Genomic DNA, 57,671 nt, shown 5'->3' with positions numbered 1-57,671 from the left:
GACACTTCTGTTTAGTACACATTAATATCTGTGGTACTATCAAAACAGGTATCATATAGGTATCACGATAAAAGAAAAAGCCCCATAAATGGCTTGTTTACGCCATTTATGAAGCTCTGTTTACTACTCAAACTCAATCGTTCCAGGTGGCTTACTCGTCAGATCATACATTACTCGATTGACACCCTTCACTTCATTAATAATTCTTGTCATTACTCTCTGCAATACTTCAAACGGAATATCCGCGCAGTCAGCAGTCATGAAATCGCTGGTGCATACGGCCCGAAGTGCAACTGCATAGTCGTAGGTACGTTCATCGCCCATAACACCAACAGAACGCATGTTGGTAAGAGCTGCAAAATACTGTCCAAGTCCTTTATCAAGACCTGCTTTTGCAATCTCCTCACGGTAGATATAGTCAGCATCCTGAACGATCTTAACCTTCTCAGCAGTTACTTCCCCAACGATACGGATTCCAAGACCCGGACCTGGGAATGGCTGACGGCTTACCAGATACTCTGGGATGCCAAGCTCACGACCAGCTTTACGAACCTCGTCCTTGAACAGGAGACGAAGCGGTTCAACGATTTCTTTAAAATCAACATAATCCGGAAGTCCGCCTACGTTGTGGTGGCTCTTGATCGTTGCAGATTTTCCAAGACCGGATTCGATCACGTCAGGATAAATTGTTCCCTGTACTAAGAAGTCGACAGCACCGATCTTCTTTGCTTCTTCCTCAAATACACGAATAAATTCTTCACCGATGATCTTACGTTTTGCTTCCGGTTCAACAACTCCTGCAAGTTTCTGGTAGAAACGATCCTGCGCATTTACACGGATGAAGTTCAGATCATATGGACCGTCCGGACCAAATACTGCCTCGACCTCATCACCCTCGTTCTTACGAAGAAGTCCCTGATCGACAAATACACAGGTAAGCTGCTTACCAACTGCCTTGGATAACAGAACGGCTGCAACCGACGAATCTACACCACCGGATAATGCACAGAGCACCTTGCCATTTCCAATCTTCTCACGCAGACTCTTGATCGTATCTTCAACGAAAGAATCCATCTTCCAGTCACCGGAGCATTTACATACATCCATGACAAATGCACGAAGCATCTTCATTCCCTCTTCTGTGTGCATAACCTCTGGATGGAACTGTGTTGCATATAAATTCTTCTCTGCATTTTCCATTGCCGCAAATGGACAGTTTGGAGTCGTTGCAGTTGATACAAATCCTTCCGGTGCTTCTGCGATATAGTCGGTATGACTCATCCAGCAGATCGTTGATTTATTTACATCTTTAAACAAAATGGAATTCTTATCCACTGTTACCTCAGTTCTGCCATATTCACTGACCGGAGCAGTTGCTACCTTGCCACCGAGTACATGTGCCATCAACTGTGAACCATAACAGATTCCAAGGATTGGAATACCCAGTTCAAAAATTTCCTTGCTGTAACTTGGTGAATCAGCCTTGTATACACTATTCGGTCCACCAGTGAAAATAATGCCTTTCGGGTTCATCTTCTTGATCTCGTCAATGCTCATAGTGTACGGATGTACTTCTGCATAAACATTACATTCTCTGACCCTTCGTGCAATAAGCTGATTGTACTGTCCACCAAAGTCCAGTACGATAATCAATTCCTTATTCATGAAAGTTTCTCCTTTATTTTTCTTAACACGTTATTTTTGATTATACCATGTAATTACTCTATTTTCTACACCTAATCCTACTCTATTTTACGTTCCCGCGCAAGACTTCCAGCCCCTTCTGATACTGTGTATCTTTCTCGCCCTGGAAATCATCGGAAACATAATCCTCCGGAAGTTCTACTTCGATGTCCGGTGCTACACCCTTCTTGTGAATATCATTTCCATTTGGTGTGAAATATTTGGCAGTTGTAAGCTTTATTGCTGAGCCATCAGAAAGCGGAATAACCGACTGTACGATTCCCTTTCCATATGTGTTCTCGCCAACAATCGTTGCTACGCCATATTCTTTTAATGCCGCTGTCATGATCTCGGATGCGCTTGCACTTTCTCCGTTTACGAGCACTACCATCGGTAGATCTAGCTGCTCTTCATCCGTAGACTCATACGTTGATAAGACATTTCCATTCTTATCTTCCTGATATACGATCTTACCGGCAGGAAGCAGATAATCACACATATCAACAACCGTTGATAACATTCCACCCGGATCGGAACGGAGATCGATCATCAGCGCTGTCATTCCCTGTGATTTCAGATCTTCTACTGCTTTTCTGAACAAATCACCTGTATTCGCAACAAACTGTGTTACACGGACATAGCCGATCTTCTTATCTGTATCTGCCATATAATAAGAAACTGTACTGTTTTCCAGTTTTCTTCTTGTAAGGGTTACTGTATGGTACTTCCGTTCGCTTGGTCTGTAGATCTCAAGAGTGACATCCGTACCTTCTTCTCCACGGATCTTTGTAACCAGATAGTCCAGATCATCAGATTCCTGAATCTCATAATCATCGATCTTACAGATCAGATCATCCGGCTTAATATCAGCTTCTGATGCCGGGGAATCTTCTGTAATGCTGACTGCGATTGCATATCCAGTATCTTCATCCTGTCTCACAACAACACCGATGCCCGCATATTCTCCGGAACTGTCTTCCTGCAATTTTGCAAATTCCTCTGGGGTATAATATTTTGCATATGGATCATCCAATGCCTCGATCAGCCCGGCATACAGACCATTCTGCATATCCTCATCCGATGTGTCAAAATAATACGACTGATCAATGATCGTCTCCAGACTTGCAAGCTTCTCCAGTGTATCTTCATCCACGACTGAACCATTGTATTCCAGATTATCATGCCGTTTTCCGGCATCCGTATTCAAATCGCCGCTTTTTGTATTGTCCTTCGTAAAGGAGCATCCCATCATTCCCGCACATCCGGCTATAACTGCCGCACCAAGAATCCATTTCTTAAAATTATGCTTCATTTTACCTTTTGCAATGCGCATCGCACATTCTGCATCCTTTCATATTCTTAGAATAATCATTCATATTCATCTGTATCACGTTAGCCTTTTGAATATCTCCCGAAAATTTCCTTTTATAAACGACAACAGACAAATCCAGCTTTCACCCGATCTGTCTGTCGTTTTATCCTATGTGTAATTCTGTAAAATCTTACAATTCTGACTGGTTATCATACATGTATGAATCCCAGCTTTCTGTCTTTTTACAGGTAATCCAGTGGATTTACATAAGATCCATTGATCATAACTCCAAAATGGCAATGGGAACCCGTACTGTATCCGGTACTTCCTGCCTTGGCAATTACTTGTCCCTGTTCAACACTCTGTCCTACACTGACAACCAACTGGGAATTATGCATATATACTGTCGATACACCATTTCCATGATCGATCATGATGTAGTATCCCGCAGATGAGCTGTATTGTGATACAACAACTGTACCTGCTGCTGATGCAACAATATCACTACCGGTTGGACATGGAATATCAATTCCCTTATGGTTCGAACTTGCACCTGCTGTAGGTGAAGATCTTGGTCCGAAGTAAGAACTGATCCGGCTTCCCTGTGTAGCAGGCCACATGTAAGAACCACCGCTTGGTGTATAGTACTGTGGCTCACTGCTGCCGCTGCTGCCGCCACTCTGCTGCTGTGCTGCACGCTGCTCATCCAGTCGCTTCTGAATGGCTGCCATCTCTGCATCTGCTGCATCAATCTCTTTCTGATACTGTTCAACCATAGCTGTCTGAGCGTCAATATCCTTGGAATACTCTGCGATCTTATTATTCTTCTCTGTAATTGTTGTATTCAGATTATCTTTTTCAGTTTCAAGATCAGCCTTAACACTCTCAACCTCTTTCAGGTCTTTTTCCAGTGTTGCTTCGTAATCCTGAATATCCTGTCTGGTCTGAATCAATGCATTTAACTGTTTCTGGTCATAGCTTGAAATCTGCTCAACATATTCTGATTTATTCAACATATCTGTAAAGGAAGCAGATGACATCAGTGTGTCTATGTATTCTACCTCTCCGTTTTCATAAAGATACTGAATACGCTTCATCATTGCTGCATACTGATTATCTTCATCAACCTGGGCTTCTGCAAGCTTTTTCTTTGTATCATCGATCTCAGTATTCAACTGATTTTCTTCTTCCTCTTTTGCAGTGATCTTTGTCTGAATATCAGAAACCTGTTTATCAAGCACTTCAACATCACTGATCAACTGGTTCTGTCTCTCCTGCAGGCCATCCAGCACATTCTGTGCATCTTTTTTATTTCCCTCAGCTTCATTCTTGCTGTCCTGTGCCTCCTGCATGGTAGTTGCTGAGACATTGGAAACCGGCGGTATTGCCGCAAGTGCAACTGCACATACGACAACAATTGCTGTCTTTTTGAATTTCTTCATCAATGGGATCTGAAATTTCTTCAAAATAAAACCTCCCTTAAACCTTCAAATGTTTTCTGGTAGTGATCAAACTACCAAACAAACCTACACCTATACCAAGTATTAAGCCTACCGGTACCATCGTACGGAACAGTTCCTCTTTGCTTACAAATGCAAATACTGATGTCAGAACTGCAAATCGTCCTGCCACATATTCTAGAATCTTCTGATACATAATATATAACAGATAAAGCGGAATAACAGAACCGACTGCTCCGATAATAATACCTTCTATTATGAACGGTGCACGTACAAAAAAGTTTGTTGCACCGATCAGCTTCATGATCGCAATTTCTTCCTTACGAACGGTAATACCGATCGTGATCGTATTACTGATCAGGAAGATAGATACCAGCATCAGTATCACAACGATACCGATGGAAGCATAACCGACCAGTGATGATAATGTCGAAATACTATCAGCCGTTACCTCTGAGCTTCTGACATTTCTTACACCGTCCAGTCCCTTTGCAAATGCTACAAATTCAGCCTGTTTGGATACATCCTTCAATGTTACCTCATAAGAAGCAGAATTCTTTAACGGATTGTCATCACCAAAAGCTGCTTTTGCTGCCTCCGGATCATCATAGTTCTGCTCACAGAATTTATCAAATGCTTCATCTGCACTGATAAAATCCATTGTGTTCACATAATCGAGAACACGGATCTGCTCTCCGATCAACTGAACCGTTTCATCCGGAATATCTTCATCAAAAAAGATAGATATCGTTACGTTGTTCTCCAGATCCTGCATTCCGGACTGGAAGTTAACAACAACTGCATATACAATACCAAATATAAACAAACACGAAATAATTGTACCGATGGATGCAAGGGAGAACAATATATTTCTTCTGATGTTTGTAAATCCCTGTTTCAGGATATAAAAGAATGTACTAATCTTCATCTATATAACCACCTTGTTTTTCATCGCTGATAACCACACCCTTCTTCAGTGTGATTACTCTCTTTCGCATCTCATTTACGATATCCTTATTATGTGTAACTACAACAACTGTCGTTCCACGTTTATTGATATCGTCCAGCAGCTCCATAATATCCTCTGAGTTCTTCGGATCCAGGTTACCGGTTGGCTCATCGGCAAGGATGATCTCAGGATTATTTACCAAAGCTCTTGCCATGGCAACTCTCTGCTGTTCACCACCGGATAACTCCTTTGGATATGACTTGTACTTATCAGCAAGTCCTACCAGCGTCAGCATAGCAGGTACTCGTCTTCTGATATATCTTGCAGGAGTCTGTATAACTCTCTGTGCAAATGCGACATTCTCATAGATGGTACGATCCTTTAACAGTCGGAAGTTCTGGAATACAACTCCAATCTTTCTTCTGACCTTTGGGATATTCTTCTTTTTGATCGTTTTATAATTATATCCCGCTACACGGATAGAACCGGATGTCGGATCTAGTTCCTTTAATAAGAGCTTGATCAATGTCGTTTTACCAGATCCACTGCTTCCAACGATAAAGACAAACTCGCCTTTTTCTATATTGATATTAACATTCTTCAGAGCCGTCATACCACCCGGGTAGGTCATAGTAACATTCTCTAACTCTATCATAATGGTTTCCTTTCAACTTTAACTGTCTGTACTTTCTCTCTCTTTGCATTTGCAAGTATAGCAACTAAATGTGAAATATATGTGTAAATCATGCATACAATATATTACAAAGAGACCAGCTTTTACCTTTAATAATCTAATGACTCCATATACTTCATGTATTTTACAACCATCAGCGCGATCTTAAATGTGATCGCATCCTCAAATACACGAAGATCCAGGCCTGTACTCTTCTGAAGCTTATCCAGACGATAAACCAGAGTATTTCTGTGAATGTATAACTGTCTGGATGTCTCTGATACATTCAGACTGTTCTCAAAGAACTTATCAATCGTCGTAAGTGTTTCTTCGTCGAATTCATCCGGTGACTTGCCATCGAAAATCTCACGGATAAACATCTTACAAAGCGGAAGTGGAAGCTGATAGATCAGACGTCCGATTCCCAGATTGCTGTATGCGATGATATTCTGGTTCTCGTAGAAGATCTTTCCTACATCCAGTGCCATCTTTGCTTCTTTATAAGAACGGGATACTTCCTTAATCTCATTTACAATCGTACCATAAGATACATGAACAGAAGACATAACCTCTGTATTCAGCATATCTACAACGACCTTTGCAATCTTATTCATATCATCATAGGACTCTGTCTGCTTTACTTCCTTTACAAGAATAATATTCTTCTCATCTACAGCAGTGATAAAATCCTTTGTCTTTGTTGAAAAGATATTACGAACCGTCTCAAGTGCATTGGTATCCTTCTCATTCTTGGTTTCAATGATAAATACGATTCTTCTGACATCTGTATCGATATGCAGTTTCTTTGCCCGGTTGTAAATATCAACAAGAAGCAGATTATCCAGCAGAAGATTCTTGATAAAGTTATCCTTATCAAAACGCTCCTTGTATGCAACTAACAGATTCTGGATCTGGAATGCTGCGATCTTACCTACCATATAGGTATCATCTGTCTCACCTTTTGCAAGTAAGATATGCTCTAACTGGTTATCGTCAAATACCTTGAAGAACTGGTAATCACGAATTGCCTGACTCTCTGCCGGGGAATCCACAAACGCAAGCACTGCCTCTTCGCAGTCATCGACATCCTTAAATGTTGATGCAAGTATTTTACCTTCTGTATCAAGAACACATAAATCGGTTCTTGTAATATTCTTTAATCCATCAATCGTATCCTGAAGTATCTGGTTCGATATCATATATTCTACACTCCTTATTCTTATATTCGGATTCTGTATTCTTTCCTTATCCATTCTGCCCGACGGATAAACCTCCCGGAAAGCATACGAATAACAAAATACACTACTGTACCTATTCTAAAACATATTTCAAAAAAAAAAAGAGAAAATGCAGAATTTTCTGCATTTTCCCTCTTTGTTTATAAATATTAAGTATGTAGCATCTATTAGCTTACTAAGATTTCCTCTGTTTCCTTATCAAAGATATGAATCTTGCTTAAGTCAAATGCGAACTGAACTGTATCACCAGGTCTTGCTGTTGTACGAGCATTAACTCTTGCTGTGATATCGAACTGATCAATTGTGAAGTATAAGTAAACTTCTGCACCTAACATTTCATAGATATTGATTCTTGCATCAATAACGCTTTCTGGTGAAGACTCGATGAAGAGCTGCTCATCGTGGATATCTTCTGGACGGATACCAAGAACAACTTCCTTATCAACTGCATCAAGTGCGATAAGTCTCTCAGCCTTGCTGTCTGGAACTTTGATTGAGTGTGAACCGAACATTAAGAGAATGTCTGATCCAGACTTAACTACCTTACAATCAATGAAATTCATAGGTGGCATACCCATGAAACCAGCTACGAATAAGTTACATGGCTTATCGTATAAGTTCTGTGGTGTATCTACCTGCTGAATGATACCATCCTTCATAACTACGATTCTTGTACCAAGTGTCATAGCCTCTGTCTGGTCATGTGTAACGTAAATGATGGTTGTCTGTAATCTCTGATGTAACTTGGAAATCTCAACACGCATCTGTACACGAAGTTTCGCATCAAGGTTTGAAAGTGGCTCATCCATAAGGAATACCTTAGGCTCACGAACAATTGCACGACCCATAGCTACACGCTGTCTCTGACCACCTGATAAAGCCTTTGGCTTTCTGTCAAGTAAGTGCTCAATGTCAAGGATCTTAGCAGCTTCATGAACAGCCTTGTCGATCTTCTCCTTTGGAACCTTTCTTAACTTAAGTCCGAATGCCATGTTGTCATATACTGACATATGTGGATACAGAGCGTAGTTCTGGAATACCATTGCAATATCTCTGTCCTTAGGCTCTACGTCATTTACAAGCTTGTCGCCGATCCATAACTCACCTGAGCTGATATCCTCAAGACCTGCGATCATTCTAAGAGTTGTTGACTTACCACATCCTGAAGGTCCAACGAAAATGATGAACTCCTTATCTTCAATTTCAAGGTTGAAATCCTTAACAGCATTGAATCCGTTAGGATATACCTTATAGATGTTCTTAAGTGATAAACTTGCCATTCTGCAAATACCTCCGTAAATATTATATAGTATTGTTTTATTTATTCATTCGTTCTGAACATAGTGTCATTTTACAACATTCCCCTTCTTTAAACCATATGATTATTGCCCAAAAAAAATTTTAATGTTTTGTTTGTTTTGTATACGACCGCAAAAAAACTAACATTTTGACGATTTTCGCATCGATTTAAGAAGATTTAAGACGAGAATTTTGTGAAACCTTCACCAAAAACCTCCGTAACCTGCCCTACAATGAGAAAAGAATTTTCATCAATTGTCCTTATTTTATCTTTTAATTCTACTAATTGCCTACTTGACAAAACAGAAATAATCATTACACGCCCTTCATTCGTGTAACCGCCTCTGGTATTTAATACCGTCACACCTCTTCCAATCTCATTCATGATACAGGCTTTGATCTCTTCACAATGGGAAGAAATAATATATACCAGTTTTCCATGCCGGAGTCCCTGCACGATCACATCGGATAATTTTGTCGATATCGCAATCGCAATAACTGCATACAGCATATTTTCAAATCCAAATGCCAGTCCGCCTGCCACAACGATCGCCAGATCGATCCCGCCAAGAAATAATGGTGCTCCTATATCATGCCGCAGATGATTCAGGATCAATGCCATCAGATCAACCCCGCCGGAGGAAGCATTCTGCCGGAACATCAGCCCATAAGCACAGCCAAACATAACACCGCCAAGGATCATATTCAGCAGCTTATCCTGTGTTGCAAGCGGAAATGTGGGAATAGCCGCCATGAATACTGTTGAAACGGCTGTTGTATATGCTGTCCTTATCATGCTCTTCTTTTCCAATAGAAAATATCCGCAGATAAAAAGAGGTATATTGATCACCAGATTACTCAGCCAGACCGGTATGCCTGTTTCTCCGTTTCCCATCCCTTTTGTCAAATTCTCAATTATAATTCCAATTCCTGTCACACCACCCGGCACGATCTGTTCACTGTTAAAAATCCAGACAACTCCAAGCGACATCAGAAATGCTGCCACCGTAAGCAATGCATATGTTTCTATCACTTCGCCAATATTTTTCATATAAACCGCCTTTCATACAATTTTTTATAGTATGTCCGATTTATTCCAGTGTAGTCATGTGCATCTAAAACAAAAAACAGGTACTGTCACACTTCTGTGACAATACCTGTTTTTGTATGGGCAACTTGTACAAATACATGTTCTTCCAGTTGTTCTGTTTAATTTTTAATATCGCTAGTTCCTATAATAACGATAATATCATATCCATCAATTGATACATCACAATCAGATGCGCTTACGGAATCTACCGTTGACATCTCCGGCGAAGTTAATTCAGCAGCAAGATCTGCTCCATCATATGAACCGGATACACATACCTTTGAGGTTGCAATTGCAGACTGTGTATACGTACCAACTTCTACAGAAGTATAGCCCTTGCCTTCTAATGCTGTCTTCCATGCACCGGCAACGCCACTTGTTCCTGTCGCATTGATAACAAGGATCTTCGCATCTGTGGAAGCAACAGAACCTGATTCGTCTGAGTCATCTGATCCACTGTTTTCTCCATCTCCATTCTTGAAGGTAGGATCATTTTCATCTCCTGCTTCTGTTACAATTTCTTTTCCGTTTGTTGTTTTCTTACTGTCTTTCAGAGAATTATTCTTTACTAAGGTCTTTATAAGCAGTGCTCCCATAATAACTATTCCGATTGCAAGAATAATTACAAGTGCTCTGAGCATTGTTTCCAGAAATAATCTCAATACTTTTTTTCCCATTTTCTGGCCTCCATTTAATATATACTATAATGCATCCTAGGAACATCCGATTGTTCTTAAAACAGCCTACCAGTTCCATGCATCACAAATGCACCAAAAAAAATTACTTTTCTATGATTCTTCATTATACCTAAAAATCACCTAATGAGTATACCAAACGTACTTTTAAATTTCAACCTGCATTTCCAATTTCTTATTTATCCGCGGCAAATGATAGACCAATATAATATACAATCCTGTATTTTGTCCATTTCCCAGACATAAAAAAGAATCCTCATATGTTTTCATACAAGAATCCTTTTTCACATCTATACTCTCTGTTTTAAAAATCAACCGATTCCATATATTTTCACTTCTGTACCCGTTTTTTCCCACAGACCTCACAAACTTCTCCACTGTTTACATGTCCGCAGCCCCAACATGTCCACTCCGAAGCCTCTGCTTCCTTCTTCGGCTGCTGACTAGTTGTCATTGTAAAATTCTTCGAAACGATCTCAACATTGCCATCTTTATCTACTGTCGTTCTCAGATCTGCCAATGTATTTGCCGCAGCAACCTCACTCTTTTTCTTTTTAATAAACTTTATTCCCATAATCTCTACCCCATATCTGCGCAACTTTGCATAGATTATTTTATAGCAATATGAACAATTTTTCAATAGAAAATTAGGGAAAATGCAAACGTTTACCAGACTACTGCCAGCCACCATCAAAGGTCAGGACCTGACCGGTCAGATAGCTGCCGGCATTTGCTGTCGTTACAATAAAATCTGCGGCTTCTTTCTCTGTAGCCATCCTGCCAAACGGAATCTCCTCTTCCAGAACGGTTTTTTCTTCCAATGACAGATGTCCATTCATCGCAGTATCAATTGCACCAAATGCAATGGCATTTACCGCTATGCCGCTTGGTGCAAGTTCCTTCGCAAGTGCCTTTGTGAATGCATTGACCGCACCTTTGGTCGCTGAATACGCTACCTCACAGGAGGCTCCAACATTGCCCCATACAGATGAAATGTTGATAATACGTCCCTTATGTGCATGCACCATGTATGGCACAACCTGCCGGCATGTGTTAAATACTGACGTTATATTCGTATCTATAATCCTTTTCCAGTCCATTTCATCCATATCCGTCAGCAGTCCGACATAAGAAATTCCGGCATTATTGACCAACAGATCAATCTTCTCCCCAAACTGTTCGGTTACATGTTCTATAAACTGCTTCACAAATATAAAATCTCCGGCATCACCGGTCTCTGCATAACAATCTGTGCCCTGCGCAAGTATCTTCTGTTGAACCTCTTTCAGCTTTTCCGGATGACGAAATGACGTTATGGCTATTTTTTTATATTGTTGTGCAAGGCTTCCGCCGTTGCTGCACCAATTCCTGTTGATGCCCCGATAACTATTGCTGTTTTCTGCTCCATTCTTTCTGTTCTCGCTGTTCTTTCTATTTAAAATGTGATACCCAACAGATTGATCAACAACCCCCAGCACACACTGGTAACATACAAGGTTCCAACGACCATAATGTTTTCTTTCAATCTGTGGCGGTTCATACGGAACAATACCAGAAGTCCTACGCCTGCGCTGACAAGCAGGCCTGACATCATTGCTCCGGCACTGAGCATACCATCCAGATAAAGCTCCGTAATAATAACAGATGGTGCGCAGTTTGGTATCAGTCCAATCAGTGCCGCCATTGCTTCTCCAAGGAACGGTACATCACCAAGAAGTCTTCCAATCGCATCTTCCCCTGCGATACCGATAATAATATTTAACACAAAGGATACCGCCAGGATAAATACCGTAATCTTCAAGGTGTGCTTTAATGCCGACATCCAGATTCCGTCCTCGCAGTTGCAGTGTTCCTGCTCGCACAGATCATGGATATGTTTTTCTTCTATGTCTGTACCATCATAGTGGATATGTCCATGATGTGTGTGTGTACTTTTTTCATCGTCGGTATGAATAATTTTTTCATCATGCACATGCACACTTTTTCCATTATGTGTATGAGTATCTTTATTATGTGTACATTCTGCATTGACTGTCTGTGCTGCCTGAACGGAATATCCAGAATGCTTTGATTCATCTGCACTGTCTGTAATTTTAGAATTATCGTTTTTTGAAGACGCTGTACGCTTCGTTTTTCTTCCTGCCAGATATCTTCTGCGAATATATTTATTTGCAAGATCGACTGCATAACCTGTAACGACCGCAATGCACATTTTTGTAAGCAGGATACGAATAATTGTACCGGCATTTACTGTATGCGAAATAAAGATCGGGAGCATCTCATCAGAGGTTGACATAAATACTGCAAGCAAAACTCCTGCTGTAATCACACCACCACTGTAAAGGTTCGCTGCCACACAGGAAAATCCACACTGTGGAACGATTCCAAGTGCTCCACCTGCCAACGGACCAAACGCACCGGCAGACTGCATATATTGCTTCTGCTTTTCTTCTGTTCTCTGCTCCAACCATTCCATCAGCAGATATGTCACTAATAAAAATGGTATTAATTTTACACTATCGATCAGTGCATCTGAAAACGAATCAAATAACAATTCCATACTATCCATCTCATTCCTAAAAATATAATTTGCAACCAAGTTGCATTATCAGATTATAGCATTATTTTCCCCAATGTCAACTCCTATTATCAGAAATATTCAATTTTCAGCATGGAAATTCCTGTTATCTGGTTTTATTTTTCTATTTCTTTCTTTTCTTTCTTACTGCATTTGTCGCAGACACCATATAAAATGGAATCCTTGCAGCAAAGTGTGAACCCATGATCAGACAAAATGTGCTCTGATATCTCTTTCATGAAATCACAGTCCAGATGGATGACCTTTCCACATTCGGAGCATTGCAGATGTAGATGCTTCTGACATCTGGATGGCTGTTCTACATACTGATATCCTGCTTTTTCGCCCTTATCAGCCACATATTTCATCAGTGTCTTCTCTGCAACCAGCTTATCCAGATATCGGTATACAGTTGTCTTATTTACCGAACACTCTTCCTGATCCATATGCTGTATAATATCCGACACATGAACGGCACGATCTTTATTCCGGATCAGATAATCAAGGATCATCTGTCTGCTCTTTGTCTGATATTCATGTTTACGTTCCATCTCAATTCCTGCTTTCTATCTGTTCTTAAGTCTCCACTATGTAAACTGTTATTCTATGCAGTATCGATCTACTGTCACAGTATCTGCCTTTTGTTACACATTCTATCTATACTTTATCTTCCTACTGCATATTCTAATTACTGCTGCACATTGTCCTGCATCTGCACCGGTACCCCCTGATAATAAGGTGTATTCGGAATATTTCTAAGATCCTGATTTCTCATATACTGAAGATATGCCAGTCCCTCATCAGAATATCCAAATCTCGCATTTGGACATGCCTGTGCAAGTACATTCAACAACTCCTGTTTACTCTTTTTTCCTCTTGCCAGTACATTAATAGCAACACGGTTCTTTGGAAAACGATTTTCGATTACATATTCACTTCCGGTTGGAATAAAGTTCGTCGATGTAGTATGCAGATAAATCAGATATACATCCCAGAGCCAGGTCATCTGTGTCGGCTGTTTCTTATTTGCAAGCACCTTATCAGAAATCAATACATATTGGTCTTCATATATTATATGCGAATATAACTGGTCGGCCATCTCCAAAAGCTGCGGGTTATTTTTCAAATAGCCGGTTTTTTCAGGTCTTACAATATTACGAATCCCCATTATGATAAATACAATTCCTAATAATGCAAATAAACCAAATAAAATGATCATACCCATTCCGTCATCTGCATTATCTGACATCACACCTATTGTGATCAATCCGAAAATCAGCATTAACACCGCTCCGCCGACAATCGCTGTGATTCCACCTTTTTTTATTTTTGCAAGTACAATATCTCTTCCCATATCAACATCCTCCTTTTTTATGTAAAAAGCATATAATATCTACATTATACGAAAAGATATCCATAGATTCAATCAAAAACTTTCCATAAAATCATTATAGATTTTATCTGCATATTCCGAAATAAAGCGTTATTGAATTTTCTTTTCTGTAATTGTTTTCTCGCAAAGAAAACCCCGAAACCGCATATCACGATTCCGGGATCTTATATTAACATTTACTATATAATAATTATCGTCAGATTTTGACCGGCATTTGATTAGCAAACGCCCTGAGCAAGCATAGCTTCTACAACCTTTTCGAAACCGGCAATGTTAGCACCTGCAACATAGTCGCCTTCTACACCGTAACGCTTAGCAGCGTCGCTGATGTTAGCGTAGATTGTCTCCATGATTCCCTTTAACTTGCCGTCAACTTCGTCAAATGTCCATGAAAGTCTCTCTGAGTTCTGGCTCATTTCGAGTGCAGACGTAGCAACACCACCAGCGTTAGCAGCCTTACCACCTACAAATAATACGCCATTCTCCTGTAAGTACTTAGTAGCCTCTAATGTTGTAGGCATGTTAGCACCCTCTGTTACAGAGATAACACCATTTGCAACTAATGCCTTGGCATCATCTAAGTCTAATTCATTCTGAGTAGCACATGGTAATGCGATATCACCCTTAACATTCCATACACCGTGCTCGCCGTTCTTCTTCTCATGGTATTCAGCACTTGGTCTGGCTGCTGCATACTCTGTAAGACGTGCTCTCTTAACTTCCTTAACTTCCTTAAGTAAGTCAACATCGATTCCTTCCGGATCATAGATCCAACCTGTTGAATCTGAACATGTTACACACTTAGCGCCTAACTGGTGTGCCTTCTGGATTGCGTAGATCGCAACATTACCGGCACCGGATACGATACAGGTCTTACCAGCGATATCAATACCGTGATCCTTTAATAATGCATTTGTTAAGTATAATAAACCATATCCTGTAGCTTCTGTACGAGCAAGTGATCCACCATATGTAAGTCCCTTACCTGTAAGAACACCTTCGAATGATCCACGAATTCTCTTATACTGTCCGAACATGAAACCAATCTCTCTTCCGCCTGTTCCGATATCACCAGCAGGAACATCAACATCTGCTCCGATATACTTGCTGAGCTCTGTCATAAAGCTCTGGCAGAATGCCATAATCTCTCTATCTGATTTGCCCTTAGGATCGAAATCAGAGCCACCTTTACCACCACCGATTGGAAGTGTTGTCAGTGAGTTCTTGAAGATCTGCTCAAATCCAAGGAACTTGATAATACCTAAATTAACTGAAGGATGAAGTCTTAATCCTCCCTTGTATGGTCCAATAGCATTGTTAAACTGTACACGGAAACCTCTGTTTACCTGAACCTGTCCATTGTCATCTACCCAAGGTACTCTGAACATGATCTGTCTGTCCGGCTCTGTGATTCTTTCAAGAATCGCATTCTTTCTGTAGAGCTCCTCGTTTGCATCGATACAAGGTCTAAGTGAATCAAGAACCTCTGTTACTGCCTGTAAAAATTCTGGCTGGTCAGCATTTTTCTTCTTTACGATCTCCAGCACTTCATCAACGTATGACATCTTAAAATCCTCCTTAAATTAATTATAAGTAAATCGCATCTCTGCGAAATTCATTTGGAGTAGTATTTTCTCTTTAAGAAAATTTCCACTTAAGATTATAAACAATAGACTTGAATTTATCAAGTAAAAATATGATTTTTATGAATTTTTTTATCTTTTTAATGAAAAAGCAGGATTTTCTTAAGTTACAATGCGCTAAAGTGCTAGCAAATTAGCGGGATTTACAGGTCTTCCATCTCTGCCTTGATCTCATCCTCCGTTGCTGCCATTGCCTGTAATGTCATGGTCAGAAGCTTCTCAAGCTCCCAGTTAAGCTGTGCAGCACCACGTTCGATCACTTCTCTGGAACAACCTGCAGCAAATCCTTTGCTCTTATATTTCTTCTTCAGTGACTTCAGTTCCATATCCTTTGTACTTTTTGACGGACGCATCAATGCCGCTGCCCAGATCAGGCCTGTCAGTTCATCTGCTGCAAACACCACCATCTCTTATTAAAACAGATCTCAAAAGACCTCAATTATTTTAATCGGAGTATTGAATCCAAAAATAAATGGATGGTATTACTATTAAACGTCTTGTGGAATAATAGATAATACCATCCTTTATTTTGTTTCAAAGACTATATATTAGTTGAGTCCTTTGAGGTACTCGTCAATGCCCTTTGCTGCTGCCTTTCCAGCTCCCATAGCAAGGATAACTGTAGCTGCACCGGTAACTGCATCACCACCGGCATATACACCTGTCTTTGTGGTCTGTCCGTTTGCTTCATCAGCAACAATACATTTCCACTTATTTGTATCAAGTCCCTTTGTTGTAGATGAGATCAGTGGGTTTGGTGAAGTACCAAGTGACATGATAACTGCATCCACATCCATAACGAACTCAGAATCAGGAATCTCAACCGGTCTTCTTCTACCGGATGCATCCGGCTCACCAAGTTCCATCTTAACACATTTCATGCCCTTAACCCAGCCCTTTTCATCTTCAAGGATCTCAGTTGGATTTGTAAGGAGATCAAAAATGATTCCTTCTTCTTTTGCATGATGTACTTCTTCTACTCTGGCAGGAAGTTCTTCTTCACTACGTCTATATACAATATGTGTCTCAGCACCAAGTCGAAGTGCTGTTCTTGCAGCATCCATTGCTACGTTACCACCGCCGACAACGGCAACCTTCTTACCAACCATGATAGGTGTGTTAGAGCCTTCCTTATAAGCCTTCATCAGGTTACTTCTTGTCAGGTACTCATTTGCTGAGAATACACCATTTGCATTCTCACCCGGAATACCCATGAACTTAGGAAGTCCTGCACCGGAACCGATAAATACTGCTGAGAAGCCTTCCTCCTCCATTAATTCATCTATCGTTACAGATTTACCAACTACAACGTCAGTCTCAATCTTAACACCTAAGGATTTTACATTTTCGATTTCTTTCTTTACTACGCCATCTTTTGGAAGACGGAATTCAGGGATACCATAAACCAGTACGCCGCCTGTCTCATGAAGTGCTTCAAAGATTGTTACATCGTAACCCATCTTTGCAAGGTCTCCTGCACAGGTAAGACCGGATGGACCGGAACCGATAACTGCAACCTTCTTGCCATTCTTCTCTACTGCCGGTTCCGGCTTAATACCATGCTCTCTTGCCCAGTCAGCAACGAAACGCTCCAGTTTACCGATAGATACAGGATCGCCCTTGATACCTCTGATACATTTACCTTCACACTGTGTCTCCTGTGGACATACACGGCCACATACAGCAGGGAGTGCTGATGATTTGCTGATCACCTGGAATGCCTCTGCAAATTCGCCCTTCTTTACATGAGCGATAAATCCAGGAATATCAATAGAAACAGGACAGCCCTTTACACACTGTGCATTCTTACAGCCGATACATCTTGCTGCTTCTGCCATTGCTTCTTCTTCATTATATCCGTAACATACTTCTTCAAAATTCTTTGCACGAACCGCAGGTTCCTGTTCACGAACCGGTACTCTATTTAAAACGTCCATTATTTGTCACCTCCACACTGTCCGCATCCACCATGATGGGTGTCGCCTTCCTTGGCTGCAAGATATGCTCTGCCTTCCTGTGTCTTATAGATCTGCTGACGCTCCATAGCTTCTTCGAAGTTTACAAGGTGTCCGTCAAATTCAGGTCCGTCTACACATGCGAATTTTACTTCGCCGCCAACTGTTACTCGGCATGCACCACACATACCGGTACCGTCTACCATGATCGGGTTCAGGCTGACAACTGTAGGGATCTCAAGCTCTTTTGTAAGCTTACAAACGAACTTCATCATGATCATCGGTCCGATTGCTACGCATACATCATATTTGTTGCCTGCGTCTACAAGCTTCTGAATCTCATTTGTAACAACGCCCTTGCTTCCATATGAACCATCGTCTGTTGTAATGTAGAGATTTCCGGCAACTGCCTTCATCTGCTCTTCCAGAATGATAAGCTCTTTGGATCTTCCACCGATGATAACATCAGCGGCTACTCCATGCTCATGTAACCATTTTACCTGTGGATATACAGGTGCGGTTCCTACACCACCGGCTACAAATAAGATCTTCTTATTCTTTAATGTCTCTAAATCTTCTTCTACTAATTCCGACGGACGGCCAAGCGGTCCAACAAAATCTGTAAAGCTGTCTCCAACCTTTAAATTCTTCATCATCTCTGTTGCTGCACCTACTACCTGGAATACGATAGTGATCGTGCCTGCTTCTCTTGAATAATCGCAGATTGTAAGAGGAATTCTCTCTCCATCTTCTGAGCCTCTTACGATTACAAACTGACCCGGAAGACAATTCTTTGCTACTCTTGGTGCTTCCACGTCCATAAGATAGATTGCATCTGTCAACGCTTCTGTTCTAACAATCTTAAACACGTTTTTATCCTTCCTTTCTCTTTTCCCGACTCTCCACACAAGACTCAGGAATACTACACTGCCGAAATCGCACAATATAGTCCATTATAGCATCTATTAACAAATACTGTAAAGGTGTAATTTTCAGGCATTTTTCATATCATTTTTACGTTACTCCAAACCAGAAAACAGATTGCTTTCTATCTGACTGATATCTTCAATCGGTATGATTGTTGCATCTGCCATGATTACTGCTCTTCTGTACAGATCAATTCGCTTAACGATACCGGAATGCGTAACATATTCTCCTCCGGCTTTTCTCTCATCCTGTACGAAATAGGTAATATCCACTAACTGTTCTGTACCTATATTAGCTGAAATAATGTTTAGTTTCTCATTCAGTTCTTCCAATACTTCATCACTGAGCACCCGTTTCTCATCTGTCCGTCTGGCAGTCTCACGAATCGCCGCCGCATGTCCTGTCAATGCCGCAAACGGCGCAAATTGTGCCGCCCGGTCATAGAGTGCCATCTGCGGATGTGTCTTTGAAACAGGGTGTTCCAAATGAATGATATCATCATATTTATGGTTGTTCTGCTCCTGCATATTATATATACCTCTTTATGCCTTATGTCCGCCAATCTGTGCATTTCTGTCTTTCGCCGTTGCTCCCTCCTGCAGGTTCATGCCCTTCAGGATCGCATTTTTTCCATATTTTTTCTTAATACTGAGCATGGCTTCCTGCATATGGCGCTCTCGTTCCAGATCTGCTTCCTCTTTTTCCCTTTGTTCCTTTACTGCTTCATAATCTGTAAAAAAATCAAGCTGCTCATACGCATCGTCATTCGTGACAGTATGTTCATCCACCAGTTTATTCGCGGTAATATTGATCCTCCGGATCAAAAGATCCTTGTCGACGATCCGGTCATACAGTTCCATTACCGCATCCATAAGCATCTGCGTCGATGAGGTCTGCCGCTTCAGATTGATCGTTCCATGTGCATGCTTCGGAACCTTTCGTCCATAACGATCCGTTGTAACAGCGCCTTTATATCTCTTCTTTCTCGCCGGATCTGTCAGATTATCAATATCATAACCGATCGTAAGCACGATCTGATCTGTAACAAGTCCCTTATCCACCAGATCAAGCGACATAAGATCAGTCATTTCCTTTACAACCAACCTTGTCTTATCAAAATCATACGGACAATGCAGTACCTGCCGGTGCAAATGCTGTTCGTCTCCGGCTTATATGCCTTGATCTGATCCATCGTGCAAGGCTCATATCCCCATGCATGATCGATCAGCAGCTCTGCATTAATGCCAAATAACTTATACAATAAATCTTCATTATATAATTCATTTGTCTTTCCGACCGAGCATCTCGCCACATCGCCCATTGTGTATAGCCCATATTCCGCTAATTTCTTCGCATATCCCTGACCGACACGCCAGAAATCCGTGATCGGCTTGTGACTCCAAAGCTTCCTGCGGTATGCCATTTCATCCAGCTCCGCAATCCGTACTCCGTCCTCATCCGGTTCGATATGCTTCGCCACGATATCCATCGCGATCTTACAAAGATACAGATTGGTTCCGATTCCTGCCGTCGCTGTGATTCCGGTCGTCTTTAACACATCTCGTATCATCATCATGGCTAGTTCTCTGGCTGTCATATGATAGGTATTCAGATAGCCGGTCACATCCATAAATACCTCATCGACCGAATAAATATGAATATCCTCCGGCGCAATGTATTTCAGATAAATGTCATAAATCCGTGTACTGTATTCCATATAAAGTGCCATGCGCGGCGGAGCAATAATATAATCCAGCTGAAGAGTCGGGTCTGTCCCCAGCTTCGTGCTGTCATCCGATGCTCCGGTAAAATGATGATCCGGTATATTCCGTCTTCTTATATTATTTGCTTCTCGCACCTTCTGAACAACCTCAAATAGTCTCGCCCTGCCCGGTATTCCATATGCCTTAAGGGATGGGGATACCGCCAGACAGATCGTTTTCTCTGTCCGGCTCGGATCTGCCACTACCAGATTTGTAGTCAGGGGGTCTCTGTTCCGTTCTCTACATTCTACGGAAGCATAGAAGGATTTCAGGTCAATCGCTATATATGTTTTATTTTCTTCCATTTATCTATGCTCCTTCCGTATATTTTATCCACCATCATCCAACCGTTGTTCTTCATTTTATTCCACGCTTCAATTATATGTAAAATGATTGGTTTTCTCAATGGGAAAATACGGATACAAAGATAAAGTCCCACCTGTTTCGGGTGCTATGTCAGGGATATTATTGGAGCAAAAAAGTCCTATGGTCTGCCAACCGAATTGCACAATCACGCAACAGATCATAGGACTTTTTTGTTTCTAATCAAATTTCTTATATTTCATCTTTTTGCTGTAAGTATATATCTGTAATCACCCACTCCGGTTCTACGATATACTCCAGCTTACCATCATATTTCTTTACAACACGACGCATACTTTCTATTCCATATCCATGATATTCACTATCCTTCTTTGTTGTTCCAAAATCTCCTTTTGAAAGTGCTTTATATCTTGTACTATCATATGTATTCTTAATCTCAAAATGAATCATGTTCTCATAACCTGCAGCTTTGAACAGAACGCACTTATCACCATTACTATGTAAACAGGCTTCCGCTGCGTTTTCCAAACCATTCGAAAGCAGTCCGCTCAAGTCAACATCCTGAATCATTAATTTTCGTGGCAACTTTCCTTCACAATGGAACTTAACATCTGAATAAGCCTCTTTCGCAATAATTCCATTTATGATGGCATCCACCATATAATTTCCGGTATATAGCATATTTTTCTTCTTCAGATCTTCATCTTGTTCCGAAAGCTGTGCCAGGTAATCTTTTATTTCCTCCAAGTCTCCTTTAGAAGCCAATTCTCTAAGAACCGCCCTATGATGTCTATTATCATGACGATATTGCCGCATATCATCATCCATCATTTCCATATTGGCATATAACGCCAACCGCAGACCATCGTTCTCTTCCTGAACTTCAATATTCTTTGTTTTCAGATCATTTTCTTTTTTCAAATGGTTGGAATATAGGAAAAAGGCAAGGATGCAGGATATTGTAAGTAATATAAAAAATATAAGTGTAATATTAAGTCTATTCTGATAACTTGGTTCTCCATAAGTCCTAAAAACAGTGAAAGCAATTAAAACAATATAAAATCCTAACATTGCTCCAATTAACAACATACTTTGAACTATTTGGAGCTTTCTCTCAAACCAATTTCCTATAGCCTTTTTTCTACATATAATCGCTACAATTATAATAATAAGCTCTGCAAATATACTTTCAAGTAACTTTAAATCATCTGGATTATACGCATAATACCAAATCGCATTTTTCTTTATTGCAATTCCCATCAGGAAATAACATATCGTATCCAAATAATTTATGAAAATCCACGTCAATAAAAATAAAATAACTTTATTCTTCCATTTCCCTATAATTATTATTCCTAAAATGATAAGAATAGCAAAAACTGAAAATATCGCACTATCGCTTTTCAAACCAAAAGTTTGAATTAACAGCAAAAGAGCCAACGCCAAAATACCAAAAATTATTCTATTGTTTTTGTACATTTTCCGCGAAAAATAAATAGAAACACTGTAAAATACTTAATAATTTCAAACATATTAATTAAAAACAACATATCTACACTAACCCCATTTCATTTTCTTTTGACAATAATTCCAATAAAACTCTTTACATCTGTTCAAATTCGAACGAGGAATATTTAGACTCTTTCCAATTTTTAATTCTATGTTTTTACTTATTCTTTTTATGTATGCCATGTTTACAATTATACTTTTACTAATCCGTAAAAAATCTGTTCCTAGTACATTTTCCCATTCTCTTAATGACTTACGAACCAATTTTCTCTCAGTTTCAAATTTTCCATCTGGTTTCTCATCTATCACGTATTCCAAATAAGAATAAACATGTTCTGCCGTAATAGTTATAATTTTGTCTTTACAAATAAATAAATTTTCTTGATCTCCCTTAATGCATAAAACTTCGCGATTACTGACTTCTTGTTCAAAAAGTTTCAATTTATCAACCAGCTTATTTTTATCATTCAAAAAACTAACTTTATCAACAAATCCTATCACATATCTTCCAAATGCTTCCTGCACAAGCTCGTCATGACTTGTCAGATAAATAATACTGCTTCCATACCTGTATCGTTCTAACTCTTTTCTAAGCCATAAGCCATCCCTGCCCGGCATTTCTATATCTAATATAAAGAGATCAATATCCCCCTCTATCTTATCAAGATTTTTCAATAAACTCTCCGCCGACTGGAATCCATATAATTTGACATCCGGAGATAAACATTCTCTGCATATCGATCCTACATCTTCAATTACTTTTCTTTCATCATCACAAATGACGATATTCATCTTTTGCCCCCTTCCCTTCATACTTAAGTTATATAAAATAATAAATTGTTTTCTTTCTTTTTACAATAATAACTTTGTTATTCGACATTCTTAGACAAAAATAGTCAAAAAAAATAGCCCAGGAGTTCCTGAACTATTTTTCCAGTTGATGCATCCATCAACTGCCGCAGTCTATATTGTTTTTTATACTTAGCTATATCTCTTAGGTGCATCTTTTTATTATAGAACATCCCTTTCCGGCAAATACTTTGCACACCCCTTTATTCTATAATAAATAGTCACCTCTATCTGCATATATTGAATACAAATATAGCTTCATATTTTTTCCGAACAAACACTTTTATATGTGCTATATTTTTTTACTTTCCCCAACCTACAAATCTTTTTAACCACTCTAAGATATCAAGTCCATACAACATGAATTTCCCCTTTCCCTTTAGGCGCCATCAGTTGTTTGTTTCGTACGATGGTTTCAGTTTAAAGGGATAAAGTGGTATTTTCTATTTATTTGTTCTGAACTGTCGTTTTTTGTTCTGTAGCAAAAAATCATGTATAAACAATGACTATATTTTGTTATTTTATCTTCTTTAGTAAAAATGTGTCTCGGATCATTCCTTACTGCTGCCTTGTACTGTGTATCTCCCGTATTTATCGGAAGTTCTGTCGCTCCTGCGTAAAGGTTCGATATTCCTGTTTTTATCTCACTTGAGAATTTTGTCAGTTTGGTTCGCTATGTCTACTACTCTCATAGCACGGTTGTTCTACTTGATTATGTTAAGAAAGTAAACGATAAAGAATCATCATTATAAAAAGGAAAATAACATTTGCAACTGTAAATTCCAGAAAATATCTGCCCCTAAATGACCGATCCTCTTTTGCAACATATTTGAAGCTGATCAGGCTTGCCATTGATGCTATCAACGTTCCAAGGCCCCCGAGATTGGTTCCGATCACCAGCTCCCGAATATGGTCTGTGAATCCGGATAACAAAATCGCAGCCGGAACATTACTCATTACCTGACTTGCAATTACCGAAGTGACCACCTCCCGTCCGGTCAATATATCCGAAAGCAGTTGACTGAATGCCGGGATACGTCCAAGATTACCGATGAATATAAATAACGCGATAAAAATACATAACAGAGAATAATCAACCTGTGTCAGAATTTTCCGGTCACGCAGAAGCAAATATAAAAATACTAACGCGAAAGGCACACCATACGGAAGAATATGTGAAACCGCAAGCAGACTTATGACAAACAGAATAAGATATGCTGTAAATTTTTCAATCCATTCCGCATCCTTTTTCTCCCATTTTGAACCGGAAGCACTCAACGAATCCTTCTGTCTTTTCGTTGAAGCTTTATCTTCAACAGAATCTAAGCCTTTGTTCTGCTTTATTTCTGTCTTCCCATCATGACTTAACTTTCTTTTTCGAACCATGGATGCCAGACCGATCCATGCCATTAACAAAGCAAATGCGCAGACTGTATACGGCAGCATGATCTTTAAAAACTCCGCAATACCTATACCTGCTTTTCCATACAAATACAGATTCTGAGGATTACCAAGAGGTGTCAACATACTGCCAAGATTCGCCGCAATCGTCTGCATGACAATTACTTTTAGCATCCATTTGCTATCAGTGTCCGGGTTCAGTTTCTTCATTATTATAATTGCAAACGGCACAAATGTAATAAGTGATACATCATTTGTTATAAACATCGACATAAAGAAACACAAGCATACAAGGATTACCGTTACTCCTCCGATCCCATGCACCTTTGCTAACAGCCGTTCTGCTAATTTATCAAACACATCAATATTCCTCAAGCCGGCAACGATACTCATAAGGCAGAACAGGATCGCCAGTGTCCGAAAATCAATATACGAAATATATTCTCTGTCAGGGACTACAAAAAATACTGATATCACTGCCAGCACGACCGCGATCGATAACACGGTTTCCTTCTTTATAAAATATAAAATCTTTTTCATCCTTCTAATCCTCTTAACACATATTTTCTGCTTGCATTATTGTACTGCATTCACTTCCGCCCCACAACCTGTAATTCTGCAATTTATGATCAAGTCTTCCTTATATTTTAGATGCTTTTTTACCGGAAATATTTTATACTCTACATATAAATATTTACAAAAGCGTTCCTGTCTTGATAGTATCAACAGGTTGAAGCTCATAATCTACACAAGCTGTACAAGCATTAATAAGGGAGGGCATGCATATGAATCTCAAAGACAAAACACTCTGGCAAAGAAATGCTGCTGCGATCGGCGGCATGGTTTTATTTGCCGCCGGAATCAACTTCTTTATCGTCCCCGCCAGTCTGTATAACGGCGGTGTCCTTGGTATCAGCCAGATCATACGAACCTTACTGATCCAAGTATTTCCATCGCTTGCATCAGGAACCGATATCGCAGGTATTATCAACTTTATCTTAAATATACCTTTATTTATCATGGCATATATCTCAATCGGCAAAAGTTTCTTCAGCCGGACACTGGTCTGCCTGATCAGCCAGACGATATTCCTAAGTATATTTCCAATTCCGGCTACACCTCTGGTCAATGACAGCCTGACTGCCAGCATCATGGGTGGACTTCTCGCCGGTACAGGCATCGGTATCTCCTTACGCTCCGGCGGCTCCAGTGGCGGCATGGATATCGTCGGTATGTTCTTTACCAAGAAATACAAAAATTTCAGCGTGGGAAAGGTATCTTTGACAGTCAATGCTGTTGTCTACGGCATCTGTGCAATCCTTTTTGGTATCCCGACAGCCGTATACAGCATTATCTATTCCGCTGTCAGTACTCTGATGACTGACAAAGCACATACGCAGAATATCAATACCGAAGTCGTGATCTATACAAAAGAAGAACCGGAAGCCATCCTTGATTACATCGTAAACGAATTTCACCGGGATGCAACCTGGTGGGAGGCGCGTGGTGGTTATACCGAAGAAACAACTTATATGATCGTTACGATCCTTTCCAAATATGAATGTGTTCATCTCCGCCGCGGACTGAAAAACATCGATGAACACGCCTTTGTTGTCGTAAAAGAAGGTATGCATATTGGCGGAAAATACGAAAAGCATTTATAAAACCTGCATAAAACCTGTAATTTTCAGCATTTTTTTGCATATATAAATTGCATTTTTCAAAACACAATGGTATATTTATTCAGAAAAGAATGAAAGGAAGTAATGAAAATGAAACTTAAAAAATTTTTAGCAATTACTATGTCTGCAGCCCTGGCTATGACTGCATTAACAGCATGCGGAAGCAAAACTGACGACAGCAAATCTTCTGATAAGAAGACTGCTAAGGTTATCGAGATCGACCTCACAGATGAGGAATACGCTTTCGGCGTTGACAAAACACAGCCTGACTTATTAAAGGAGGTTAATACATTTATCGCAGATATGAATTCAGATGGCACATTTGAAGAGATCTGCAACCACTACTTCGGTGATGGCGAGCCTGTTGCTGTTGAATCAGCTACATTAGACTCAAGCAAGGATCAGTTAGTTGTAGCAACAAACGCTGCATTCGAACCATTTGAGTATACAAAGGGTGAGAACTACTACGGAATCGATATGGAGATCGCTAAAGCACTTGCTGACAAGCTCGGTAAGGAGCTGGTTATCCAGAACATGGATTTCGATGCTGTATGTCTCTCCGTTGGTCAGCAGAAATGTGATATCGCTATGGCCGGTCTTACAATCAAGCCGGATCGTGAAGAATATGTAGCTTTCTCAGATTCTTACTACAAGGCTTCCCAGAAGCTGATCGTTCCATCAGACAACACAGAATTTGACGAATGTAAGACTGCCGATGATGTAAATGCAATCCTTAACGCTAAGGATTCAAGCAGTAAGATCGGTTTCCAGACAGGTACAACCGGACAATTCTACTGCGAAGGTGATGATGACTGGGGATTCGCTGGTCTTAAGATGACATCTACCGGTTATAAGAACGGTTCACTTGCAGTTCAGGATCTGTTAAATGGTAACTTAAATTATGTTATCATTGATTCTGCTCCTGCTGCTGCCATTACAAAATCATTAAATGCTATGCAGTAAAAATATGCTATAAGAATCACGCGTTTCTCGCGTGAAGAAAATATATGGTAACAGGTAATTGTAAATTGCTAAAACAGTTCTGCTGATTCAGTGTATCTATATTTTACAATTACCTGTTATCTGATAGATATTGAAAGGATATTTCATGGGAGACATTTCAAGTAAAATACAAAAGTTCATAGAAATATTCATTGATAACAGAGGATATGTAAAGGTTGTTGAAGGTCTGAAGAATACCGTTATCATCGCCATAACCGGTCTGATCATCGGTATTTTGATCGGAACCATCATTGCAACTGTCCGCGTCATTCCAAAATATAAACGGCTGCCACGAGTTTTAGATGCAATCTGCAGCGTCTATGTCGGATTCTTCCGTGGAACTCCTATGGTCGTGCAGTTACTGCTGTTTTACTATGTTCTGCTCCCTATCGTAGGAGGTCATATGAGCGGTGTACAGGTGTCAATGCTTGTATTCGGTCTAAACAGTGGGGCTTATATTTCCGAAATCATGCGAAGCGGTATCCTTTCTGTTGATCCCGGACAGATGGAGGGTGGTCGTGCCATGGGACTTAGTTTTGCAACTACCATGCGCAAGATCGTGATCCCGCAGGCAGTCAAAAATATTCTACCTACTCTGGGAAATGAATTTATATCTTTGATCAAGGAAACATCTGTTGTAAGCTTTGTTGGTGCTACTGACTTATATGTAGCATTTAACTATATTGGTAGTAACAGCTACGAATTCATGATCCCATATCTGGTTATGGCACTGATCTACATTGTGATGGTGCTTCTGATCAGCCTTGGTATCAAACTTATGGAAAGGAGCCTGAGAAAGAGTGATAGACGTCATTAATCTTGAAAAACACTTTGGTGACAATGAGGTTTTACGAGGCATCAATGTCACGATCGATAAAGGCGATATAATGGTTGTAATCGGTCCATCAGGTTCTGGTAAGAGTACATTTCTTCGCTGTTTAAACTGTATGGAAGACCCTACCGGCGGTCAGATCATCTTCAATGGTGTCGATATTGCAGACCCAAAGGTTGATATCAACATCCACCGTCGTCATATGGGAATGGTATTCCAGCATTTTAATCTGTATAACAACAAAACCGTTATTCAGAATATCATGCTTGCTCCTGTACTGGTGCGTTGTCAGGATCTAAAAAAAGCAAAGCGTCATAATCGTATGCTTCCGCTTACGAACCTGTTCCGCAAGGAAAAGCAGGAGAAGATCAATATCACAACCACAAAGGCTCAGATCGTTGCCGAAGCAAGAGCAAAGGCTGAGGAGCTTTTGAAACGGATCGGCCTGGAAGATAAAGCAGATGTATATCCTTCTACTTTATCCGGTGGTCAGAAACAGCGAGTTGCCATTATCCGTGCACTTGCTATGAATCCGGATGTGATTTTATTCGATGAACCGACTTCTGCTCTTGATCCTGAAATGGTTGGAGAAGTTCTCGACCTGATGAAGGATCTTGCAAAAGAAGGAATGACCATGATCGTGGTTACTCATGAGATGGGCTTCGCCAAGGAGGTTGCCAATAAAGTCCTCTTCATCGATGAGGGGCAGATTCTTGAAACCGGAACGCCGGAAGAATTCTTTGGCAATCCGAAGAATCCTCGACTAAAGGATTTCCTTTCGAAAGTATTATAGACTGTGCTCAAAAAATGGAAGAGGGTATTTATCTATTATTACGTAAGACGTTTTCACTCTACCTTCGACGCAGTGGTACATAAGGCTGCAAAATACGCAGCCTAAGTACCAGCGCTCAGGCAGGCTTACTTCATAATAGTAATACCCTCTTCCATTTTTGTTTCCACTTCTCAATAGTAAATACATTTCATTATCGCCAAGGGCCGACGTGAATAACTGAGACCTTAGCGAGGCTTCCACCGAGGTTAGTTCGAAGTTACACAGCGTGAATAACTAAAAACTTTAAAACAGCTACTATTTATGTCGTCTGACATATGACAGTAGCTGTTTTTCGTTTATTTTTTTAATGCTTCCTCCAGGGTATGCCAACCAAGGACTGCGCATTTTACACGGGCAGGCATATGGGAAATGTCTTTTAAGGCGGAAGCTTCTTCGAGTTCGTCGATTTCTTCATCGGTCGCTTCGCCCTGTATCATCTTTAAGAAAAGTTTCCCAAGCTTCAATGCTTCTTCCTCGGTCTTGCCAACAATCATGCCGAGCATGATATCTGCGGACGCCTGTGAGATTGCACAGCCGTCTCCGACAAATGCTCCGTCTTCGATAATTCCGTTTTCTACTTTTAATTTCAACCAGATATCATCCCCACAGTTCGGGTTTACACCTTCCAGTACAATGTTCGCATCCGGAAGATCATGCTTGAATTCCGGTCGGATATTGTGCTCCGTCAGGATCTCATTATAAAAACTTCTATTCTCCATATCCCATTCTCCTTCTGACATTTGCAACACTCTCTACAAATGCATCGACTTCTTCTATCGTATTGTAGAACATAAAGCTGGCTCTTGTTGTATTATACACCTTCAGATAAGTAAGCAACGGCTGTGCACAATGGTGTCCGGCACGAACATTGATACCATCTGATGCCATGATCTCACTGACATCATGTGGGTGTACATTGTCGATCGTAAATGCCACAATACCGGTATGGTTTGCAGGATCTTCTGAGCCGATCACATGAACATGTGGAATCTTTGCAAGTCCTTCCATCGCATGTCGGGTCAGTTCCAGTTCTCTCTGCTCGATTGTCTCAAATCCAATCTTATTAATATATGAAATTGCGGCTGCAAGTCCGGCTGCACCGGCTGCATTTACAGTTCCTGCCTCGAACTTATGCGGAAGCTCAGCCCATACCGCTCCTTCTGTCGTTACGGACTGGATCATCTCGCCACCTGTCATAAATGGCGGCATCTCTTCCAGTAATGCTTCTTTTCCATATAACACGCCGATACCCATCGGTCCCATCAGCTTATGACCGGAAAATGCAAGAAAATCCGCATCCAGATCTTTGACATCGATCGGCATATGCGGTGCGCTCTGTGCCGCATCTACTACAATAACCGCGCCGACCGCATGTGCAAGCTTTGAAATCTTCTTGATCGGATTCACACAACCGAGGACATTGGATACCTGTCCGATCGCTACAAGCTTTGTCTTCTCATTGATTCCTGCTGCAAGTGTCTCATCTGTCAAAGTACCGTCCTTCTCACAGTTCAGATACCGGACCGTTGCACCTGTCATTCTCGCTGCCATCTGCCATGGGAGAATGTTGCTATGATGCTCCATGATGCTGACTGCGATCTCATCTCCTGCTTTCAAATGACTGCATGCATAGCTGTATGCAACAAGGTTCAGACTCTCTGTTGTATTTCTTGTAAAGATGATTTCTTTTTCAGAATCTGCATGAATAAAATCACGCACAACTTTTCTGGCATCTTCATATGCTTCTGTTGCTGCAAGGCTCAGCGGATAGAAACCACGAAGCGGATTTGCATTGCTTTCTTCATAAAAACGCTTCTCTGCTTCAATTACAACTGCCGGCTTCTGTGCTGTAGCCGCATTGTCTATATAAATGGTTTTATTTGTCTGTAATAACGGAAAATCCTCTTTATAATTCTTCTCTATCATCTGCCATTACCTCCGCAAGCTGTGCTTCTACCAGCTTCTGTGTCTGCTCGTCTCCTATGTGGCGATATAACATCTCGAATTTGCCGCGTGTCATGATATCCTCCGCAGTCTCCTTGTCGATGCCTCTTGATTCAAAATAAAATAATGTCTCCTCATCCAGTTCGCCGATCGTTGCACCGTGAGAACCTTCTACATCCTCCTCTGCACAGAGAATGATCGGGATCGTCTTATTGATCACATCATCACCAAGCAGGAGTACATTTTCTGTCTCTGCACCTGTGGATTCGGATGCGCCGTTCTTGAAATCGATCGTTCCACGAAATACTTTCTCTGCTGCATCCTTTAAAGTTCCGTCCACCTGAATCTCACAATTTGTCTTCTTACCGAAATGATTTATGATCAGGTTCACATCGATCTTCTGCGTCTTCTGTCCAAGGTAGCCGATCTCGACCTGTGTATCTGCTCCTGTACCCTTAAGATCTGTACGGATTCCGTTATAGAGATCACCTTTTCCGATAAAGATCTGAAGGATATCGAACTTTGCATTTTCATCGCAGACACAACCGATATCGTTTAACAGGGTCTGTTCTTCATCCTGCATAAATACCTGTACCAGACGGACACGGCTGTCTTTCTTTGCCTGTATCATCGTACGATATGCCAGTGAACCTGCCTGCGCACTTTTCTTTGTAAATGTCTCAATTATGGTTGTATTCGTACCTTCTTCTGCCGTCAGATAACATGCACCTGCCGCAGATGCTGCTGTCGTTCCATCAACAGCCAGACGGATCGTTGCCTTTGCGTCTTTGTCCGAAGCAGTCAGAACTGTTTTTTCTGTCTGCGCATCTGCAAAGATCGAATCTGCCTCTCTTCCTGCTCCACTCTCAACTGTGGCAAATTCTGCCACATCCCCGGATATCAGGCTGTTTGTCTCTTTATCCTCAAATGCTTCCTCTACCGTCACCTTACATGGTGCTATATCAGGATTCCATGAAACCTTTGTATCATTCATATGAAGCCAGTACCATGTTTTGGATGGAAGTTTATTAATATTGATCGTATTCTTGTCCATTGCTCATTTCCTCCTAACCTATACTGCCCTTCATTTCCAGACGGATCAGATTGTTCATTTCCAAAGCATATTCCAGCGGAAGCTCCTTTGATACGTTGTCCGCAAATCCGCTGACGATACAAGCTCTGGCATCTTCCTCACTCATACCACGGGACATCAGATAGAATACCGCATCATCACTGATACTGCCGATCTGTGCCTCATGTCCTACATTTGCCTTTCTGGTACGAATATCCATCGCCGGGATCGTATCAGATCTTGAGATAGAATCCAGCATCAGCGACTGACAGGATACTGCTGCCTTGGCATTCTCTGCTTCCTTTGCTACTACAACGGAAGAACGGAAAGTACTGATACCTCCATCCTTTGAAATAGATCTTGTATTAATGTAGGAACTGGTATCCGGTGCACTGTGAACGACCTTTGCTCCGGTATCCAGATTCTGTCCTTTTCCAGCAAACGTGATACCGGTAAATTCCATCTTCGCGCCCTTTCCTTTCAGGATACTCATCGGATATAGGTAGGATACATGGGATCCGAAGGAACCGGAAATCCATTCGATCGTTCCGCCTTCTTCTACAACTGCACGTTTTGTATTCAGGTTATACATATTCTTTGACCAGTTCTCGATCGTCGAATAACGAAGCTTCGCATTCTTACCGACAAATAATTCCACGCATCCGGCATGGAGATTTGCCACGTTATATTTTGGTGCAGAACAGCCTTCAATGAAATGAAGATCCGCGCCCTCATCCACGATAATAAGGGTATGTTCAAACTGTCCGGCTCCCGGTGCATTCAGACGGAAATAAGACTGCAACGGAATCTCTACGGATACACCCTTTGGTACATATACAAAGGAGCCGCCTGACCATACCGCACCATGAAGAGCTGCGAACTTGTGGTCATTGGGACGAACCAGCTTCATAAAATGCTTTCTTACCATATCTGCATATTCGCCATTTAATGCACTCTCCATATCGGTATATACAACACCCTTTTCAGCTACCTCCTGACGGACATTGTGGTATACCAGCTCGGAATCATACTGTGCTCCGACACCTGCAAGAGATTTTCTCTCTGCTTGTGGGATGCCCAGTCGTTCAAATGTATTTTTGATATCTTCCGGCACATCAGACCATTTTGCTTTCATATTTGTATTTGGTCTGACATAGGTTACGATGTTGTCCATATTCAGACCTTCAATCGATGGTCCCCAGTCCGGCACTTCCATATTATTATAGATCTGCAGGGATTCCAGACGGAAGGTCTGCATCCATGCCGGATCATGTTTCTCTTTCGAAAGCTGCTCAACGATCTCAGGCGTCAGTCCTGCCTTGATCTTATAAGCATCTTTTTCATCATCTTTGAAGTCATATATATTTCTGTCTATGTCTTCTACATATGTTTTTTCTTTCATATCTATCGGATGCTCCTTTCAAAGACTACTGATTCTGCTCTGTCTTCTCATATTTTGCAAATCCATTCCGGTTGATCTCCTCTACCAGAGATGCATCACCGGTCTGTATGATCTTACCTTCTACCATAACATGTGTATGATCAACAGATAAGGACTCCAGAATCTTCGTGCTATGGGTAATGATCAGAAGACTGCCCTTGCAATTCTTCTGGTATTCTTCGATACCGGCAGATACTGTTCTTACAGCATCAACGTCCAGACCGGAATCTGTCTCATCAAGGATTGCAAGTGAAGGCTTCAGCATCAGGAGCTGTAAGATCTCTGCCTTCTTTTTCTCACCACCGGAAAATCCGACATTCAGATCACGCTCTGCATAGGATGGATCCATCTGAAGGATCTCCATTGTACGCTCCAGCTCTTTCTTGAAATCATATAAACGCTGTCTTTTTCCTGTCTTCTGCTCCAATGCATTTCTGATAAATGAACTTAAAGTCACACCCGGAACCTCAAGTGGATTCTGGAAGGACAGGAAGATTCCTGCTTTCGCACGCTCATTGACAGGAGCCTCTGTAATATTTTTACCCTGAAACCAGATCTCTCCGCTCTTTATGGTATATCTTGGATTTCCCATGAGTGCATAGCCGAGTGTTGATTTACCTGTTCCGTTTGGCCCCATGAGAACGTGCGTCTCACCTTTTCCGATTGACAGATCTACACCGTGAAGGATCTGCTTCTCCTCTACATCTACATATAAATTCTTTACATTTAATAACTGTTTCTCTGACATATTCGTGCCTCCTGTATATTCATCTATTCTTTCACTGTTTGTCCGGCTTTTCCTGCCACATCGGCAAGTGTCATATTATCAAAATAATTATTGATCAGATCGGCAAGTCCTTGCCAGATCGGTAATGTATAACATAATTCCGACCGGTCACACGGTACCGAATCATCCTTCAGGCAGGATACCGGTGCAAGGGTTCCTTCGGTCAGTTTGAGGATCTCTCCCACACTGTATTCCTCCGGTTCTCTGGTCAGACGATAGCCACCTCCATGTCCGCTTGCCGCTTCGATCAGATGTGCTTTTGACAGCATCCGGGTGATACTTTCCAGATATTTCTGTGACAGCTCTTCGTGTTGTGATATTTCTTTTAGTGGTATAAAACTGCCATCATGATTTACCGCCAGATAAACCATAACGCGTAATGCATACCGTCCTTTTGACGAGATGACCATAGTATTTCTCCCTCTTTCCAAATTATGCTACAAAGATAATATTCCTATTCACCTACCATGTCAATAGGTGAATAATATTTTTGTTGCTTTTTCGACTGTAAACCTTTAAACTGGAACAGTATGGCACGTATAGATAATTGCGTAAGCATTAGTTACTAATATGCATAAATCTGAATTATGCAATCATCTATATAATAAAGAAATAGATAGGGTTAGTTTATGAGTAATAAAAATACGAAAAGTTTTGGAAGCAGATGGGGATTCATTCTGGCTTCTGTTGGTTCTGCCGTTGGTATGGCAAATGTCTGGGGATTTCCAAATAAATTGGGAAGTAATGGTGGCGGCGCATTTCTGCTGATCTACCTGCTTTTTATCTTTATATTCAGCTATGTGGCACTTCCGACCGAATTTGCGATCGGACGAAGAGCCGGAACAGGAACACTTGGTGCTTATAAATATGCATGGGAAACAAGAGGTAAAAAAGCCGGTACTGCAGGTGGACTGCTCGGCTGGCTTCCACTTGCAGGCTCCTTATGTATCGCGATCGGTTATGCGATCATCGTTTCGTATATTTTAAAAGCCTTCCTTGATTCTCTGATCGGAACTTTAATGCATGAAGATACAGCAGTCTGGTTTGATTCATTTTCATCCAAACCGTTCTCTGTGATCCCGCTTCACATTATCGTGGTAGCCGGAACGCTTCTGACTCTGTTCTTCGGTGCACATAGTATAGAAAAGACAAATAAGATCATGATGCCGTTATTCTTCATCATTTTTCTGATCCTTGCAGTCCGTGTTGCTATGCTTCCGGGCGCAGCAGAAGGATATAAGTTCATGTTCACACCGGACTGGTCAAAGCTTGCTGATCCTATGATCTGGATCTGGGCAATGGGACAGGCATTCTTCTCCCTGTCAGTTACGGGGAGCGGCATGATCGTCTATGGCGCTTATCTGTCAAAGGATGAAGATGTTGTCGGAGTTGCCAGACATACTGCGATCTTTGATACGATCGCTGCCGTTGTCGCAGCACTGGTCATTATCCCGGCATGTTTCTCTTATGGCGTTGATGTCGGAGCAGGTCCAAGCCTTCTCTTTGTTACCCTGCCAACCATCTTACAGAATATTCCGCTCGGACGGTTATTTGCAATTATCCTGTATATAGCAATGATCTTCGCCGGTGTAAGCTCTCTTCAGAATATGTTTGAGGCGGTTGCTGAATCACTCTTACACCAGTTTCCGAAGCTCAGCCGTACCGCAGTCCTGATCATCATCGGCGTGTTATGCCTTGGCTGTGGCATCGGTATGGAAATGATCTCCAAATGGGGACCTTGGATGGATATTGTTTCTATCTACATCATCCCGATCGGCGCAACCATCGGTGCTGTCTCATGGTTCTATGTCATGAAGAAGGATGAACTGCTCGAAGCTGTTAACTGCGGCAGCAAAAAGAATCGTGGCACACTCTGGTATTCCATCGGACGCTACCTCTATGTACCACTTGCGATCGTACTATGTGCGGTTGCCTTGTTTAAACATATATCGTTTTAAAAAACAAAACGGCGGGGAATTTCCCCGCCTGTTCTTTTGATTGGATCTGGGCCTTTCGACCAGCCCAGAAATGCGACTTGCCACACTTATAGCTTCTTATAATATTTTTCAACTAACTTTGCCATTAATTTTCTTCTTTTATCTAAAAAAGCATCATAACTCTCGACTGTCATTTCTACAATATCCGCTGGTATAGCGTTCTCCTCAAGATTCTTCACTAACACCTCTCTATCTGCTATATTGCCAAATGCTATACTTTTACTTTTACATTGTTCAATCACTTTTCCAAAATATACGTTAGGTGCATCATCTTTTATTGCTTTATTTACTTGCGTATCAAGATATGTAAAGTTTGCAACTTGATTATATCTTCCCTTCGTATCCACACCATTATTTTTTAGATATGCTTTTGGGAAAATATGATGTACATCTCCCGATATGTTAATTAAATCAGATATCATTGTTCCATGCATAAATAATGAATTGCAGTTAAGATTAATTTGCGCCGCAAGAAAAGTATTAAACGCAGGGCTATTTGTTGACGTTGTTTCAAGATTTTGTGGCAGGGTAATATTCCAAAATGTATCTGATAAAACTGAAGCTTCTACTTCCTTAAAGAAATTTATAAAACCTTTTTCATTAATAAGTCTTATGTCCCTACTCATGACTGATTCAGGAGAACCAACATATCTTCCTGTCAATGTAGATAGTACAAACCATTTCTGTACATGGTGTTTTACCTGATCATGAGGAATAGTCGATTCTTTTGATAATTTCAAATAGAGCAGATATGCAAAATCGAGAGTCATCTGTGAATTAAGCTGTTTACTTGATTTATACCCTGCACCTTTAATGGCTAATACAAATTGTTTGAAATTATGCTCATTAATAAAAAGCTTTATTCCTTCACTCAATCTAATATATGAATCCTCTATTATTTCATCTTTAAATTCGCGGGTCTCAAAATCTCGTCCAGAAAGCAAGCTAACTAAATCTGCAAGTTTTGCTCTGTCAAAACTACACATAAATGCAACACGAAGCATATCATTATAATCAGGATCATATATATCTTCATTGTCTTTTTCTAACCATTTAATCTTAGACGCATATTCCGTCTTTTCAAACTCAATATCCTTTATCATTTGTGGATAAAAATCAGGTTTAACAGCTAAATGACAAAAATAATCTACAACTTTACGTAAAGTATTTCCTCCATGAATTGTATCCGATGCCATTTTAGACATAACAAAATCCGATTGACTTAATGCAGTACCCTTTGAGTTGATTCGAATAAATATTTCTGTAACCTCATCAATTCCCAATGTATGACTTAATTCAATAACTCCTATTTGCCTATTTGCAATACCTTTTAGATTCATTATTGCACTATGAATCTCTTTTTCCCGAACCCCTGGATTGTCTTCACAGTACTTTTCAGAAAAATCAAATGGATCAAAATCATTATCAAATAACTCAGCTATATCCGGAATCCACTTTTTATCCTTAAGATGTGATGCATCCTGCACTGCAAATCTTTTATCAACCTCTTGAGCAAGTGGATTAAATGCAATCTTTATACGATCTCTATTAAAATCCTCATCTAACACTTCCAGTCCAGAAACAGCAGCCATTAATGCAGTAATTCTCTGTTGTCCATCAATTAACACATGTTTTCCACTCGCTATTGAACCATCTTTTGTATGCACATCCGGATTTTTCCAAGTAATTATATATCCTGTAGGATATCCATTATAAAGAGAATCAATCAAATCCCTAACTTGGGATTTTTTCCACACAAACGGTCTCTGTATTTCTGGAATAACAAAACTTCCAGCTTCAATAAGTCCTAAAATTGCACTGATATTATATTGCATTAATGTAAATTTTTCGCCCTGCATAATAATCTCCCTCTTTATGTTTTTGTCCTCTTTTGTATATAAATCTATATGCCTACATTTTAATCTCTCTATCATAAAAAAAGCAATTATTATTTACACAAAAAGTCTCAAATATCGTCATTCTGACAATATTCAAGACTTTTTAAAGTAATATTCTTTTCTAATAACAACTGATAAGCATTGCCGGCTCTCCTTATTATTAACTTATCTGAAGTCCACCTTCACTTTCACACCGTCACCTGCGTTTTTCATCTCACAGGTAAATCCATGGCGATCCATGATGGTTTTGACGGTGGATAAGCCAAGCCCGGTTCCTTTGTGTCCATGTCTGCTGTTATCCCCTTTGACAAATGGATTCCAGATACTCTTTAAAACATCTTCTGGAATCGGCTCACTTGTATTCTGAATGGAAAGGCTCTCATTGCTCATCTGAACTGTGATCTTTCCATCCTTTGTAACATACTTAACCGCATTATCCATCATATTCATAATTGCCTGATACATCAGAGTCTCGTCTGCATCGATCTGACAGCTTCCCTGAATGTCAAGCCTGATATTTTTATCTTTAATTGTTTCCGCATATACCTCTGCTGCTGTATTTATAATACTTCCAATATCAACTTTAGTCTTATGAAGCTCTGTATTTACATCCTCTGCCTTTGCCATATCAAGGATAGATGCAACCTGTTCATTCATTGACTTTACTTCATTTAATATCCCGTCCATATAATACTGGTTTTTTTCCGGATTTTTTCCTGACTTCAGATTCTCTGCATACAGAGAAATAACAGCAAGCGGGCTTTTGAGATCATGCGCCATCGCATTTGAAGTTGTTCGTCTGTACTGCTCCATATCATACGCCGATTTATAGGATCTATACATTACATATGCGATCACAAGTGAGATCAAAGCACTTCCAAGCACTACTCCAAGCCATGTATAAATGATCATATGTCCTATCGGTGACTTTACAATATTATAATGATAATCTATGACCGCAAAAGCAGTCTTATCATTGTTGATAGGAAATGCATAGACTGCATGTGTGCCGTATGAACATTTTTCTGTATCTTCCACATATTCCCAATCGGAATTATTCTGATAATCATTCACGATCTCATCCGTACCTGTATACCGGTCAACCTTTAACGATGTTGCTATACAACCAACAACTCCATGCGGATGGTAAATCCAAAACTCTGATCCAGCTTCACATAGCCATCCGGTATCTCTGATACCGTCCTTTCCTGTTCCTCTCCATCTGTAAAACAGGTATAGGAAGCCGGATAAAACTGCGTTCCTGACACATAGACCTCATTCATTTTATCGAATGAAAAATCCGCAGACATATCCTTCATTTCAGGAACAGCAGTTCCCAATATATCATTATCACAATACAACATATATTTGTTCTTTTCTTTATCATTTATCTGAAGAAATACCTTATCCTTCTGATCCGTGATCTCTGTCAGATTACCGGTATCATCCTTCTGATACAGATGAATAAATCCCTGCATACTGACCACCTCGCTGTCATTTAACACAGCCATTGACAGATTATTCAAATATATCATATTTCCAATATAATGATTATACGGTGTCTGGAACTCGTACTCTGCGTCTTTCTGTTCTTCAAGCTCCGTCTGATAAATATCCCAGTATTTCACGCCTGCCTGACGAATCGTCTTTTCTGCTGCCTGCACATTGCTCGATATATTATTCTGAAATGTCAGGTTTAAAAATGCTGTAATGATACCCCCAAGTATCGATGTTACAATAATAAACGGAATAAAAATCTTTAAAAAGAAGGAATAAAACTTCTTCTTTTTCCCATAATATTTCTTTTCTTTTTTCTTCATATGATAGTCCACCTCTCTGATCTGATTACTCCATCCGATATCCTTTTGCAAATACAGTCTTTATCAGTTTGCCGCTGTCACCAAGTGCTTTGCGAAGCTTCTTTACATGGTTGTCAACCACACGGTCACCACCATCGTAATCATACCCCCATAACCGGACAAGCATATCATCCCTTGTCACGATCATGCCCTTATGCTCCATCAGGTATTTGAGCATCGCATATTCTTTTGGTGCAAGCCGGACCTCTTCTCCTGCTGCCTCAACAAGCAGTCTGTCCGGATACATCCTGATGGCTCCCACCTGGATCACCTGATTCTTCGTCCACAAGCCTTTCGACCTACGCAAAAATGACTGGATCTTCGCCTGAAGCTCTGCCATGGAAAATGGTTTCACAACGTAATCATCACAACCGAGATCGTACCCGTAAAGCCGGTCTTCTTCTCTGCCTCTGGCGGTCAGAAAAATGATCGGAACGTAGCTCTTTGCCCGGATGGCTCTGCATATCTCAAATCCATCTGCCCCCGGCAGCATCACATCTAAAAGTGCCAGATCATATTCATGTTCGTACACCAGAGCAAGTGCCTCGTCTCCGTCCGCCGCCCAGGTAAATGTGATCTCACTCTCTTTCATGTAATCCATGATGCCCTCTGCAATTCCTGCTTCATCTTCTACAAGTAAAATGTTGTAACTCATAACGTTCCCCATTTCCAGAATTCATTTTTAAATCTTTTGATATCTTAGATTCTGAACCTATCATACATGGCAATTATATCCTATTTGTATCCTGTTGTACACAAATGTAAGTTTTCAAAACGAAAAGAACGTCCTTCTTATTATTTTGCTACTACAAATTCTGTTTCATCCAGATCTTCGGAAGCTAAGATATCAAGCAAACGAAACGCTGGTCCGGTTGGGTGTGTTCTGCCACACTCCCATGCCTCTACTGTTTTCTTCGAAACACCCATATAAGATGCAAAAACTCCCTGTGTCATTCCTGCCCGCATCCTGATCTCACGAATTTCTGTATTTGAATATTCTTTCACTGGCATTATCATATATGTTTTTACGCGAGCTTTTCCCTGTCCTTTTTCATACTCTATTGCTTCTTCCAATCCTTGTTTTAAATCATCAAATAATGAACCCATAGAAATCATCTCCTATTCTTTGCCGTTTCCTCTTTCAAAGATTTTACCAACTTCTTAAGTACATTTTTTTCTTCATTTGTCAGATTTTCCTGACTTTTCTTTTCAAATGCAGTTATTAGATAGGTAACTTCATATTCTGCAAAATCCGTATAACATACACGAACACTACCACTCTTTCCTCTATTTTCTAATGGGAACCGTACCTTACGTATTCCACCAGTTCCTTCCATTACCGGTCCTGATTCTGGATTTTTTAATAGCATAATTTGCAATGCTCGTAACTCATCTTCCCCAAGCCCTATTTCTTTCCACCGTTTTGTAAATAATGGTATTTCAATAAATGTTCTTATCATTCGTTAATTCATCCCTCCTTTTTCCTAAATAGTATACCCTATTTTGTAGGGTGTCAATCTTTTTATTTAATCTGTTTTGTCTAATATCCTATTTTACACGATCACAAATTATTCAAAATAAAAGGAGCATCCCTTTACCGAATATATATCCAGTAAAGAGATGCTCTATTATTTTATAAAATCTCATCCAAATAGTCTAATAGCTCCGGTAATGTCTTTCTTCCAAATGCTACATGTTCATCGTTCACAACAAGGCACGGTACGCTCATAACCTTATAGCGTTTCTGATAAAATGGATATAGCATCACATCGTAAATCTCTGCTGTAACCTGTGGATTTTCTGCCGCTATTTTCTGTGCTGCGGTGACAAGATCGGGGCACATGGAACAGTCAAGTGTTACAAGAATCTTGATATTAAGCGGTTTTTTGATCGCATGAATACGCTCCATAATCTGTGCATCCACTTCTTGTCCCGGTCCGGCAGCATTATACAATCCAATCACAAAAGAGGTGAATTCATGTCCACCCGGTACACCATGGAAGCCAAGCCCGGTATCACTTCCGTCTTCCCGCAGAATTCTGACGAATGGTCGTTCGTTTGCCGGAACAGAATCCCCATCAGTTCCTTCCTCTGCTACGATTACACTGAGCTTTCCGGTTCGTCTGCTCATAGCTTCCATATATTGTTTTAGCTGTGCTGACTCCTGCCTCTGATTCAGATATAATTTCATGATCAGCGGATGCGCCATGCGGTCAAAGACCTCGTCTAACTGCTTTTCCGTCTCTTCATCAAAGAACTCGTCCGACAATGAATCTTCTGCTTCCGGCTGTTTCTGTTGTCCAGTTTTATGCATTTCATATCCGGTATTTTCAGCGACCACAGACTGCATTCCTTCACGCTTTTTCTCCTGTGTAACATTCTTCTCCTTTGATTGTTTATTTTCCTGTAAATCCCGTGATGACTCTGCTCCATGCTTTTTCTGCAAGGCTGCCACATACCGTTCAAGCTCTGTCGCTGCAACTGCACCATCACCGACTGCCGTCACTACCTGACGAAGATTTTTCTGGCAGACATCGCCAGCCGCATAAACACCCGATATACTGGTCTGTCTGGAAGCATCCGTAATTACATATCCCTTTTCATCAATCTCTGCTTTTCCCTGCAGCAACGAAGTCTCCGGCTCGTATCCGGCAAATACGAAAATACCAAACGTATCTCCTTTTGGCGCATGATATACACTTTCTTCTCCTGTTTTCACATTTTTATACACCAGTGTTGTCAGGACATCTTCACCCTCCGCACGGACGATCTCAGTACTGGTAAGCACCGTAATTTTTTCATTTGCTCTGGCTTTATCCGCCGATGATTTAGGGCAGGAAAAATCTTCACCCCGGATCAATATCGTCACATGGCTGGCATACTTGGTAAGGAATACACTTTCCTCCGCAGCGGCATAACCGCCACCCACAACAAATATTTCCTTGCCGGTGAAGAACTCTCCATCACAAGTTGCGCAATAAGCTACGCCCCGTCCTTTAAACCGTTTCTCCCCCTCAAATCCGATCATTCTCGGATGTGCTCCGGTTGCAAGCAGAATTCCATAACAGGAAAAGTCGCCCTTATTTGTATGCACGATTTTATATTCTCCATCTACATCCAGCTTTTCAACCTCTGCCATCAGGAATTCTGCACCAAAATTCTCTGCCTGTCTGTACATAGCCGCAGTTAAGGATTTCCCATCTGTTTTCTCTATTCCCGGATAGTTCACCACTTCTTCCGTGATCGTGATCTGTCCGCCAATCTTCTCTTTCTCAACAACAAGCACCCGATAACAGGCTCTCGCCAGATAAATGGCTGCTGTAAGCCCCGCCGGTCCCGCACCTGCAATCACCACATCATACATATTTTTATTCTTCATTCTTACAATCTCCCTACAAGATCCAGACTTGGACGCAGCGTAGCTTCTCCCGGCTGCCATTTGGCAGGGCAGACCTCATCCCCATGCTCCGCAACAAACTGGCATGCCTGCAATTTACGAAACAGTTCATCTGCATTTCGTCCGACATTTCCTGCACTGACTTCATAGGAAACAATTCGCCCTTCCGGGTTGATGACGAAGCTGCCACGTTCTGCCATCCCATCTGATTCGATCATCACTTCAAAATCTTCACATAATTCATGATTTGGATCTGCCAACATCGGAAATGTGATCTTTCCAATCTTTTCCGATGTATCATGCCATGCCTTATGCACAAAATGCGTATCTGTTGATATGGAATAAACCTCACAGCCGGCAGCCTTGAAATCCTCATATTTATCCTGCAGATCTGACAGCTCCGTCGGACAGACAAATGTAAAGTCAGCCGGATAGAAGAAAAATACACTCCATCCGCCTAATATGTCGTCCCTGGTTACCGTTTTAAATTCACCATTTTGATATGCATGCACAAAAAAATCGCTTACTTCTCTGTTAATCATCGACATTGTTTAATCTCCTTTATCAAACATTATTTCTGATTAATATTACCTGTAAGCGATTTTTTATACTGTTGCTACATAAAAAACAGATAGCCTTGTCTTGGTCAGCCAACCGTCTCCATTGAATAACTCATTGTAATTTCTATTCGTTGCACATCTTCTGCAATCTGTTCTGCTGTCAGATGATTTTCTTTTAACACTTCATTTACATCGTAGCGGTCATAGAAGAATTTCTTTAAACCGTAATTCAGAACCTTCATATCAGAATCACCATAGAAGCCGGCGATTCTCTGACCGAAACCGCCTTCCAGATAACCGTCCTCTAATGTAATTACGATATCATGATCTTTCTTCAGACCATTCAAGAGTTCTTCATCCACACCGGAAACATACAGCGGGTTAATGATGGTTGGCGCAACTCCTGTCTGCTCCTCGATCAATGCTGCCGCATCTGTTCCAAGCTGATAGAAAGTACCTGCACCGATAACGGCAATCTTGCTTCCCTTTTTAGTTACTTCGTATTTATTTAACTGACTGAAATCCTTTGTTACAGCCTTTCCGTCCGATACCATCGCAGCTCCCGGAAGCTTGATCGCAACCGGATGCTCTGTCTGCTCCACGCTCCAGTCAAGCATTGCCAGATATTCCTCTTTGGTTGTCGGTGCCAGATATACAAGCCCCGGAATACTTGTAAGCATCGGAATATCCTGTAAGCCAAGATGTGTTACATCATTCATTCCATATACAGATCCCGCAAATACAACGATCGTTGCAGGGTTGTTATTGATACACAGATCCTGTGTCAACTGATCATATGTCCGCTGGATAAATGAACTGTATACACCATATACAGGCTTGCCGCCATTTGCCGCAATACCGGATGCCAGTGCAACCGCTGTCTCCTCTGCGATACCTACATCAATAAACTGGCTGCCCGCTTCTTTTCTCTTATCCTCTGTAAATCCCATAACGGTAGGTGTTGCCGATGTGATCGTAACTACAAATGGATCTTCCTTCATTTTCTTTAAGAGATAATCTCTGGTTACGTCGGAATAATCTTCTCCATCAAATTCCATCAAAGACTTTCCTGTTTCAAGGTCAAATGGCATACACCAATGCCACTGTTCCTTATTCTGTTCTGCCGGTGCATAACCCTTTCCTTTTAAAGTTTTAATATGCACAACTACTGGTTTCTTACTGTCTTTTACAGATTCAAACGTTGCGATCAATGCAGCAATATCATTTCCTTTATCTACATATACATACTCAAGTCCCATTGCACGGAACAGATTACATTCTGCCTGACCGTTTGTCTCACGAAGCAGTTTCAGTTCTGATATAAACCACCATGATTCTCAGCGATCGACATGTCATTATCATTTACAACAATGATCAGATTGCCGCCAAGCTCAGCCGCATAGTCAAGACCTTCCAATGCCTCGCCACCGCTTAATGAACCGTCGCCGATCACAGCAATCACATTTCCATCTTCCTTTTTCAGATCTCTGGCTTTCGCAAGGCCACAGGCAAGGCTGACAGATGTAGATGTATGTCCGATCTCAAAGAAATCATGCTCACTTTCTTTTGGATTTGTATATCCGGATACATCATCGTAATGTTCTTCGCAGAGATAAGCATCCTTTCTGCCTGTCAGCATCTTATGCGGATAGCTCTGGTGGGATACATCATATACGATCTTGTCCTTTGGTGACTCAAATACATAATGCATCGCAATCGTTGCTTCTACCATACCAAAATTCGGTCCAAAATGTCCGCCGTGCTTACTTGCACGAACCAGCAATGCCTGTCGCATCTCTGCTGCCATCGCCGTCATTTCTTCTATATTCAATTTTTTTACATCTTCAGGTCCGTTAATCTGTTCAATATACATAATTTCTAACAATCCTCCTTATCCCATGACAATACGCCGGTCTGTACCGCTTTCTCATAGCGCGATACCTTATAGGCAAGCCGCTTCATGGTCTCCTCGATCTGTTCTTTCTGCTCCTGTAATGCATCATACTGCTCCTGCAATAGCTGCCGTCTTGCTTCAAACGTCGTATCTCCCATCTGATACAGTTTCACATATTCAATCAATGCCTCGATCGGAACGCCTGCATTCCGCATACAAACTGCATTTTCTACCCAGCCAAGATCCGATTCCTGATAATCTCTGTTTCCACTCGGAGTTCTTGTAACCGGTGGAATCAGTCCTACACGCTCATAATACCGAAGGGTATCCTGTGAGATACCAAATTTCTCACTTACTTCCTTGATCGTCATCTGCGCCACCATCCTTCATTTGATTTTTCCTTACTATAGCACTTGGAGTTCGCTCAAAGTCAAGATATTTTTTGTCAGTCTATAGATGAAATGTTTATTGTGATATATGCCACTGCCGCCTGTATAGCCTGCAGAATACGCTACGCTTTCTACTCGTCACACGCGCCTATCCGCTCATGCTCCTGTGCAACTCGCCCTTCGGGCTCAGACAGGCACCCGCATTCGCTGCCAGCGTGTTCCTCATTACGAAATGCTCGCTATGATTCTGCAGGCTATACAGGCGGCAGTGGCATATATCACAATAAACAATACACATTATTTAATAAATTCTGCCGTCAGCTTCATGATGTCTTCCAGATTCTTCAGATTCTTCCATACATTGGCAGTCTCTAAGGAATGATTTGCTTTCTCTATCACATGAACCGGAATCCCTGCTTTTTGACACCGATCTGTAATTGCAGCGGTGCTCTCCACCCACGGATCTGCCGTTCCTGTAAATGCTATCGCTCTCCCCGACAGATCAGATGCGCAATTGTCAAATGTCGCCTCAAGCGGAGTATACAGAACATGCCTGCATGGTATCTTATGCCGCTCTGCATAAGTAGTCGCAATGATCGTTCCTACACTTTTTGATAAGAATAAAATGCTGTCATACCCGGAAAAATCTATATCTTTTAATATTTTCTCCGTCTGTCCGTACAGGTCTTCAAATGCTGCCTGCATTTTTACCGGATCGCCTTTGACGTTTCCGATCCGATTCACATATTCTACGTTCTTATATTCTTTATATCCTACGGATTCTGCTACGCGCCTGCCATAATATAACAGTGGCTTGTCGCAGTGATAGCCGATTCCCGGAAAACATACTACCAGCTTCATCTTCATACCTCCTGTTTTTTCGCTGAATCGTCTATTTAACCACTACTCTTGTGATAAAACATGCCCCGGTTATATAGCGGTTACCAGTGCATTTAGCAAATACGCTCCGCTTTCTATTCGTCACACCGGCTTATCCGCTCATGCTCTCTGTGCAACTCGCCCTTCGGGCTCAAACAGCACACCGCATTCGCTGCTAGTGTGTTCCTCATTTACGAAATGCTCGCTACGCTTCTGCTAAATACACTGATAACCGCTATATTCCCGTGCCATGTTTTATTATAAACACTATCTGCTTAAATAGACGATTTATTTGCTTTTATCTTGAACTGATTTTATCCAGTTATAAACTAACATTTAATTAAACATACGCGTTTTGATAAAGATTGTCAATTCCATGGTATTTTAAAGACAACTCTTATGTATAAAAAATGTTTATCCAGTATTATATAGAAAATTTCCTTATTATATTGTTTTTATTATATACCTCTCTATAACGCAAAAACTGTGGTGGGAGGATATCTGTATATCTTCCACGCCACAGTTTTTTCAATGAATATTATTTTTACGATTTAGAATTATTATTTATTTTACGTTTATTGTTTTTTATTTGAATATTATTTTATGCTTCCTTTTCAGCAGTCTTCTCATGCTTCATAAGAACAAGTTTTCTGATACATGTAATTGCTACAATGATACCAAGTACGATAAGGAATACTGCAACAATGAGCTGAAGTCCTTCAACAAGGAATGTAGCGGTTCCGGCCTGGAACTTCTGGATATTTCCGATTACGTTGAGAACGATAGCTGTAAATGTTACAGCAAGCATTATAAGCATTGGTGGATAAAGCATTGCATGCTTTCTGTTTGTTGCCTTGAGGAATACTGCTACACCGATCAGTACAAGTGCTGCAAGCATCTGGTTTGCTGATCCGAAGAGTGGCCATACATTTGAATATCCACCCTTGCAGAGAAGGTAACCAAAGAACAATGTTATAACTGTAGCAAAATACTTATTTGTAAGGATCTTCTGCCATACAGGCATCTGGGATGAATCTGTAGTATCTCCCATGAACAGCTCCTGGAATGACATACGACCGATACGTGCAACGGAATCCAGTGATGTAAGAGCAAGCGCTGACACGCACATGGTCATGAATACATTTGCGACTGAATTTGGAAGTCCGAACTTCTCAAGGAAACCTGCGATACCCTGTGAAAAGATCTGGAATGGTGTCAGTCCTTCCGGTGCTTTTCCTCCAACTGCTACTGCACCGACTACGATCAGTGAGATAACACCGAGGAGTGTTTCAAGGATCATTGCGCCATAACCTACAAATAACATATCCTTTTCATTTCTGATCGTCTTTGAAGATGTACCTGATGAAACAAGGCTGTGGAAACCGGATACCGCACCACAGGCGATCGTTACGAACAGTGTTGGGAACAGATAACTCTTAGCACCTGTTGACGATACAACTGTGAAACCATTGAAAGCGTTCAGTCCCATATTCGGATGTCCAACCAGAACACCGACAAATGCTCCAACCAACATACCAACAAGCATGAATGTTGTCATGTAATCTCTTGGCTGCATAAGTAACCACATAGGAAGTACGGATGCAAGGAACAGATATGCCATGATAACGTAGTTCCACTGGTTACCGTTTAAGTACCAAGGAAGCTTCATACCTACTGCAAACATTGCAACGATGAGGACGATAGCTACGATTGCTTTCACCCACTCCTTCATATTCTTGCAGGTCTTCATAACAACACCGAGCACCATAGCGACAACAATGAATAACATAGATACTGTAGCGGCTGCTGCGCCGTTAAAGTTCTTTGTTACTGCTCCGTCAGCACCTGTCGTGAATCCGTTAAATGTTGATGAAACCATAGAGGTGAAAGCTGCAATAACAAGAAGTGTAAAGAGCCAGCAGAACAGTGAGAAGAATCTTCTTCCTGCCTTGCCTATGTACTTCTCAATAACAAGTCCGATGGACTTACCCTCATTTTTAACGGATGCATACAGAGAACCGAAATCCTGTACTGCACCGAAGAATACGCCTCCGACAAGCAGCCAGAGTAAAACTGGTACCCATCCAAACATTGCCGCAATGATTGGTCCCTGTACAGGTCCCGCACCTGCGATGGATGAAAACTGATGTGCAAATACTGTAAGCTTTGATGATGGTACATAATCCTTTCCATCTTCATTTGCAACGGCCGGGGTCTTTGCCTTTGCATCTATGCCCCATTTCTTAGCAAGCCATCTTCCGTAACCCAGATAGCCAGCTCCTAAAACTACTACTGCGATAAGAATAATTACCAAACTATTCATATCATTCTCCTTCCTTCCGCCATATGGCAGATACTTGATTATAGTATGTTCACAAAGAGTTTATACAAAAACATATCTTTTATAGGACGACCTTTCCTATAAATTAAAAAAAGCTTTCGTCTTCATGTAATTCCATAAAGACGAAAGCCTTTAAACTTCCGCGTTACCACTTTATTTGCCATTTGAAAAAAATGGCCACTCAATCTCATCTCATAAGCTCACACTGTAGAAATAAGTTTCTTTGTAACGGTAGAAAACCGGTGACACCTAATGTCCATATCTGGAATTCAGCGCACTGCTCGCAGAGGATAATCACTAAAAACATACACCGTCTCACACCACCCGACGACTCTCTGAAATACTCCTTTTTTAATGATCGTATTCTGTTCGTTGCATTTGCTCTTTGTTAACTGCTAATTTAGCACTCTGTTTTTTTGTTGTCAAGAGTGATTTTAAATTTTTTTGACTTTTTCTGAATGATTTTTCTCTATTCTTTACCATCCCAACAATAAGTACACAGCTTGCACTTATCGATTCCTACGGATTCCAGCATATCGTCCAAGCGATTGAAACGCAACGATGTAAAGTTCAGTTCCTTACGGATCTCCTCAACCATTACTTCGTATTTCTCGGATTCCGGATCTGCATACTCCTGTAACACCTCATCGGTTACATTTCCATTCTCCAGACGGTCGATCACACGACGGGTAATCAGATCCATTTCTGATGATGAACGGGAGAAATTCAGATATTTACATCCGTATAATAACGGAGGGCAGGCCGGACGGATATGTACTTCCTTCGCACCACTCTCATATAAGAACTCAGTTGTTTCACGAAGCTGGGTTCCTCGTACGATCGAGTCATCGATCAGCAGAAGGCTCTTATCACGGATCAGTTCATCCACTGCTAACAGCTTCATCTTAGCGATCAGATTTCTCTTACTCTGGATCGTTGGCATGAAGGAACGTGGCCAGGTTGGTGTATATTTGATAAATGGTCTGGAAAATGGGATTCCGGATTCATTTGCATAGCCGATTGCATGAGCAATACCGGAATCCGGTACCCCGGCTACAATATCCGGCTTTACGTTATCACGCTTCGCCATCGCCTTGCCACAGTTATAACGCATCTGTTCTACGCTGGTGCCTTCGTAGGAGCTAGACGGATATCCGTAATATACCCATAAGAAGGTACAAATCTTCATTTCTTTATTCGGATTTACAAGCGTGATGCAGTTCTTATCTGTGACTACCGCGATCTCTCCCGGTCCAAGTTCCTTATAGTCCTTATAGCCAAGATTTTTATATGCAAAATTCTCAAAGGTGATGCAATAGGCATCTTCTTTCTTACCGATGACAACCGGAGTTCTGCCGTATTTGTCCCGGGCTGCATAGATTCCCGCCTGATTCATCAACAGAATGGATACCGAACCCTCGACAGAGTCAAGTGCAAACTGGATTCCTTCGATCAGATTTTCCTTCTGATTGATCAGCGCCGCGATCAGCTCCGTTGCATTGATGTCCCCACCACTCATTTCTAAGAAATGGGAATGTCCATTCTTGAACAGCATCTTTGTAAGTTCACCTGTGTTATTGATCTTACTAACTGTTGTAAGTGCATAAGTACCATGATGCGAACGTACGATCAATGGCTGCGGTTCGTAATCGGAGATACATCCGATTCCCATATGACCGCTCATTTCCTGTACATCCTTATCAAATTTTGTCCGAAATGGTGCATTCTCAATATTATGGATCGCACGATTAAATCCGTCTTTTCCATATACTGCCATTCCACCTCGTCTTGTTCCCAGATGTGAATGGTAGTCAATACCAAAGAACAAGTCAAATACACAATCCTGCTTTGATGCTACGCCAAAAAATCCGCCCATTGCCTTTTCCTCGCTTTTCTAAAACTCTCGTGACATTCCTCAACAAATGCTTCCATAACGAGATGTATCCATATATATTCTTTATTTCACAGAACACTTGCGTTCTATTTTTACGCAGCGGTACTAAGCTCTCTGCTAATAGCAGATTGCTAAGGACCGGCGTAAAAAAGGTCTGTTACATAAAAATATATATGTCTACATCTCTGTTTTTGGGTACAATCTCATATTTATTTGTCAATTCATATCAACATTTCCAGTGATAATTCTTCGTTTTTTTACAAAACCTTTTATATTTTATAGGATGTACTTACATAAATCAATAATTTCTATCAAAAAACGTAATAAAAAAAAGACAACATCATACACTTATCGGGCTGCAAACAGCTTATAAAAATGTGTATGATATTGTTTTTTTATCGAGCGCAATGTTATTTATAGCTATATATAGCATGCTGTATTATGATCAGCCACGGGCAGTTTTTGTAAAGGCAAGTCGGACGGCTCTGGTAGTTTCTTCAGCAGCACAAAGCTTGTCTGCCCAGGTTACGATCCAGCTCTCCCGGAACTTTGGAGGTGTTATGTTGAGTGGGAACATATGCTTTCGGATGATATCCCGCTCAATGAAGTTCAAATTGAAATCCCGTCTGGCATTATGCAAGGCTCGTTCTGCATGAAAAAAACCATGCAGCCGATGTCCGCCATCCTTCTCATGCCAGTCATACAAGAAATAATCATGAAGCAGTGCTCCACGCACCAGCGACCGTTCATCAATATATGCGGAACATTTCTCTGCAAGCTCCAGACTTTTCTCCGCCACCCGTAAAGAATGATCGTAACAAGTTATTGAACCATGCTGCACAAATGTTTTTTCTTTCTGCATACCCTCTGATGCCAGGATATCCGCACCATATTTATATATTTTTTCTTCGATACGATTCGCTTCCATTTTGGATTCTCCTAAATTTCCTAATCTCTGTCTCTTACATCATTCAACTACTGCCAACTATTTATTTTTCTTGGTTCATTTTTACCGATAATTCCGGAACAACAACCTTGATCACATTCACCAATTTTGTCATTGGTTCTGTAATGATAAAATCTCTTCCCAGCTGACTCTTCATTATAAGCTCCAGTCCCATAACCTTCTCATCAACATCGGTCAGAATGCTGGCAGTTCCTTCACCCATCACGCAAGCATAATATGCCCCATATTCACATGGAACTTCACCACCACTGGTCAGTACCATATCTGTATCAATCTCGATAAATACATTTGGATTAGCTGCGATCACGTCATATTTGCGTCCTTCCGTTGCGCCATGCATATATAACGTAAGTCCTCCATCCTTATAAATATATCCATAATGCAATGGAACAATGTATGCCTTTCCTTCATCCACCATCCCAAGATGAACCACGCCTGCTTTCTTTATGATCTGCTCGATCTTCACCGGATCTGTAACTTCACATTTTTGCCTTCTCATTGGTCTGTTCATTATGTTCTCCTTTCAGCCACATTGGGCTTAAAATAATTATTAAAGGCATATTTTCCATCCCTCAATCATCAACAATAAACTTATGAATAGGGCGTACTTTCCTATAAAGTAAAAAAAACAGAGAATTCGCACATCGTCGAACCTCTCTGCTCTTTTTTCATTATATACCAGATTTGTGTTATCTGACAAGTGAACATTTATAATTATTTAAAGTTGCATGCAGAACATTTGTTTGATATAATAATCACGGTGCTACCCTATTCGGTAGGCGGTCAGTCTTCTCCACAGGAGTTATAGCCTGTGTTTACATAGAAATCCATTTATGGAAATCTGTTGAGGAGGTCGGTGCTTATGCTTACAACGGAGCTTTTTATAGCCATTATCAGCTTATGCATTACTTGCTTTGCTCTTGGTTATACCGTTGGTTCTAAGAGCAATAAATAGGCACAAAAAAACCGCCCAGCCCGGTAAACTGTGAGCGGTCCTTTTTGTGACCAAAACATTATCAAGGCTAACCGTCTATCGGTAGCATCTTTTGATATTATATTAACATTCCCCCTCTTTTATGTCAACACACAACCCGGCAAACATAGTAACTGCGGTTTCAAGTATGGAATCGGGAAATTCGAAATGCTCTGTATGAAGCTGGGCATAATCCTCTCCATCACCAATGCCGAAAAATGCGCCCTTTGTCTCCTGCAAGTACCAGCCAAAGTCCTCCGACCAGTGCATCGGCTCAGGCAGCTCTATATATGGAATCTGGTGAGAAGCCGCACATGCCCGGATCTTCTGCACCTGTTCCGCATGATTATCCGTAGATGGAAACCGTTCAATCTCCTTTATCGAAAGTTCCAGAGCTTCCTTCTGTGCCATAACCTCTGCCAGCTTACGGATCTCTGCCAGATACTCACGAAATACCTGTTCACCTTCGCTTCGAACGGTAAGTCTCAGATACCCGTCCGATGCCGCTACACCGTAGTTCTCACTTCCAAGTTTCATCCCGATCAAAGTCATGCGGACAAATCCCTTCGTCTCATTAAACTGCTTTGTCAGTTCTTCAATCTGAAGCAGAAGTCCGGCAAGTGCATATCCGGGATTTCTGCCAGCTTCCGGATATGCTGCGTGGCTCGGCGTTCCTGTCATGTGGATCTCTAAGCCCGTTGAAGCACATGCAAATGTTCCATCCTTCACAAGTACCGTTCCAAGCGGCTTCCCCGGTATATTATGAAAGCCATAGATTTCTCCGATATGCTTTTCTTTGATCAGGCTTCTGCAAAGCTCTGCACCCTTTCCAATCTCCTCTGCCGGCTGGAAGATCAGATATACATCCTGTGCCAACGGATCTTTTCTGCTGTCCAGATACAAGCCAAGTCCACATAGCACACTGCTGTGTCCATCATGTCCACAGAAATGCCCCGGCTTTCCATCTTTGCCACATACCGCATCCATATCTGCCCGGAATGCAATCGGCTGCTTATACTCCTCCATTTGCTCTGGTATTTCCGCAGCCACTTCACTCACATGGAATGTTTTATCATTTTCTGTGGTTACCCGATCATCTGCTCTTTTCACCGCATAAAACCACGCCCCACAATCTACGATCTCTAATGCTGTATGCGATTTTAAGAAATCCATCAGCAACTGTTTTGTCTTTACTTCCTGCATGGAATGCTCCGGGATCCGGTGGAGCTGCTTTCGCAGTTCCATTATTTGCTCTATAATCTGTTTATCTATATATTGCTCTCTCTTATCCATATCGTCAGCCCTCTATTCCCATAAATCTTCATCGTTTCATCGTTACTTCATAAGTATTTGTGCAGCAAACACCGCAGCAACACTTAATATCACACTTAATCCTATATAAAGTATCGCAAATCCGTAATTCCCGCTCTGTATTAATTGATCTGTTTCCAACGCAAATGTAGAAAACGTCGTAAATCCACCACACACTCCCGTCTTTAATGTCAAAACCAGAAGTGGTGATACCTGATACTTTTCTGCCGACACAGAAATTAAGCCAATAACAAATGCTCCTATTACATTAATCAATAATGTTTTTATCGGAAAGTTGTTTTGTGCTCCCACCGGTATTAAACCAATCAAATATCGAAGAATTGCACCTATGCCGCCTCCAACGCCAACTAACAAACATTTTACCATTTTATCTTTTCTCTCTTTCTGTCATTTCATACCTACACTATCAAATGATAAAACAATACAAATTTTATGCAAGTATAATTTGTATTTTTGTAACCTTTAAACCGGATGAATTGTGTTATTATTGAAAGGCCTTTTAACACAAGAAAAGAGGATGTGACTATGCGATTACCAACACAAACTGTTATACAAATGTATCAGGACAATCTGTTCCGCATTGCATTTTCCATTTGTCAGAACCGGGAGGATGCCGAAGATGTTGTTCAGGAAACATTTCTACGCTATCATTCAGGTGCCGTGGATTTTAACGATGAAATGCATATCCGGGCATGGCTGATCCGGGTTACGATCAATCAGTCAAAAAATATGCTTCGCACCTTCGGGAACGAGTTTGTCAAGATGATTTTTGTAAGTTTTCTAAATTCAAATATTTATCTGCTGAAAAAACGCCTAACATCTCGTGTCGGCATATTTCTTGAAACACCGTATTCAAAGGCTTCTTCGCACTTTCCGATTGCTTCACATTGACAATAAAAGTTGTTTTGCCTATTCGCGTTGTATAAGATAAAGTGTTTTCTTTCATATAGTCCGTTTCTCCTTTTCATAAATTGACTGTGGGGCATTCCGTTTGGAACACCCCACAAATACAGCCTGTTTCATCGGAACATATCAAGAAGTCATTAAGTCGTGAGTATAATGGAAATGGTTATCTTTCCATACCACGCTTGTTTCTTCGTGCCTTAATACGCTCTTGTCTTTCTTTTTCCCTCGCTTCTTTTTCGGCTCGTTCCTGTGCTTCCTTAAAAGAAAAAAGTTGCTTCACTTTTTCGGTAAAAAGTTTAGCAACTTCGGGGAAATGCTCCAACGCTTCAAGAAAAGGTCTGCACTTTTCTTTCAGTTCGTTGTATTTGGTTTTCATTCTCTCCAATGCGTTTGCACTGTCAAAATATTTCTGTCGGTAATAATTTGCACTCTGCTCCAACTTATTGATTTCCGCACGACTGGTAATTCCCTCTTTTGCAAGGGCAGTCAGTTGTGAGTAGTCCTCTTTGGATATTGCCATCTTGCCCGTAAAGGTTTTCTGTCCCATACCGTCAATCTCGTTTAAGGTCTTTGAGATATGACGGGCAGGCTCATATTTAACCTGTTCCTTTTGAATACGCTTCTGCAACTTCTCCAATCGTTCTTTGTCCTGTTGGATTTGATATTGCAGGGAAGTTAAATGCTCTGCTGTACTTCCGTATTCGCCACGCTAAAAGCCTTTGAACCCTCGTTCCGTCATATAATTAAACAGTTCATCTTGCAGTATGCTGTACGAAGCTCGAAACATCGGCTTGCCGTTCTTCTTTAACAATGGATTTCCTTTTTCATCGGTCATTGGAATATCCGATTTCCATTTCTTTGAATGGCTTATCTGATTAACCACTTCCTTGACCGTTCCTCGCAGTTCGGGGTTTTTACAACGCTTACTCCATAAGATTTCTTTCTCCACAACAGGCAGAACCATTGCGTGAAGATGATAATGGTAAACCTCTTTTCCCAGTTCCTCGGTTGCGGCTACATTGATTTCATCAGCGTGCATTACTGCCGATATAACATTATCAGCACCGAATTTTTCTTCGATGAAATGATAGGCTTCTTCATAAAACTGCTTTGCATATTCATAACCACCGTTACGTTCGAAGTACATCGTATTCACATCAATCACAATCTCATTGAAAAGGGTAGCGTCTTTCCTCAGTCCACGAAGCGATACTAACCCGTCTGTTTCCATCTGCTTTAACTGCTCCATATAGGTTGGGACAGTCGGTTTTTTGAAATGCACATTAAGGGCTATGCGTTCCGTAATCACATTCATATTTTCATAGGTTTCATTCTTGCGTTCATTGTGCCTTTCCGCCTTGCTCACATCAAAAGCGGTGTACTGTTTTACCCTTGCACAACTCATATCCGCCTTATTGGTTTTTGCCATTTTTCTCTCCTTTCCAGACAGGGCGAAGCCATTACACAACATTCTCTGAATGTGTGTAACCCACTATGACACTTTCAGACTTCGTCTGCAAAGATGTCGTGGGCAAGGGTGTTCCCCCTTGACCTCCTTTGATACCTCCATCATAAAAACAGACTGTCCCGCCATCAGACAGCCTGCTTTTATTCTCTCGGTATATCGCCCATCGGCAAAGACCAGTACCACAGAAAGCCTTGTTTTCGGGAGATAACTCCTGCTTTCTTCTTTGCCTTTTTGATGGTCGATTTTTTGAACCCAGCGGCTTCAAGTCTTTCTTCGCAATCCGAAGAAAGCATTTCTCCGTCTTTCAGCATTTCCAAAAGAAATTCTTTCGCCTTGATTTCCTTTTCGTTCGGTCTGCCCATTTTGGGTGCGAGGGATTGGAACGCTTCTTCTGCTGTCATTTCCATTTCAGAGATAAAGTCCACTCCCTTTTCTGCCACCTCAAAAAGAATTGCCGAGCCTGTCGGGGCAAGGTTAGATTTCACTTGCACCATATATCGTTCCGCTGGTGCTTCTTTGTTCGGTGTGCGTGTGATTGCAAGAATACTTCTTGCAGCACCCGCAATATCAATCGAACCGTTGGT

51 protein-coding genes, 4 pseudogenes and 1 other annotated feature (1 of these 56 only partly in view) are annotated in these 57,671 nt (G+C 41.0%); of the genes and pseudogenes, 6 read left to right on the top strand and 49 right to left on the bottom strand.

Features of this window, described 5'->3' with window-relative positions; all coding sequences use genetic code 11:
* Positions 1 to 123: 123 nt before the first annotated feature.
* The 23 genes and pseudogenes from guaA to DW959_RS03655 all read right to left on the bottom strand — a co-directional run bounded on the left by guaA (position 124) and on the right by DW959_RS03655 (position 25,281).
* Positions 124 to 1,665 (bottom strand): glutamine-hydrolyzing GMP synthase, encoded by a 1,542-nt coding sequence (guaA, locus tag DW959_RS03770; protein WP_044944527.1) that lies wholly within the window; start codon positions 1,663 to 1,665, stop codon positions 124 to 126.
* 82 nt (positions 1,666 to 1,747) lie between these two features.
* Positions 1,748 to 3,016, bottom strand: a complete 1,269-nt coding sequence (locus DW959_RS03765; RefSeq protein WP_226801055.1) for a S41 family peptidase — start codon at positions 3,014 to 3,016, stop codon at positions 1,748 to 1,750.
* A gap of 221 nt (positions 3,017 to 3,237) precedes the next feature.
* Entirely contained in the window at positions 3,238 to 4,461 is a 1,224-nt protein-coding gene (locus DW959_RS03760; protein ID WP_021943134.1) for a M23 family metallopeptidase, read from the bottom strand.
* A gap of 13 nt (positions 4,462 to 4,474) precedes the next feature.
* Positions 4,475 to 5,383 (bottom strand): permease-like cell division protein FtsX, encoded by a 909-nt coding sequence (ftsX, locus tag DW959_RS03755; RefSeq protein WP_118615423.1) that lies wholly within the window; start codon positions 5,381 to 5,383, stop codon positions 4,475 to 4,477.
* On the bottom strand, positions 5,373 to 6,059 hold the full coding sequence (ftsE, locus tag DW959_RS03750) for a cell division ATP-binding protein FtsE (RefSeq protein ID WP_021943136.1): 687 nt from the start codon (positions 6,057 to 6,059) through the stop codon (positions 5,373 to 5,375). The genes ftsX and ftsE overlap by 11 nt, the downstream gene beginning before the upstream one ends.
* A gap of 128 nt (positions 6,060 to 6,187) precedes the next feature.
* On the bottom strand, positions 6,188 to 7,276 hold the full coding sequence (locus tag DW959_RS03745) for a helix-turn-helix domain-containing protein (RefSeq protein WP_021943137.1): 1,089 nt from the start codon (positions 7,274 to 7,276) through the stop codon (positions 6,188 to 6,190).
* 206 nt (positions 7,277 to 7,482) lie between these two features.
* Positions 7,483 to 8,595, bottom strand: coding sequence for a sn-glycerol-3-phosphate ABC transporter ATP-binding protein UgpC (gene ugpC / locus DW959_RS03740; protein WP_021943138.1), 1,113 nt, complete (start codon positions 8,593 to 8,595; stop codon positions 7,483 to 7,485).
* 197 nt (positions 8,596 to 8,792) lie between these two features.
* Positions 8,793 to 9,665 (bottom strand): YitT family protein, encoded by an 873-nt coding sequence (locus tag DW959_RS03735; protein ID WP_118615421.1) that lies wholly within the window; start codon positions 9,663 to 9,665, stop codon positions 8,793 to 8,795.
* Positions 9,666 to 9,823: 158 nt separating this feature from the next.
* On the bottom strand, positions 9,824 to 10,381 hold the full coding sequence (locus DW959_RS03730; RefSeq protein ID WP_021943140.1) for a LytR C-terminal domain-containing protein: 558 nt from the start codon (positions 10,379 to 10,381) through the stop codon (positions 9,824 to 9,826).
* Between the two features lie 349 nt (positions 10,382 to 10,730).
* The gene (locus DW959_RS03720; protein WP_117808322.1) at positions 10,731 to 10,973 is read right to left on the bottom strand and encodes a hypothetical protein; all 243 of its coding nucleotides are present in this window, start codon (positions 10,971 to 10,973) and stop codon (positions 10,731 to 10,733) included.
* 100 nt (positions 10,974 to 11,073) lie between these two features.
* Positions 11,074 to 11,807: pseudogene (locus DW959_RS03715) on the bottom strand (SDR family NAD(P)-dependent oxidoreductase).
* Positions 11,808 to 11,834: 27 nt separating this feature from the next.
* Complete coding sequence (locus DW959_RS03710; RefSeq protein ID WP_226801056.1) at positions 11,835 to 12,959, bottom strand: putative manganese transporter; 1,125 nt, start codon at positions 12,957 to 12,959, stop codon at positions 11,835 to 11,837.
* Between the two features lie 134 nt (positions 12,960 to 13,093).
* Complete coding sequence (locus DW959_RS03705; RefSeq protein WP_117808319.1) at positions 13,094 to 13,528, bottom strand: transcriptional repressor; 435 nt, start codon at positions 13,526 to 13,528, stop codon at positions 13,094 to 13,096.
* 137 nt (positions 13,529 to 13,665) lie between these two features.
* Positions 13,666 to 14,331: a phage holin family protein gene (locus tag DW959_RS03700; RefSeq protein ID WP_117822191.1), complete on the bottom strand. Its 666-nt coding sequence runs from the start codon at positions 14,329 to 14,331 to the stop codon at positions 13,666 to 13,668.
* A gap of 257 nt (positions 14,332 to 14,588) precedes the next feature.
* A complete protein-coding gene (gene gdhA / locus DW959_RS03695; protein ID WP_117822192.1) occupies positions 14,589 to 15,935 on the bottom strand; it encodes an NADP-specific glutamate dehydrogenase in 1,347 nt (448 codons plus the stop codon).
* 221 nt (positions 15,936 to 16,156) lie between these two features.
* Positions 16,157 to 16,417: pseudogene (locus DW959_RS03690) on the bottom strand (hydrolase); the annotation flags it as partial.
* A 144-nt stretch (positions 16,418 to 16,561) separates the two neighbouring features.
* Entirely contained in the window at positions 16,562 to 17,950 is a 1,389-nt protein-coding gene (gene gltA / locus DW959_RS03685; protein ID WP_117808316.1) for an NADPH-dependent glutamate synthase, read from the bottom strand.
* Positions 17,950 to 18,837 (bottom strand): sulfide/dihydroorotate dehydrogenase-like FAD/NAD-binding protein, encoded by an 888-nt coding sequence (locus DW959_RS03680; RefSeq protein ID WP_021945016.1) that lies wholly within the window; start codon positions 18,835 to 18,837, stop codon positions 17,950 to 17,952. The genes gltA and DW959_RS03680 overlap by 1 nt, the downstream gene beginning before the upstream one ends.
* 150 nt (positions 18,838 to 18,987) lie before the next feature.
* On the bottom strand, positions 18,988 to 19,422 hold the full coding sequence (locus DW959_RS03675) for a hypothetical protein (RefSeq protein ID WP_117822193.1): 435 nt from the start codon (positions 19,420 to 19,422) through the stop codon (positions 18,988 to 18,990).
* A 15-nt stretch (positions 19,423 to 19,437) separates the two neighbouring features.
* Positions 19,438 to 20,963 (bottom strand): annotated as a pseudogene (locus tag DW959_RS03670) (DNA methylase).
* Between the two features lie 250 nt (positions 20,964 to 21,213).
* Positions 21,214 to 22,461, bottom strand: coding sequence for a GHKL domain-containing protein (locus DW959_RS03665; RefSeq protein ID WP_118615419.1), 1,248 nt, complete (start codon positions 22,459 to 22,461; stop codon positions 21,214 to 21,216).
* Between the two features lie 78 nt (positions 22,462 to 22,539).
* Entirely contained in the window at positions 22,540 to 23,283 is a 744-nt protein-coding gene (locus DW959_RS03660) for a LytTR family DNA-binding domain-containing protein (RefSeq protein WP_173783794.1), read from the bottom strand.
* Positions 23,284 to 24,057: 774 nt separating this feature from the next.
* Positions 24,058 to 25,281 (bottom strand): SLC13 family permease, encoded by a 1,224-nt coding sequence (locus tag DW959_RS03655; protein ID WP_117822197.1) that lies wholly within the window; start codon positions 25,279 to 25,281, stop codon positions 24,058 to 24,060.
* 245 nt (positions 25,282 to 25,526) lie between these two features.
* On the opposite strand from DW959_RS03655, the gene DW959_RS03650 reads away from it, so the two are divergent.
* The 4 genes from DW959_RS03650 to DW959_RS03635 all read left to right on the top strand — a co-directional run bounded on the left by DW959_RS03650 (position 25,527) and on the right by DW959_RS03635 (position 29,050).
* On the top strand, positions 25,527 to 26,405 hold the full coding sequence (locus tag DW959_RS03650) for a YitT family protein (protein ID WP_044944542.1): 879 nt from the start codon (positions 25,527 to 25,529) through the stop codon (positions 26,403 to 26,405).
* Between the two features lie 108 nt (positions 26,406 to 26,513).
* Positions 26,514 to 27,386: a transporter substrate-binding domain-containing protein gene (locus DW959_RS03645; protein ID WP_044944546.1), complete on the top strand. Its 873-nt coding sequence runs from the start codon at positions 26,514 to 26,516 to the stop codon at positions 27,384 to 27,386.
* Positions 27,387 to 27,531: 145 nt separating this feature from the next.
* Positions 27,532 to 28,242 (top strand): amino acid ABC transporter permease, encoded by a 711-nt coding sequence (locus DW959_RS03640; RefSeq protein WP_117785562.1) that lies wholly within the window; start codon positions 27,532 to 27,534, stop codon positions 28,240 to 28,242.
* The gene (locus tag DW959_RS03635) at positions 28,226 to 29,050 is read left to right on the top strand and encodes an amino acid ABC transporter ATP-binding protein (protein ID WP_117808308.1); all 825 of its coding nucleotides are present in this window, start codon (positions 28,226 to 28,228) and stop codon (positions 29,048 to 29,050) included. Before DW959_RS03640 ends, DW959_RS03635 begins: the two co-directional genes overlap by 17 nt.
* A gap of 335 nt (positions 29,051 to 29,385) precedes the next feature.
* Here the strand turns inward: DW959_RS03635 and sufU are convergent, their stop codons facing one another.
* From sufU to DW959_RS03605, 6 genes are read right to left on the bottom strand one after another with little or no spacing between them, the layout of a single operon-like run.
* Positions 29,386 to 29,808, bottom strand: coding sequence for a Fe-S cluster assembly sulfur transfer protein SufU (sufU, locus tag DW959_RS03630; protein ID WP_008399947.1), 423 nt, complete (start codon positions 29,806 to 29,808; stop codon positions 29,386 to 29,388).
* Complete coding sequence (locus DW959_RS03625; RefSeq protein ID WP_117822198.1) at positions 29,798 to 31,015, bottom strand: SufS family cysteine desulfurase; 1,218 nt, start codon at positions 31,013 to 31,015, stop codon at positions 29,798 to 29,800. The genes sufU and DW959_RS03625 overlap by 11 nt, the downstream gene beginning before the upstream one ends.
* The gene (locus tag DW959_RS03620) at positions 30,996 to 32,087 is read right to left on the bottom strand and encodes a SufD family Fe-S cluster assembly protein (protein WP_117822199.1); all 1,092 of its coding nucleotides are present in this window, start codon (positions 32,085 to 32,087) and stop codon (positions 30,996 to 30,998) included. The genes DW959_RS03625 and DW959_RS03620 overlap by 20 nt, the downstream gene beginning before the upstream one ends.
* A 13-nt stretch (positions 32,088 to 32,100) precedes the next feature.
* Positions 32,101 to 33,507 carry a Fe-S cluster assembly protein SufB gene (gene sufB, locus DW959_RS03615; RefSeq protein ID WP_117822200.1) on the bottom strand — a complete coding sequence of 469 codons (1,407 nt, stop codon included), beginning with the start codon at positions 33,505 to 33,507 and terminating at the stop codon, positions 32,101 to 32,103.
* Between the two features lie 25 nt (positions 33,508 to 33,532).
* Positions 33,533 to 34,294, bottom strand: a complete 762-nt coding sequence (sufC, locus tag DW959_RS03610) for a Fe-S cluster assembly ATPase SufC (RefSeq protein WP_008399954.1) — start codon at positions 34,292 to 34,294, stop codon at positions 33,533 to 33,535.
* Positions 34,295 to 34,317: 23 nt separating this feature from the next.
* Positions 34,318 to 34,743 (bottom strand): Rrf2 family transcriptional regulator, encoded by a 426-nt coding sequence (locus DW959_RS03605; protein ID WP_021943695.1) that lies wholly within the window; start codon positions 34,741 to 34,743, stop codon positions 34,318 to 34,320.
* 219 nt (positions 34,744 to 34,962) lie between these two features.
* Between DW959_RS03605 and DW959_RS03600 the strand changes: the two genes are divergently transcribed.
* Entirely contained in the window at positions 34,963 to 36,291 is a 1,329-nt protein-coding gene (locus DW959_RS03600) for a sodium-dependent transporter (protein WP_117822201.1), read from the top strand.
* A gap of 86 nt (positions 36,292 to 36,377) precedes the next feature.
* Here DW959_RS03600 and DW959_RS03595 read toward each other — a convergent pair whose 3' ends face one another.
* The 17 genes and pseudogenes from DW959_RS03595 to crcB all read right to left on the bottom strand — a co-directional run bounded on the left by DW959_RS03595 (position 36,378) and on the right by crcB (position 55,079).
* Entirely contained in the window at positions 36,378 to 38,189 is a 1,812-nt protein-coding gene (locus DW959_RS03595; RefSeq protein WP_118615415.1) for a DUF262 domain-containing protein, read from the bottom strand.
* Positions 38,190 to 38,393: 204 nt separating this feature from the next.
* Positions 38,394 to 39,302: a HAMP domain-containing sensor histidine kinase gene (locus DW959_RS03590; RefSeq protein ID WP_118615413.1), complete on the bottom strand. Its 909-nt coding sequence runs from the start codon at positions 39,300 to 39,302 to the stop codon at positions 38,394 to 38,396.
* A 44-nt stretch (positions 39,303 to 39,346) separates the two neighbouring features.
* Positions 39,347 to 40,048: a hypothetical protein gene (locus DW959_RS03585; RefSeq protein ID WP_118615412.1), complete on the bottom strand. Its 702-nt coding sequence runs from the start codon at positions 40,046 to 40,048 to the stop codon at positions 39,347 to 39,349.
* A 25-nt stretch (positions 40,049 to 40,073) separates the two neighbouring features.
* Positions 40,074 to 40,742, bottom strand: coding sequence for a response regulator transcription factor (locus tag DW959_RS03580; RefSeq protein WP_118615410.1), 669 nt, complete (start codon positions 40,740 to 40,742; stop codon positions 40,074 to 40,076).
* Between the two features lie 140 nt (positions 40,743 to 40,882).
* On the bottom strand, positions 40,883 to 41,194 hold the full coding sequence (locus tag DW959_RS03575) for a helix-turn-helix domain-containing protein (RefSeq protein ID WP_021944812.1): 312 nt from the start codon (positions 41,192 to 41,194) through the stop codon (positions 40,883 to 40,885).
* Between the two features lie 5 nt (positions 41,195 to 41,199).
* A complete protein-coding gene (locus tag DW959_RS03570) occupies positions 41,200 to 41,547 on the bottom strand; it encodes a type II toxin-antitoxin system RelE/ParE family toxin (RefSeq protein ID WP_008399964.1) in 348 nt (115 codons plus the stop codon).
* A gap of 173 nt (positions 41,548 to 41,720) precedes the next feature.
* Positions 41,721 to 43,466, bottom strand: coding sequence for an FAD-dependent oxidoreductase (locus tag DW959_RS03565; protein WP_118615408.1), 1,746 nt, complete (start codon positions 43,464 to 43,466; stop codon positions 41,721 to 41,723).
* Positions 43,467 to 43,468: 2 nt separating this feature from the next.
* A complete protein-coding gene (gene ahpC, locus DW959_RS03560) occupies positions 43,469 to 44,032 on the bottom strand; it encodes an alkyl hydroperoxide reductase subunit C (protein ID WP_118615406.1) in 564 nt (187 codons plus the stop codon).
* A gap of 98 nt (positions 44,033 to 44,130) precedes the next feature.
* Positions 44,131 to 45,917, bottom strand: a pseudogene (locus tag DW959_RS03555) (1-deoxy-D-xylulose-5-phosphate synthase).
* Positions 45,918 to 45,922: 5 nt separating this feature from the next.
* The gene (locus DW959_RS03550) at positions 45,923 to 46,309 is read right to left on the bottom strand and encodes a MerR family transcriptional regulator (RefSeq protein ID WP_118483333.1); all 387 of its coding nucleotides are present in this window, start codon (positions 46,307 to 46,309) and stop codon (positions 45,923 to 45,925) included.
* A gap of 315 nt (positions 46,310 to 46,624) precedes the next feature.
* A complete protein-coding gene (locus DW959_RS03545) occupies positions 46,625 to 47,188 on the bottom strand; it encodes an alpha/beta hydrolase (RefSeq protein WP_118615404.1) in 564 nt (187 codons plus the stop codon).
* 619 nt (positions 47,189 to 47,807) lie between these two features.
* Positions 47,808 to 49,529, bottom strand: a complete 1,722-nt coding sequence (locus tag DW959_RS03540) for a carbon starvation CstA family protein (protein ID WP_118615402.1) — start codon at positions 49,527 to 49,529, stop codon at positions 47,808 to 47,810.
* Between the two features lie 133 nt (positions 49,530 to 49,662).
* Positions 49,663 to 49,929, bottom strand: a binding site (T-box leader).
* An 87-nt stretch (positions 49,930 to 50,016) separates the two neighbouring features.
* Positions 50,017 to 51,423, bottom strand: a complete 1,407-nt coding sequence (locus DW959_RS03535; protein WP_118483327.1) for an amidophosphoribosyltransferase — start codon at positions 51,421 to 51,423, stop codon at positions 50,017 to 50,019.
* A gap of 463 nt (positions 51,424 to 51,886) precedes the next feature.
* On the bottom strand, positions 51,887 to 52,369 hold the full coding sequence (locus DW959_RS03530; protein WP_118483325.1) for an HD domain-containing protein: 483 nt from the start codon (positions 52,367 to 52,369) through the stop codon (positions 51,887 to 51,889).
* Between the two features lie 61 nt (positions 52,370 to 52,430).
* On the bottom strand, positions 52,431 to 52,919 hold the full coding sequence (locus DW959_RS03525) for a pyridoxamine 5'-phosphate oxidase family protein (protein WP_226801057.1): 489 nt from the start codon (positions 52,917 to 52,919) through the stop codon (positions 52,431 to 52,433).
* A gap of 546 nt (positions 52,920 to 53,465) precedes the next feature.
* Positions 53,466 to 54,674 (bottom strand): amidohydrolase, encoded by a 1,209-nt coding sequence (locus DW959_RS03520; protein WP_117808300.1) that lies wholly within the window; start codon positions 54,672 to 54,674, stop codon positions 53,466 to 53,468.
* A gap of 42 nt (positions 54,675 to 54,716) precedes the next feature.
* Positions 54,717 to 55,079, bottom strand: a complete 363-nt coding sequence (crcB, locus tag DW959_RS03515) for a fluoride efflux transporter CrcB (protein WP_117808299.1) — start codon at positions 55,077 to 55,079, stop codon at positions 54,717 to 54,719.
* Positions 55,080 to 55,238: 159 nt separating this feature from the next.
* Between crcB and DW959_RS14440 the strand changes: the two genes are divergently transcribed.
* Entirely contained in the window at positions 55,239 to 55,604 is a 366-nt protein-coding gene (locus DW959_RS14440; protein ID WP_242996105.1) for an RNA polymerase sigma factor, read from the top strand.
* Positions 55,605 to 55,782: 178 nt separating this feature from the next.
* Here the strand turns inward: DW959_RS14440 and DW959_RS14435 are convergent, their stop codons facing one another.
* The 3 genes from DW959_RS14435 to DW959_RS03495 all read right to left on the bottom strand — a co-directional run.
* The gene (locus DW959_RS14435; RefSeq protein ID WP_243023325.1) at positions 55,783 to 56,256 is read right to left on the bottom strand and encodes a hypothetical protein; all 474 of its coding nucleotides are present in this window, start codon (positions 56,254 to 56,256) and stop codon (positions 55,783 to 55,785) included.
* Between the two features lie 72 nt (positions 56,257 to 56,328).
* Complete coding sequence (locus DW959_RS14430) at positions 56,329 to 57,048, bottom strand: plasmid recombination protein (RefSeq protein ID WP_243023324.1); 720 nt, start codon at positions 57,046 to 57,048, stop codon at positions 56,329 to 56,331.
* A 179-nt stretch (positions 57,049 to 57,227) separates the two neighbouring features.
* Positions 57,228 to 57,671, bottom strand: the 3' portion of a protein-coding gene (locus tag DW959_RS03495; protein ID WP_173783928.1) for an AAA family ATPase. It continues 579 nt past the right edge of the window; 444 of the gene's 1,023 nt are visible here — the last part of the coding sequence; its start codon lies beyond the right edge, outside the window; its stop codon occupies positions 57,228 to 57,230.

The organism is Clostridium sp. AM46-21, assembly GCF_003480025.1.
GTDB classification, from domain to species: Bacteria; Bacillota; Clostridia; order Lachnospirales; family Lachnospiraceae; genus Coprococcus; species Coprococcus ammoniilyticus.
Note: the sequence above shows the minus strand (reverse complement) of the source record. Positions and strands in the feature narration are given on the sequence as shown.

Bases quoted from the DNA above. Each gene is read 5' to 3' on its own strand.
- guaA (WP_044944527.1), bottom strand. From the start codon at position 1,665: ATGAATAAGGAATTGATTATCGTACTGGACTTTGGTGGACAGTACAAT.
- DW959_RS03765 (WP_226801055.1), bottom strand. From the start codon at position 3,016: ATGCGCATTGCAAAAGGTAAAATGAAGCATAATTTTAAGAAATGGATT.
- ftsX (WP_118615423.1), bottom strand. From the start codon at position 5,383: ATGAAGATTAGTACATTCTTTTATATCCTGAAACAGGGATTTACAAAC.
- ftsE (WP_021943136.1), bottom strand. From the start codon at position 6,059: ATGATAGAGTTAGAGAATGTTACTATGACCTACCCGGGTGGTATGACG.
- DW959_RS03745 (WP_021943137.1), bottom strand. From the start codon at position 7,276: ATGATATCGAACCAGATACTTCAGGATACGATTGATGGATTAAAGAAT.
- ugpC (WP_021943138.1), bottom strand. From the start codon at position 8,595: ATGGCAAGTTTATCACTTAAGAACATCTATAAGGTATATCCTAACGGA.
- DW959_RS03735 (WP_118615421.1), bottom strand. From the start codon at position 9,665: ATGAAAAATATTGGCGAAGTGATAGAAACATATGCATTGCTTACGGTG.
- DW959_RS03730 (WP_021943140.1), bottom strand. From the start codon at position 10,381: ATGGGAAAAAAAGTATTGAGATTATTTCTGGAAACAATGCTCAGAGCA.
- DW959_RS03720 (WP_117808322.1), bottom strand. From the start codon at position 10,973: ATGGGAATAAAGTTTATTAAAAAGAAAAAGAGTGAGGTTGCTGCGGCA.
- DW959_RS03710 (WP_226801056.1), bottom strand. From the start codon at position 12,959: ATGGAATTGTTATTTGATTCGTTTTCAGATGCACTGATCGATAGTGTA.
- DW959_RS03705 (WP_117808319.1), bottom strand. From the start codon at position 13,528: ATGGAACGTAAACATGAATATCAGACAAAGAGCAGACAGATGATCCTT.
- DW959_RS03700 (WP_117822191.1), bottom strand. From the start codon at position 14,331: ATGGGAAGAGATATTGTACTTGCAAAAATAAAAAAAGGTGGAATCACA.
- gdhA (WP_117822192.1), bottom strand. From the start codon at position 15,935: ATGTCATACGTTGATGAAGTGCTGGAGATCGTAAAGAAGAAAAATGCT.
- gltA (WP_117808316.1), bottom strand. From the start codon at position 17,950: ATGGACGTTTTAAATAGAGTACCGGTTCGTGAACAGGAACCTGCGGTT.
- DW959_RS03675 (WP_117822193.1), bottom strand. From the start codon at position 19,422: ATGCAGGAGCAGAACAACCATAAATATGATGATATCATTCATTTGGAA.
- DW959_RS03665 (WP_118615419.1), bottom strand. From the start codon at position 22,461: ATGTACAAAAACAATAGAATAATTTTTGGTATTTTGGCGTTGGCTCTT.
- DW959_RS03660 (WP_173783794.1), bottom strand. From the start codon at position 23,283: ATGAATATCGTCATTTGTGATGATGAAAGAAAAGTAATTGAAGATGTA.
- DW959_RS03655 (WP_117822197.1), bottom strand. From the start codon at position 25,281: ATGAAAAAGATTTTATATTTTATAAAGAAGGAAACCGTGTTATCGATC.
- DW959_RS03650 (WP_044944542.1), top strand. From the start codon at position 25,527: ATGAATCTCAAAGACAAAACACTCTGGCAAAGAAATGCTGCTGCGATC.
- DW959_RS03645 (WP_044944546.1), top strand. From the start codon at position 26,514: ATGAAACTTAAAAAATTTTTAGCAATTACTATGTCTGCAGCCCTGGCT.
- DW959_RS03640 (WP_117785562.1), top strand. From the start codon at position 27,532: ATGGGAGACATTTCAAGTAAAATACAAAAGTTCATAGAAATATTCATT.
- sufU (WP_008399947.1), bottom strand. From the start codon at position 29,808: ATGGAGAATAGAAGTTTTTATAATGAGATCCTGACGGAGCACAATATC.
- DW959_RS03625 (WP_117822198.1), bottom strand. From the start codon at position 31,015: ATGATAGAGAAGAATTATAAAGAGGATTTTCCGTTATTACAGACAAAT.
- DW959_RS03620 (WP_117822199.1), bottom strand. From the start codon at position 32,087: ATGGACAAGAATACGATCAATATTAATAAACTTCCATCCAAAACATGG.
- sufB (WP_117822200.1), bottom strand. From the start codon at position 33,507: ATGAAAGAAAAAACATATGTAGAAGACATAGACAGAAATATATATGAC.
- sufC (WP_008399954.1), bottom strand. From the start codon at position 34,294: ATGTCAGAGAAACAGTTATTAAATGTAAAGAATTTATATGTAGATGTA.
- DW959_RS03605 (WP_021943695.1), bottom strand. From the start codon at position 34,743: ATGGTCATCTCGTCAAAAGGACGGTATGCATTACGCGTTATGGTTTAT.
- DW959_RS03600 (WP_117822201.1), top strand. From the start codon at position 34,963: ATGAGTAATAAAAATACGAAAAGTTTTGGAAGCAGATGGGGATTCATT.
- DW959_RS03595 (WP_118615415.1), bottom strand. From the start codon at position 38,189: ATGCAGGGCGAAAAATTTACATTAATGCAATATAATATCAGTGCAATT.
- DW959_RS03585 (WP_118615412.1), bottom strand. From the start codon at position 40,048: ATGAAGAAAAAAGAAAAGAAATATTATGGGAAAAAGAAGAAGTTTTAT.
- DW959_RS03580 (WP_118615410.1), bottom strand. From the start codon at position 40,742: ATGAGTTACAACATTTTACTTGTAGAAGATGAAGCAGGAATTGCAGAG.
- DW959_RS03575 (WP_021944812.1), bottom strand. From the start codon at position 41,194: ATGGGTTCATTATTTGATGATTTAAAACAAGGATTGGAAGAAGCAATA.
- DW959_RS03570 (WP_008399964.1), bottom strand. From the start codon at position 41,547: ATGATAAGAACATTTATTGAAATACCATTATTTACAAAACGGTGGAAA.
- DW959_RS03565 (WP_118615408.1), bottom strand. From the start codon at position 43,466: ATGAAGAATAAAAATATGTATGATGTGGTGATTGCAGGTGCGGGACCG.
- ahpC (WP_118615406.1), bottom strand. From the start codon at position 44,032: ATGTCGATGATTAACAGAGAAGTAAGCGATTTTTTTGTGCATGCATAT.
- DW959_RS03550 (WP_118483333.1), bottom strand. From the start codon at position 46,309: ATGACGATCAAGGAAGTAAGTGAGAAATTTGGTATCTCACAGGATACC.
- DW959_RS03545 (WP_118615404.1), bottom strand. From the start codon at position 47,188: ATGAAGCTGGTAGTATGTTTTCCGGGAATCGGCTATCACTGCGACAAG.
- DW959_RS03540 (WP_118615402.1), bottom strand. From the start codon at position 49,529: ATGAATAGTTTGGTAATTATTCTTATCGCAGTAGTAGTTTTAGGAGCT.
- DW959_RS03535 (WP_118483327.1), bottom strand. From the start codon at position 51,423: ATGGGCGGATTTTTTGGCGTAGCATCAAAGCAGGATTGTGTATTTGAC.
- DW959_RS03530 (WP_118483325.1), bottom strand. From the start codon at position 52,369: ATGGAAGCGAATCGTATCGAAGAAAAAATATATAAATATGGTGCGGAT.
- DW959_RS03525 (WP_226801057.1), bottom strand. From the start codon at position 52,919: ATGAACAGACCAATGAGAAGGCAAAAATGTGAAGTTACAGATCCGGTG.
- DW959_RS03520 (WP_117808300.1), bottom strand. From the start codon at position 54,674: ATGGATAAGAGAGAGCAATATATAGATAAACAGATTATAGAGCAAATA.
- crcB (WP_117808299.1), bottom strand. From the start codon at position 55,079: ATGGTAAAATGTTTGTTAGTTGGCGTTGGAGGCGGCATAGGTGCAATT.
- DW959_RS14440 (WP_242996105.1), top strand. From the start codon at position 55,239: ATGCGATTACCAACACAAACTGTTATACAAATGTATCAGGACAATCTG.
- DW959_RS14430 (WP_243023324.1), bottom strand. From the start codon at position 57,048: ATGGCAAAAACCAATAAGGCGGATATGAGTTGTGCAAGGGTAAAACAG.